At 60.3% G+C, this 57,671-nt stretch carries 49 protein-coding genes (2 of these 49 cut by a window edge); 24 read left to right on the top strand and 25 right to left on the bottom strand.

Annotated elements, in window-relative coordinates:
* The 10 genes from C7U61_RS19210 to trxA all read left to right on the top strand — a co-directional run.
* Positions 1-167: the 3' end of an HPr kinase/phosphatase C-terminal domain-containing protein gene (locus C7U61_RS19210; RefSeq protein ID WP_106999657.1), read on the top strand. The gene continues 298 nt to the left of window position 1, outside the view; the window shows 167 of its 465 coding nt (coding positions 299-465); its start codon lies beyond the left edge, outside the window; it ends in the stop codon at positions 165-167.
* Between the two features lie 138 nt (positions 168-305).
* The gene (locus C7U61_RS19205) at positions 306-707 is read left to right on the top strand and encodes a PTS sugar transporter subunit IIA (protein ID WP_106999656.1); all 402 of its coding nucleotides are present in this window, start codon (positions 306-308) and stop codon (positions 705-707) included.
* 19 nt (positions 708-726) lie between these two features.
* Positions 727-1,002, top strand: coding sequence for an HPr family phosphocarrier protein (locus tag C7U61_RS19200; RefSeq protein WP_106999655.1), 276 nt, complete (start codon positions 727-729; stop codon positions 1,000-1,002).
* Between the two features lie 180 nt (positions 1,003-1,182).
* Positions 1,183-2,583 (top strand): adenosylhomocysteinase, encoded by a 1,401-nt coding sequence (ahcY, locus tag C7U61_RS19195; RefSeq protein ID WP_106999654.1) that lies wholly within the window; start codon positions 1,183-1,185, stop codon positions 2,581-2,583.
* Positions 2,584-2,787: 204 nt separating this feature from the next.
* Positions 2,788-5,367: a PAS domain-containing sensor histidine kinase gene (locus C7U61_RS19190; RefSeq protein ID WP_106999653.1), complete on the top strand. Its 2,580-nt coding sequence runs from the start codon at positions 2,788-2,790 to the stop codon at positions 5,365-5,367.
* Positions 5,364-6,875 (top strand): tRNA (adenosine(37)-N6)-threonylcarbamoyltransferase complex ATPase subunit type 1 TsaE, encoded by a 1,512-nt coding sequence (tsaE, locus tag C7U61_RS19185; protein WP_106999652.1) that lies wholly within the window; start codon positions 5,364-5,366, stop codon positions 6,873-6,875. The genes C7U61_RS19190 and tsaE overlap by 4 nt, the downstream gene beginning before the upstream one ends.
* Before the next feature lie 74 nt (positions 6,876-6,949).
* Positions 6,950-7,681, top strand: a complete 732-nt coding sequence (locus C7U61_RS19180; RefSeq protein ID WP_106999651.1) for a nucleotidyltransferase family protein — start codon at positions 6,950-6,952, stop codon at positions 7,679-7,681.
* A 4-nt stretch (positions 7,682-7,685) separates the two neighbouring features.
* The gene (gene addB, locus C7U61_RS19175) at positions 7,686-10,877 is read left to right on the top strand and encodes a double-strand break repair protein AddB (protein ID WP_106999650.1); all 3,192 of its coding nucleotides are present in this window, start codon (positions 7,686-7,688) and stop codon (positions 10,875-10,877) included.
* Positions 10,870-14,436 (top strand): double-strand break repair helicase AddA, encoded by a 3,567-nt coding sequence (gene addA / locus C7U61_RS19170; protein ID WP_106999649.1) that lies wholly within the window; start codon positions 10,870-10,872, stop codon positions 14,434-14,436. Before addB ends, addA begins: the two co-directional genes overlap by 8 nt.
* A 74-nt stretch (positions 14,437-14,510) precedes the next feature.
* Positions 14,511-14,831 (top strand): thioredoxin, encoded by a 321-nt coding sequence (gene trxA / locus C7U61_RS19165; protein ID WP_069613933.1) that lies wholly within the window; start codon positions 14,511-14,513, stop codon positions 14,829-14,831.
* 263 nt (positions 14,832-15,094) lie between these two features.
* Here the strand turns inward: trxA and C7U61_RS19160 are convergent, their stop codons facing one another.
* The 11 genes from C7U61_RS19160 to C7U61_RS19110 all read right to left on the bottom strand — a co-directional run bounded on the left by C7U61_RS19160 (position 15,095) and on the right by C7U61_RS19110 (position 26,933).
* Complete coding sequence (locus C7U61_RS19160) at positions 15,095-16,447, bottom strand: folylpolyglutamate synthase/dihydrofolate synthase family protein (protein ID WP_245410840.1); 1,353 nt, start codon at positions 16,445-16,447, stop codon at positions 15,095-15,097.
* Positions 16,448-16,479: 32 nt separating this feature from the next.
* Complete coding sequence (gene accD, locus C7U61_RS19155) at positions 16,480-17,391, bottom strand: acetyl-CoA carboxylase, carboxyltransferase subunit beta (RefSeq protein ID WP_106999648.1); 912 nt, start codon at positions 17,389-17,391, stop codon at positions 16,480-16,482.
* A 109-nt stretch (positions 17,392-17,500) separates the two neighbouring features.
* Positions 17,501-18,340: a tryptophan synthase subunit alpha gene (trpA, locus tag C7U61_RS19150; RefSeq protein ID WP_106999647.1), complete on the bottom strand. Its 840-nt coding sequence runs from the start codon at positions 18,338-18,340 to the stop codon at positions 17,501-17,503.
* 10 nt (positions 18,341-18,350) lie between these two features.
* Positions 18,351-19,565, bottom strand: a complete 1,215-nt coding sequence (gene trpB / locus C7U61_RS19145; protein WP_106999646.1) for a tryptophan synthase subunit beta — start codon at positions 19,563-19,565, stop codon at positions 18,351-18,353.
* The gene (locus C7U61_RS19140) at positions 19,562-20,236 is read right to left on the bottom strand and encodes a phosphoribosylanthranilate isomerase (RefSeq protein ID WP_106999645.1); all 675 of its coding nucleotides are present in this window, start codon (positions 20,234-20,236) and stop codon (positions 19,562-19,564) included. The genes trpB and C7U61_RS19140 overlap by 4 nt, the downstream gene beginning before the upstream one ends.
* Before the next feature lie 90 nt (positions 20,237-20,326).
* Positions 20,327-21,088: a SprT family zinc-dependent metalloprotease gene (locus tag C7U61_RS19135; RefSeq protein WP_106999644.1), complete on the bottom strand. Its 762-nt coding sequence runs from the start codon at positions 21,086-21,088 to the stop codon at positions 20,327-20,329.
* A 90-nt stretch (positions 21,089-21,178) separates the two neighbouring features.
* A complete protein-coding gene (locus C7U61_RS19130) occupies positions 21,179-21,619 on the bottom strand; it encodes a DUF2852 domain-containing protein (protein ID WP_106999643.1) in 441 nt (146 codons plus the stop codon).
* A gap of 305 nt (positions 21,620-21,924) precedes the next feature.
* A complete protein-coding gene (gene phaZ, locus C7U61_RS19125; protein WP_106999642.1) occupies positions 21,925-23,202 on the bottom strand; it encodes a polyhydroxyalkanoate depolymerase in 1,278 nt (425 codons plus the stop codon).
* Positions 23,203-23,495: 293 nt separating this feature from the next.
* Positions 23,496-24,338, bottom strand: a complete 843-nt coding sequence (locus C7U61_RS19120) for a fumarylacetoacetate hydrolase family protein (protein ID WP_106999641.1) — start codon at positions 24,336-24,338, stop codon at positions 23,496-23,498.
* A gap of 147 nt (positions 24,339-24,485) precedes the next feature.
* Positions 24,486-25,904 carry a pyridoxal-dependent decarboxylase gene (locus tag C7U61_RS19115; RefSeq protein ID WP_106999640.1) on the bottom strand — a complete coding sequence of 473 codons (1,419 nt, stop codon included), beginning with the start codon at positions 25,902-25,904 and terminating at the stop codon, positions 24,486-24,488.
* Positions 25,905-25,979: 75 nt separating this feature from the next.
* Positions 25,980-26,933, bottom strand: a complete 954-nt coding sequence (locus C7U61_RS19110; RefSeq protein WP_106999639.1) for a glutathione S-transferase family protein — start codon at positions 26,931-26,933, stop codon at positions 25,980-25,982.
* Between the two features lie 164 nt (positions 26,934-27,097).
* On the opposite strand from C7U61_RS19110, the gene C7U61_RS19105 reads away from it, so the two are divergent.
* Together C7U61_RS19105 and C7U61_RS19100 are read left to right on the top strand one after the other, a co-directional pair.
* Entirely contained in the window at positions 27,098-27,388 is a 291-nt protein-coding gene (locus C7U61_RS19105) for a DUF2218 domain-containing protein (protein WP_106999688.1), read from the top strand.
* Positions 27,389-27,467: 79 nt separating this feature from the next.
* On the top strand, positions 27,468-28,067 hold the full coding sequence (locus C7U61_RS19100) for a nitroreductase family protein (RefSeq protein ID WP_106999638.1): 600 nt from the start codon (positions 27,468-27,470) through the stop codon (positions 28,065-28,067).
* A gap of 63 nt (positions 28,068-28,130) precedes the next feature.
* On the opposite strand, the gene gyrB is transcribed toward C7U61_RS19100, so the two are convergent.
* The 5 genes from gyrB to C7U61_RS19075 all read right to left on the bottom strand — a co-directional run bounded on the left by gyrB (position 28,131) and on the right by C7U61_RS19075 (position 33,589).
* Positions 28,131-30,566 (bottom strand): DNA topoisomerase (ATP-hydrolyzing) subunit B, encoded by a 2,436-nt coding sequence (gene gyrB, locus C7U61_RS19095; protein WP_106999637.1) that lies wholly within the window; start codon positions 30,564-30,566, stop codon positions 28,131-28,133.
* Positions 30,567-30,826: 260 nt separating this feature from the next.
* On the bottom strand, positions 30,827-31,192 hold the full coding sequence (locus tag C7U61_RS19090; protein WP_106999636.1) for a helix-turn-helix domain-containing protein: 366 nt from the start codon (positions 31,190-31,192) through the stop codon (positions 30,827-30,829).
* Complete coding sequence (locus C7U61_RS19085; RefSeq protein ID WP_106999635.1) at positions 31,189-31,773, bottom strand: Smr/MutS family protein; 585 nt, start codon at positions 31,771-31,773, stop codon at positions 31,189-31,191. The genes C7U61_RS19090 and C7U61_RS19085 overlap by 4 nt, the downstream gene beginning before the upstream one ends.
* Positions 31,773-32,891, bottom strand: a complete 1,119-nt coding sequence (locus tag C7U61_RS19080) for a murein transglycosylase A (protein WP_106999634.1) — start codon at positions 32,889-32,891, stop codon at positions 31,773-31,775. The genes C7U61_RS19085 and C7U61_RS19080 overlap by 1 nt, the downstream gene beginning before the upstream one ends.
* Positions 32,888-33,589 (bottom strand): Tim44/TimA family putative adaptor protein, encoded by a 702-nt coding sequence (locus C7U61_RS19075; protein WP_106999633.1) that lies wholly within the window; start codon positions 33,587-33,589, stop codon positions 32,888-32,890. Before C7U61_RS19075 ends, C7U61_RS19080 begins: the two co-directional genes overlap by 4 nt.
* Before the next feature lie 146 nt (positions 33,590-33,735).
* Between C7U61_RS19075 and C7U61_RS19070 the strand changes: the two genes are divergently transcribed.
* Together C7U61_RS19070 and secB are read left to right on the top strand one after the other, a co-directional pair.
* Positions 33,736-34,254 carry an FxsA family protein gene (locus tag C7U61_RS19070; protein WP_106999632.1) on the top strand — a complete coding sequence of 173 codons (519 nt, stop codon included), beginning with the start codon at positions 33,736-33,738 and terminating at the stop codon, positions 34,252-34,254.
* Between the two features lie 95 nt (positions 34,255-34,349).
* Positions 34,350-34,832, top strand: a complete 483-nt coding sequence (gene secB / locus C7U61_RS19065) for a protein-export chaperone SecB (protein ID WP_069613913.1) — start codon at positions 34,350-34,352, stop codon at positions 34,830-34,832.
* 78 nt (positions 34,833-34,910) lie between these two features.
* Here the strand turns inward: secB and dnaQ are convergent, their stop codons facing one another.
* From dnaQ to C7U61_RS19040, 5 genes are read right to left on the bottom strand one after another with little or no spacing between them, the layout of a single operon-like run.
* Entirely contained in the window at positions 34,911-35,627 is a 717-nt protein-coding gene (gene dnaQ, locus C7U61_RS19060) for a DNA polymerase III subunit epsilon (protein ID WP_106999631.1), read from the bottom strand.
* 17 nt (positions 35,628-35,644) lie between these two features.
* Positions 35,645-36,244, bottom strand: a complete 600-nt coding sequence (gene coaE / locus C7U61_RS19055) for a dephospho-CoA kinase (RefSeq protein ID WP_106999630.1) — start codon at positions 36,242-36,244, stop codon at positions 35,645-35,647.
* Between the two features lies 1 nt (position 36,245).
* Entirely contained in the window at positions 36,246-37,103 is an 858-nt protein-coding gene (locus C7U61_RS19050) for a shikimate dehydrogenase (protein WP_106999629.1), read from the bottom strand.
* Positions 37,096-37,695 carry a Maf-like protein gene (locus tag C7U61_RS19045; RefSeq protein ID WP_106999687.1) on the bottom strand — a complete coding sequence of 200 codons (600 nt, stop codon included), beginning with the start codon at positions 37,693-37,695 and terminating at the stop codon, positions 37,096-37,098. The genes C7U61_RS19050 and C7U61_RS19045 overlap by 8 nt, the downstream gene beginning before the upstream one ends.
* 33 nt (positions 37,696-37,728) lie before the next feature.
* Positions 37,729-38,550, bottom strand: a complete 822-nt coding sequence (locus C7U61_RS19040) for a pyruvate, water dikinase regulatory protein (protein ID WP_106999628.1) — start codon at positions 38,548-38,550, stop codon at positions 37,729-37,731.
* Between the two features lie 400 nt (positions 38,551-38,950).
* On the opposite strand from C7U61_RS19040, the gene hemE reads away from it, so the two are divergent.
* The 8 genes from hemE to C7U61_RS19000 all read left to right on the top strand — a co-directional run bounded on the left by hemE (position 38,951) and on the right by C7U61_RS19000 (position 47,826).
* Positions 38,951-39,985, top strand: a complete 1,035-nt coding sequence (gene hemE, locus C7U61_RS19035) for a uroporphyrinogen decarboxylase (RefSeq protein ID WP_106999685.1) — start codon at positions 38,951-38,953, stop codon at positions 39,983-39,985.
* Positions 39,985-40,530, top strand: coding sequence for a protoporphyrinogen oxidase HemJ (gene hemJ, locus C7U61_RS19030; protein ID WP_181315878.1), 546 nt, complete (start codon positions 39,985-39,987; stop codon positions 40,528-40,530). The genes hemE and hemJ overlap by 1 nt, the downstream gene beginning before the upstream one ends.
* A gap of 198 nt (positions 40,531-40,728) precedes the next feature.
* Complete coding sequence (gene rho / locus C7U61_RS19025) at positions 40,729-41,994, top strand: transcription termination factor Rho (RefSeq protein ID WP_004127423.1); 1,266 nt, start codon at positions 40,729-40,731, stop codon at positions 41,992-41,994.
* Positions 41,995-42,136: 142 nt separating this feature from the next.
* Positions 42,137-43,456 carry a tRNA uridine-5-carboxymethylaminomethyl(34) synthesis GTPase MnmE gene (gene mnmE / locus C7U61_RS19020; protein WP_181315877.1) on the top strand — a complete coding sequence of 440 codons (1,320 nt, stop codon included), beginning with the start codon at positions 42,137-42,139 and terminating at the stop codon, positions 43,454-43,456.
* 108 nt (positions 43,457-43,564) lie between these two features.
* Positions 43,565-45,445 carry a tRNA uridine-5-carboxymethylaminomethyl(34) synthesis enzyme MnmG gene (gene mnmG, locus C7U61_RS19015; protein WP_106999684.1) on the top strand — a complete coding sequence of 627 codons (1,881 nt, stop codon included), beginning with the start codon at positions 43,565-43,567 and terminating at the stop codon, positions 45,443-45,445.
* Between the two features lie 26 nt (positions 45,446-45,471).
* Positions 45,472-46,089 (top strand): 16S rRNA (guanine(527)-N(7))-methyltransferase RsmG, encoded by a 618-nt coding sequence (gene rsmG / locus C7U61_RS19010; protein ID WP_106999626.1) that lies wholly within the window; start codon positions 45,472-45,474, stop codon positions 46,087-46,089.
* A gap of 21 nt (positions 46,090-46,110) precedes the next feature.
* Positions 46,111-46,908, top strand: a complete 798-nt coding sequence (locus C7U61_RS19005) for a ParA family protein (protein ID WP_106999625.1) — start codon at positions 46,111-46,113, stop codon at positions 46,906-46,908.
* A 33-nt stretch (positions 46,909-46,941) separates the two neighbouring features.
* Positions 46,942-47,826 carry a ParB/RepB/Spo0J family partition protein gene (locus C7U61_RS19000; protein WP_106999624.1) on the top strand — a complete coding sequence of 295 codons (885 nt, stop codon included), beginning with the start codon at positions 46,942-46,944 and terminating at the stop codon, positions 47,824-47,826.
* Between the two features lie 84 nt (positions 47,827-47,910).
* Here the strand turns inward: C7U61_RS19000 and holA are convergent, their stop codons facing one another.
* The 3 genes from holA to leuS are packed head-to-tail and all read right to left on the bottom strand — an operon-like array spanning position 47,911 to position 52,103.
* On the bottom strand, positions 47,911-48,948 hold the full coding sequence (holA, locus tag C7U61_RS18995; protein ID WP_106999623.1) for a DNA polymerase III subunit delta: 1,038 nt from the start codon (positions 48,946-48,948) through the stop codon (positions 47,911-47,913).
* Between the two features lie 13 nt (positions 48,949-48,961).
* Positions 48,962-49,483: an LPS assembly lipoprotein LptE gene (gene lptE / locus C7U61_RS18990; protein WP_106999622.1), complete on the bottom strand. Its 522-nt coding sequence runs from the start codon at positions 49,481-49,483 to the stop codon at positions 48,962-48,964.
* Positions 49,473-52,103 (bottom strand): leucine--tRNA ligase, encoded by a 2,631-nt coding sequence (gene leuS / locus C7U61_RS18985; protein WP_106999621.1) that lies wholly within the window; start codon positions 52,101-52,103, stop codon positions 49,473-49,475. Before leuS ends, lptE begins: the two co-directional genes overlap by 11 nt.
* Before the next feature lie 200 nt (positions 52,104-52,303).
* Between leuS and C7U61_RS18980 the strand changes: the two genes are divergently transcribed.
* Entirely contained in the window at positions 52,304-52,963 is a 660-nt protein-coding gene (locus C7U61_RS18980) for a YggS family pyridoxal phosphate-dependent enzyme (protein ID WP_106999620.1), read from the top strand.
* An 18-nt stretch (positions 52,964-52,981) separates the two neighbouring features.
* On the opposite strand, the gene pdxY is transcribed toward C7U61_RS18980, so the two are convergent.
* The gene (gene pdxY, locus C7U61_RS18975; protein WP_106999619.1) at positions 52,982-53,857 is read right to left on the bottom strand and encodes a pyridoxal kinase PdxY; all 876 of its coding nucleotides are present in this window, start codon (positions 53,855-53,857) and stop codon (positions 52,982-52,984) included.
* A 293-nt stretch (positions 53,858-54,150) separates the two neighbouring features.
* On the opposite strand from pdxY, the gene C7U61_RS18970 reads away from it, so the two are divergent.
* Positions 54,151-57,671 carry the 5' portion of an NAD-glutamate dehydrogenase gene (locus C7U61_RS18970; RefSeq protein ID WP_106999618.1) on the top strand. 1,270 nt of this gene lie beyond the right edge of the window, so 3,521 of the gene's 4,791 nt are visible here — the first part of the coding sequence; it begins with the start codon at positions 54,151-54,153; its stop codon lies beyond the right edge, outside the window.

Raw genomic sequence — 57,671 nt, 5'->3', positions numbered from 1 at the left:
GCCCTGTCGATCCGGCGACGGCAGAAAGGATGCCACCGGAGGACGAGCAGATCGACATCACGGCGTCCATACGGTTGCCGGTGATCCGGCTGGCCGCAACCTCCGCGAATCCGCTCGCCATAATAATGGCGAAAATCGGCGCGAGTTTGGATGAATCGGCCATTTAGGTCCGCATGGGCGCGCAATCCTGTATTTTAAGCTTGCACTTCGTCTTTTCATCGCCAAGATGTCCCCCCACGGTGGACGACATTGCTGCATTGCGATATGGGCCATCTGTTTGCGTATGCGATGGGAGCAGTAATATCATGATTGGACTTGTGCTTGTCACTCATGGCAAGCTGGCTGAAGAGTTTCGGCATGCTGTCGAGCATGTCGTTGGTCCGCAGAAGTTCATAGAAACGGTATGCATTGGTCCCGAAGACGACATGGACAAGCGGCGGCAGGATATCCTGCAGGCCGTTGCCGGTGCCGACGACGGGCACGGCGTCGTCATCCTCACCGATATGTTCGGCGGCACCCCTTCCAATCTCGCAATCTCCGTCATGAATAGCGGCCACACCGAGGTCATCGCCGGCGTCAATCTGCCGATGCTGATCAAGCTCGCGGGTGTGCGCGGCGACAACAACATGGAAAGGGCTCTGGTGGAGGCGTCAGAGGCCGGGCGCAAATATATCAACGTGGCCAGTCGTGTGCTCAGTGGCAAATAACGAGGCAAACACCGCCCCCATGACCGAGCTTTCCCGGGAACTCCTGATCATCAACAAGCGGGGCCTGCATGCCCGTGCCTCGGCGAAATTCGTGCAGACCGTCGAAGCCTACGACGCCGCGATCACCGTTTCGAAGGACGGCACCACGGTCGGCGGAACTTCGATCATGGGCCTGATGATGCTGGCAGCCAGCCCCGGCTGCAGCGTGCTGGTCACGGCAAGCGGCAACCAGGCCGCCGAGGCGCTCGAAGCGCTCGACCAGTTGGTCTCCAACAAGTTCGGCGAGGAAATATAGGCTTTTCCGCCTCCGCCGCGTGGATATAAAGACATAAAGACTTCTTTATATCATTATTGATTTCCGCCCTGAAGCCTGATACACGGCATCATCCACGCGCTTGTCAGCGTGCAATTCTTGTTGCATTCGGCCGAGGCGTCTGCCCGCGGCGCGGCTGCATCGTTCAGGCTGGAGACCTTCATGAGCACTGAAAAGGACTACATCGTCGCGGATATCGGCCTTGCCGACTATGGTCGCAAGGAAATCGCAATCGCCGAAACCGAGATGCCGGGCCTGATGGCCTGCCGCGCCGAATTCGGCGAAGCGCAGCCGCTCAAGGGCGCCCGCATCACCGGTTCGCTGCACATGACGATCCAGACGGCCGTTCTCATCGAGACGCTGGTCGCCCTCGGCGCTCAGGTGCGCTGGGCCTCCTGCAACATCTTCTCGACGCAGGATCATGCCGCCGCCGCCATCGCCGCATCCGGCGTTCCGGTCTTCGCCGTCAAGGGGGAGAGCCTCGAGGACTACTGGACCTACACCGACAAGATCTTCCAGTGGGCCGATGGCGGTCTTTCCAACATGATCCTGGACGATGGCGGCGATGCCACCATGTACATCCTGCTCGGCGCCCGTGCGGAAGCCGGTGAGGACGTGCTCTCCAACCCGCATTCGGAAGAAGAGGAAATCCTCTTCGCGCAGATCAAGAAGCGCCTGCAGGCAACGCCCGGCTGGTTCACCAAGCAGCGGGACGCCATCAAGGGCGTGACCGAAGAGACCACCACGGGCGTCAACCGCCTCTACCAGCTCAGCCAGAAGGGCCTGCTACCCTTCCCGGCCATCAACGTCAACGACAGCGTCACCAAGTCGAAGTTCGACAACAAGTACGGCTGCAAGGAATCGCTGGTCGACGGTATCCGCCGCGCCACCGACGTCATGATGGCCGGCAAGGTCGCCGTCGTCTGCGGCTATGGCGATGTCGGCAAGGGTTCCGCCGCTTCGCTCTCCGGCGCCGGTGCCCGCGTCAAGGTCACGGAAGTCGACCCGATCTGTGCCCTGCAGGCTGCCATGGACGGCTATGAAGTCGTTCAGCTCGAGGACGTCGTTTCCACCGCCGATATCTTCATCACCACGACCGGCAACAAGGACGTCATCCGCATCGATCACATGCGTGCGATGAAGGACATGGCGATCGTCGGCAATATCGGCCACTTCGACAATGAAATCCAAGTTGCCGCGCTGCGAAACCTGAAGTGGACGAACATCAAGCCGCAGGTCGACATGGTCGAGTTCGCCAAGGGCAACCGCATCATCCTGCTGTCGGAAGGTCGCCTCCTGAACCTCGGCAACGCCACCGGCCATCCGTCCTTCGTCATGTCGGCGTCCTTCACCAACCAGACGCTGGCGCAGATCGAGCTTTTCACCAAGCCCGGCCAGTACAAGAACGAAGTCTACGTTCTGCCGAAGCACCTCGACGAGAAGGTCGCCCGCCTGCATCTCGCCAAGCTCGGCGTGAAGCTGACGGAGCTTTCCAGCGAGCAGGCTGCGTATATCGGCGTGACGCCGCAGGGTCCGTTCAAGTCCGACCACTACAGATACTGATTACTAAAACAGTATCCACAACATCTTGTAGCCCTGGCATTGACAAATGCCGGGGCTTATTTTTTAGCCAGCTCCCTTCCCCCGGATTCTCCTAGGCAGTATTGTTTTTACACTTGATTCGTGACGAACCGGGCATGCCCGGAGCCATGAAAATGGGATGTCTTGTCAGGATGCGGCACATTATAGGACGGAGACAGACCTCTTATGATTGAAGGGGAAGACAACCTGCATCAGCCAGCGTTCCGCCGCGCGGCGGCGCTGTTGCTGCAGGGCAGTGCATATCGGCCTTCGACAGGAGCGAAGCAGGGCAAGGGCCGGCTCGCCCGTCTCAGCCGCCTGTTGAGGCTCAGCGTTTTCGGTGGTCTGTTGAGCGGTTTGGCCGGGCCGGTTCTCGCGCAGGGCAATGACGCCGCGCAAACGAGCATGCGCCTCTTCACCTCCTCGGAAATGGCCGTCTTCTCCGTCATCATCGGCGTGATTTCCGCCGCGCTTCTGTCGACCATGTGGATGGTCCGGCAGCGCGGCAACATGGAAAGCGAAAGCCGCGAAATCCGCACGGCCCTTTCGGATGCCAACCAGCGCATTTCGCAGTATCAGGCGCTGATTGCCGACAAAAACCGCCGGATCATCATCTGGGATGGCCAGAATGCACGGCCGGAACTCCTGGGGCAGCTGCCGGTCGAGACCGGGGCGCCGCAGGACAACGAATTCCTCGCCTTCGGGCGCTGGCTGAAATCCTGGTCGGCCGGCGAGCTCGACAAGGCGATCGACAAGCTGCGCGGTAGCGGCCAGAGCTTCGACATGGTGGTCGAGACCAACCGTGAGGAAATCCTGGAAGCGCAGGGCCGCATTTCCGGCGGGCGCGCCTTCGTCCGCTTCATTGCGCTCAACAATCTGCGCGCCGAACTCGCCGAGCTGAAGATCGAACGCGACCGGCTGATGACCTCGATCTCCGCATTCCAGAATCTGCTCGACGCCATCGACCTGCCGGTCTGGCAGCGGGACGCGGAAGGCAAGCTTACCTGGGTCAATCAGGCCTACGGCGAGGCTGTGGAAGCGGTGTCGGCCGATGAAGCCGTGCGCGAGGGACGGGAATTTCTGACGACCGTGACCCGCGAACGCATCCGCGCGGCGGCCACGCCGGAGTCGCCGTTCCACGACAAGATTTCCACCGTCGTACACGGCAATCGCACCTTCTTCGACGTTGTCGACGTCAAATCGCCGAACGGCTCCGCCGGCATCGCGATCGATATTTCCGAAGCGGAAGCGGTTCGCGCCGAGCTTGCCCGCACGCTGAAGAGCCACGCCGAAACCCTCGATCATCTGGCGACACCGGTTGCGATTTTCGATGGCGACAGACGGCTGCAATTCTACAATCAAGCCTTTGTCCAACTCTGGGAACTCGATATCGCTTTCCTTGAGAAGCGCCCCGACAATAGCGAGCTGCTGGATCGGCTGCGCGGCGCCAAGAAGCTGCCGGAGCAGCTGAACTGGAAGACATGGAAGGACGACGTCCTTTCCGTCTATCGCGCGCTCGACACGCAGACGGATCTCTGGCATCTGCCCAACGGCCAGATCCTCAAGGTTTTCGCGACCGCGCATCCGCAGGGCGGCGCCACCTGGGTATTCGAGAACCTGACCGAGCAGGTCAATCTCGAAACGCGCTACAACACGCTGGTCAAGGTCCAGGGCGAAACCATCGACCATCTTTCCGAAGGCGTCGCCGTTTTCGGCCCCGATGGCCGCATCAGGCTATCGAACCCCGCCTTCCGCATTCTCTGGAACATCACCGAGGCACAGGCGAAGCCCGGAACGCATATCCAGGCTCTGGCCGAGGCTTGCGCGCCTTCGTACGACCGGCCGGACGGCTGGAAGCGGTTCGCCGAGCAGATCACCAGTTTCGACGACGAGCGGCCCTCATCGCAGGGCACATTGGAGCTCTATTCCAATCTCGTGCTCGACTATGCCGTCATCCCTCTGCCGAATGCGCAGACCATGCTGACCTTCGTCAACAAGACCGACAGCGTGCGCGCCGAGCGCGCGCTGACCGAAAAGAACGAAGCGCTGCTGAAGGCGGACGAGCTGAAGAACGATTTCGTCCAGCACGTCTCCTACGAGCTGCGTTCGCCCTTGACTAATATCATCGGCTTCACCGACCTGCTGAAAACGCCGGGCATCGGCTCGCTGAACGAGCGGCAGGCCGAATATATCGACCATATCTCCACCTCATCCTCGGTGCTGCTGACGCTGGTCAACGATATTCTCGATCTCGCAACGCTGGATGCCGGCATCATGCGCCTGAACTATTCCGAAATCGTGCTTAGCGAACTGCTCGACGAGGTATCGATGCAGATCGCCGACCGGCTTCAGGAAAGCGGCGTGATGCTTGAAATCACCGTGCCGGCGCATCTCGGCTCCATCGTCGCCGATCAGCAGCGGCTGAAGCAGATCCTGCTCAAGCTTCTGACCAATGCCGCCAATTTCGCGCCGGAGGGATCGACGATCTCGCTGAAATGCGGGCGCGAAGGCACGGATTTCGTCTTCTCGGTTGCCGACAAGGGTCCCGGCATCCCGGAGGATTTGATCAACACGGTGTTCAACCGCTTTGCCTCCGGCGGCAAGGGCGGCAAGCGCAGCGGTGCCGGCCTCGGTCTTTCCATCGTCGAAAGCTTCGTCAGCCTGCATGAAGGCCAGGTTTCGATCGAAAGCCAGCCGGGCAAGGGAACGACGGTCACCTGCCGGATTCCTTCGGCCGAACTGCCCCACTCCGTCGCAGCAGAATGACAGCCTCGGAGAGCAGCATTTCCCTTTTCCTCGCAGATGACGCCGCCACGGCTCAGCTCGGCGAAGATCTGGCGCTGGCCTTGAAGGCCGGCGACTGTCTGGCACTATCAGGCGATCTCGGCGCAGGGAAATCCTCGCTCGCCCGCGCGCTGCTGCGCGCCATGGCCGACGATGCCGAACTGGACGTGCCGAGCCCGACCTTTACCCTCGTGCAATCCTACGAGCTGCGCATCCCGGTCTCGCATTTCGATCTCTATCGCCTCGGCGACCCCAGCGAACTGACGGAACTCGGCTTCGACGAAGCCCTGCAGACCGGCATCTGCCTGGTCGAGTGGCCCGAAATGGCCGAAGGCGAGCTGCCGGGAGAGCGCATCGATCTCAAGCTCACGCATGAGGGCGAAGGACGGCGCGCCGTCCTTACAGCGCCGGCCAAGCAGATGACACGCATGGAGCGTGTGCTTGCTATCCGCGCCTTTCTCGATGCGCACGGCTATCGCGGCGCGCACAGGCGCTTCCTGACGGGCGATGCCTCGCTTCGGGCCTACGAATCCGTCCACCCGAAGGATAGCAGCGGCCGCATAATCCTGATGGACTGGCCGGGCCTGCCCGAAGGACCGCCCGTGCTGGATGGGAAACCCTATCCAAAGGTCGCGCATCTTGCCTGGGACACTTATCCCTTCGTGGCGATCGCCAACATCCTGCGCGAAAAGGGCTTTGCCGCTCCGCAGATCTTTGCCGCCGATTACGACCAGGGCATCCTTCTGATCGAAGATCTCGGCACCGACGGCGTGCTCGATGCTCAGGGAAAACCGATTGCCGAGCGCTATCGCGAAAGCGTCGCCTGCCTTGCGCATCTGCACAGCCTTTCGATTCCCCGCAATATTCCAGTCACCCCCGAGCACATCCATCACATTCCGGATTTCGACCGGACCGCCATGAAGATGGAAGCGCGGCTGCTGCTCGACTGGCATCTGCCCTGGAAGCGCGGCACGCCGGCAAGCGACGAGGAGCGGGCCGACTATCTGGCCATCTGGGACAAGCTGATCGATCAGCTTGAAGATGCGGAAAAGAACCTGCTTTTGCGCGATATGCATTCGCCTAACATCATCTGGCGGGCGGCGGAAAAGGGCATAAAGCGGATCGGCCTCATCGACTTCCAGGACGCGATGATCGGTCCGACCTCCTACGATGTAGCCTCGCTGGTGCAGGATGCGCGGGTGACGATCGAGCGCGATCTGCATGACCGGCTCTTGGCCGACTATCTCGCCCTTCGTCACGCCCAGGGCGGCTTTGACGAGGCGAAATTCCTGAAGAGCTGGGCGATCATGTCGGCGCAGCGCAATTGCAAGCTGGCCGGCCTCTGGGTGCGGCTCTTACAGCGCGACGGCAAACCGGGCTATCTCAAGCACATGCCGCGCACGCTCGCCTATCTCGCCATCGCCTTCGAGCATGAAGCACTCGCACCCTTGCGCGAATGGTGCGAGAAGGCCGGGATTGGCCTGATATAAGGGCCAGAGACCCGGCGACGGCTTTCCGGCCTTGTGCTATGGAAAGAAAATATGAATCGAAAGTTCGAGACGAAATGACCATCAAGCAAGCCATGGTATTGGCCGCGGGGCTCGGAACCCGCATGCGGCCGATCACCGACACTATCCCGAAGCCACTGGTGAAGATCGCCGGCAAGCCGATGATCGACTATACGCTGGATGCCTTGGTGCAGGCCGGTGTAGAGCGAGCCGTCGTCAACGTCCATCACCATGCCGACCAGATGGAAGCGCATCTGCGCGGCTATCGTGGCCTTGAAATCCTGATCTCCGACGAGCGGGATGCGTTGATGAACAATGGCGGCGGGTTGGCAAAGGGATTGAAGCTTCTAGGCCGGGATCCCGTCTTCGTTATGAATTCGGACCTTTTCTGGATTGGGGAAAGAGAAGATCAACCAACGAATCTCGAGCGCTTAGCCGGATTCTTCGATGCTATACGCATGGATTTCGGTATGCTTTGCGTCGCGCTGGATAAGACGACAGGCCATAACGGCAAGAATGATTTCAGCATGGCAGAAGACGGCCGCCTGTCGCGCTATAGCGTCGCCACCGGTAATGGTGTTGTCTATGCCGGGACGCTGGTCATCAATCCTTCGTTTCTCGATGACGCGCCAGACGACGCCTTCAACATCAATACCTATTACGACAGGGCCATCGCCAAGGGTCGGCTCTATGGCACGATGCTCGACGGCCACTGGCTGACTGTCGGCACGCCGGAGGCGGTCGGCGAAGCGGAGGAAACGATCCGGAATTTCCGGGCGTTTGCGTGAGCCTATGGCAGGCGGACACCGGCAGCGCATTCTGACAATTCCGGCGGGCCTGCCCTTCCTGAAGACCCTTGCGACAGCGCTCTGCGACGGTCGGCTCACCGAGCATTTCCGCCATGATCCGGCCGACCCGCTGTCGCTTGCCAAGGTCAGCATCTTTCTGCCGACGCGGCGCGCGGCGCGCGTGCTGCGTTCGGAATTCGTCGATCTGCTCGGCGGCCGCTCCGCTATCCTGCCGGTCATTCGCCCGCTCGGCGAAACCGACGACGACAGCGGTTATTTCGAAGAAACCCTGCCGGGAACGGCCGATCTGGCGCAGCCGCTCGCCAACACGGCACGGCTCCTGGAACTGGCGCGGCTGATCCTTGCCTGGCGCAACAAGCTACCGCAGATCGTGCGCGACATTCACTCCGATTCGCCGCTGGTGGCGCCGGCAAGCCCGGCTGACGCCATATGGCTCGCGCGCAATCTCGCCGAACTCATCGATTCGCTGGAGACGGAGGACCGCGAATGGAGCGAGCTTGCCAATCTCAGCGCGGAGGATCATGCGCTCTGGTGGCAGCTGACGGCGGAATTCCTGGCGATTGCCAGCGCCTTCTGGCCGGCGCGCCTTGCGGAACTCGGCAAATCATCACCCGCCCGCAACCGCAATGCCATCCTGCGCGCAGAAGCGCAGCGCATGGCCACGATGCGGCATCCCGGGCCTGTCATTATTGCCGGTTCGACCGGCTCGGTGCCGGCAACAGCGGAGCTGATTGCAGCGGTCGCCTCTTTGCCGCAAGGCGTAATCGTGCTGCCCGGCCTCGATCTTGCGATGCCGGAGGAGGATTGGCAGCTCGTGGCGCCGGAGACATCCATCGGTGAAAGAGCCGATCCGACCAGCCGCAGCCACCCGCAATATGGTCTTTCGCTGCTGCTGAAGCGGTTGCGGGTCACCCGGCGCGATGTCGAACCCATCGCGGATGCGGCTGAAACCATGCAGATGCGGGCGCAGATCCTGTCGCGCGCGCTGGCGCCGGCCAAGGCGACGAGCGGCTGGGGAAGCTGGCGCAAGACGCTTCCTCCCGATGCGATCGCGAATGCGTTTGCCGACGTCGCGCTCATCGAGGCTGCCAACGAGCGCGAGGAGGCGACCGCCATCGCCATCGCCCTGCGGCTGGCGCTGGAGAAACCAGGACGTAATGGCGGCGAAAGCCAGGCGGCCTTGATCACGCCCGACCGCAATCTGGCGCGGCGCGTGACCGCCGAGCTTGCCCGCTTCGGCATCACCGCCGACGATTCGGCCGGAACGCCGCTGAACGCCACGCCCCAGGGCACGCTGCTGCAATTGCTGCTTGAAGCAACCCTTCGCCCTGGAGATCCCGTTGCCGTCGTCGCGCTGCTGAAACATCCCCTTGCCTTGTTCGGCCTGCCGGCGGAGACACACCAGCCGGGCGTCGATGCGCTGGAGATCCTGGCACTCCGAGGCGGTGTCGACAACATCGAGATCGGCAGGCTGGAAGGCCTGCTCCACGACCGCGTGACGGAACAGGCCGATGACCGGCACGCGCCGCAATGGCGCAAAGCGTTGCCGCCCGAGGCCATCGAGCACGCGCGGACTCTGGCCCAGCGAGTGACTGCGGCATGCGAACCGCTGGTATCGGCGCTTTCCCTGCCCGCGTCAGAGGGTTTCCTCACACTTTCGGATTGGGCCGAGCGTACAGGCCGCGCCCTCGAAGCCGTGGCCGTCGACGAGCGCAGCAGTCTGGCGGGCCTCTGGTCCGGCGAGGCCGGGGATACGCTTGCCAGCCTCCTTCGGGATGTCATCGAAACCGAAGGTCAGCTTGAGGCCGACGGCGTGCAATGGATCGACATCATGGCGGCACTCTCAGTGGGCCAGGCGGTGAAGCCGCGGGCGCTCAGCCATCCCCGCCTCTTCATTTTCGGTACGCTCGAAGCACGCCTGCAGAGCGTCGATACGCTGATCCTCGGCGGGTTGAACGAAGGCTCCTGGCCCGGGCAAACCGCGAATAATCCCTTCATTTCCCGCAGCATGAAAACGGAGATCGGCCTGGAACCGCCGGAGCGCCGCATCGGCCAGCTCGCGCATGATTTCGAAATGGCGAACGGGGCGCGTGATCTCATCTATTCCCGCGCGCTGCGCCAGGGCTCGACGCCGACGGTCGCGTCACGCTGGCTGCAGCGGCTGATCGCGCTGGGCGGCAAGGAATTGGAAGAGGCCATGAAGGCGCGTGGCGATCAATATCGCCATTGGGCCGCGATGATCGACGAGGGCGAAAACCAGGCGCCGGCGCTGCGCCCGGCACCGAAGCCGCCCGTAGAACTGCAGCCGAAAAGCTATTCCTTCAGCGAGGTGGGGCGGCTGCGGCGCGATCCCTATGCGATCTATGCCCGGCGCGTGCTGCGGCTCGATCCGGTCGACCCGTTCAACCGCGATCCCGGCCCGGCCGAGCGCGGCACGCTCTATCACAAGATCATCGATCGCTTCGTCCGCGAAGGGCATATGGCCGGCACGCCCGAGGCGGCGCTGGCCATGGATCACATCATTGCTGAGCTTTTCGATGTCGAGCGGCTGCCCGTTCACATCGACAGTGTCTGGCGGCCACGCTTTCGCGAAGTGGCGCGCGCTTTCCTTGCCTGGGAAGCGCAAAGGCGGCCCGAAGTGCGTAAAACGGCAACGGAAGTGCCGGCCAGCGTCGAGATCGAACCGATCGGCATTCGGTTGACCGGCGTTGCCGACCGCATCGACATCAAGAACGACAAGGGCGCCGATCTCATTGATTACAAGACCGGCTACAACCCCTCGCCGCCGCAGGCGCGCGCACTGCTCGATCCGCAGCTGGCGCTGGAAGCCTACGCGCTGAAGGCCGGCGCCTTCCGCAATATCGGCGCGCTGATCCCCGAGAACCTGCTTTATGTCCGGCTGCGGCCCGGCGACCGCTTCAAGGTCGACCAGGTCAACAACGAACATTCCGGCCGCGCGGGCAAGACGGAAACGAAGTCGGCTATGGATCTCGCGCAGGAATCGATGGATCAGCTGGTGAAATTCGTCTCGCTGCTGCAGTCGGGCGAGAAAGGGTTTTCGTCGCGGCTCATCCCGGCGCAGCAGTTCGAGTATGGCGGCGATTACGATCATCTGGCCCGCGTCTCGGAATGGTCGACGGCGGAGATTGAGCAGGAAGGCGACGGCGATGAGTGATTTTTCCGCCGAGGGCTTCGCCAATCTGCCCGAAGGCGACGATCCGGGCATCTGGATCAGCTGGACGACGATTCAGCAATCGATCGCCTCCGACCCCGAACGCTCGGCCTGGGTTTCGGCCAATGCCGGCTCCGGTAAGACGCATGTGCTGACGCAGCGTGTCATCCGTCTGCTTCTGGCAGGCGCGCGACCCTCCTCCATCCTTTGCCTCACCTATACCAAGGCCGCAGCGTCTGAAATGTCGAACCGTGTGTTCGACCGGCTTGCCGCATGGGCGACGATGCCGGACGAGGAGCTGAAGACACGCATTGCGGATATCGAGGGCAAGGAGCCTGACGTCTTCAAGCTCGCCGAGGCGCGGCGGCTCTTTGCCAAGGCACTGGAAACGCCGGGCGGGCTGAAGATCCAGACCATCCACGCCTTTTGCGAGGCCTTGCTGCATCAATTTCCGCTCGAAGCAAACGTCGCCGGCCACTTCTCCGTTCTCGACGATCGAGCCGCCGAAGTCCTACTCGAGGATGCACGTCGCGCATTGCTGACGGCAACGACGCCACGTGGCGATGCCGAACTGGCGCGAGCTTTCGACTATGTGCTCGATCTCGGCGACGAATCCGGGCTCGAGACACTGCTCGGCGATATCGTCGCCAACCGCAACGCCATCCGCCGTTTCACAGAAGCAGCCGAGCGCAAAGGCGGCATCGAAACGGCACTGCTCGCCCGGCTCGGCCTTATGCCCGGTGAGACGGAAACGAGCATTGCCGAGCAATATTGGCCGCTGCCCGGCCTCTCAGGCGCAACGCTGGAGCTTTATCTCACGCTTGCGGACGAGAAGGGCGGCGCCAAGGCTCAGGAAGTCGCTTATGCGCTGCGCCTTGCCAAGCGCGAGGCAGATCCGCTTGCCCGCGTCGAAATCCTCGAAAAGGCCATGCTGACCGCCAGGGGCGAACCGAAATCGGACAGCCAGTTCTTAGTCAAGGCCATGCTCACCGATGCGCCGGCCCTCGCCGAAGCGGTCGCGGAGGCACGCGCCCACGTCGTTGCCAGCCGCGACCGGCTGAGGCTGATGCGGATGTATCGCGCCACCCATGCCGCTCTCGTTCTCGCCGATCGCCTGAACCGCGACTATGAGGAGCTGAAGAAGCGGCGCAGCCAGCTCGATTTCGAGGATCTCATTACCCGCACGGCCGATCTTCTGACCAAGAAGGATGTCGGACCGTGGATCCACTACAAGCTGGATCAGGGCATCGATCACATTCTCGTCGATGAGGCGCAGGATACGAGCCCGATTCAGTGGAGCGTCATTCAGTCGCTGGCGGAGGACTTCTTCTCCGGCGACAGCGCCCGGCCGACGCTACGCACGATCTTTGCCGTCGGTGACGAGAAGCAATCGATCTATTCGTTCCAGGGCGCCCGTCCCGAACGGTTTTCCGAGGAGAGCGACCGCACGCGGCGGCGCGTGGCGGCGAGCGGCCAGCAATTCTCGTCGATCCGCCTGCCCCTCTCCTTCCGCTCGACTGCCGATGTGCTCGGCGCCGTCGACCATGTCTTTACCAGTGCGGAGAATGCCCGAGGCCTCAGTGCCGTCAACGAGCCTGTCGTGCATCGCTCCAGCCGCATCGGCCATCCCGGCGCCGTCGATCTCTGGGACATGATCGCGCCGGAGCCGGCCGCCAAGGAAGAGGACTGGACGGCGCCCTTCGATTCGACGCCTGAAAGCGCGCCCGCCGCCATTCTGGCGCGACGGATGGCGCATACGATCGGCAATCTTATCGGCCGGGAAACGATCATCGAGAAGGGAAAGGCCCGCTTCATCGAGGCCGGCGACATTCTCGTACTGGTGCGCAAACGCGACAGCTTCGTCAACGCGCTGACCCGCGCCCTGAAGCGGCGCGGCAATATTCCCGTTGCCGGCGCCGATCGTCTGGTGCTGACGAGCCATATCGCCATTCAGGATCTTCTCGCACTCGGCCGCTTCCTGCTGCTGCCGGAAGACGATCTTTCGCTCTGCGCGCTCATGAAGAGCCCGCTGTTCGACCTCAGCGAAGAGGATGTCTTTGCGATTGCCGCCTACCGCGACGATGAGGAAAGCGTCTGGAGCCACCTGCAGAGATTTGCCGCAGACGGCCATGAACGCTTCAGTCAGACGGTCGGACGGCTGAGAACCTTCCTTGCCTTGTCGAAGAGCCTTCCTGTCCATGATTTTTATGCGCGCGTGCTCGGAAGCTTCGGCGGCAGGCGGCAATTCCTGGCGCGCCTCGGCACAGAAGTCAGCGATATCCTCGACGAATTCCTGACCTTCACGCTCGATCACGAGACGAGCGGCCTGCCCGGCCTGCAATCCTTCATCTCGACGCTGGAGCTGGAAGCGCCGACTGTCAAGCGCGAACAGGACAAGGGCCGCAACGAGGTGCGGATCATGACCGTGCACGCCTCGAAGGGACTGGAAGCGCCGATCGTCTTTCTCGTCGATGGCGGCGGCAAGGCCTTCACCCATACGCACCTGCCAAAGCTGCGGCTGATCGAAACCGGCAGAGACGAAATTCCGCTGCCGGTCTGGGTGCCGGTCTCGGCGCTTGCCAATTCGCTGACGCAGGCCGATACAGCACGGCTGCAGGCGCTGGCGGAGGAGGAGTATCGCCGGCTGCTGTATGTGGGCATGACGCGCGCCGCCGACCGGCTGATCATCTGTGGCTATCGTGGCGTCCGCGAAAATGCCGATACCTGGCACGCGATGATTTCCGCGGCGCTGCGCGGGCATGAACTATATTGCACGCAGAAGACCTTCACCGGCCCGGATGGCGACTGGCAAGGCTTGAGCTGGCGGATTGCCCAGGTCCAGCTCGAATTCGAGACTGCGAGAGAGCATGAGAAACGCTCGGAACGGGCTGGCCTGCCTGCCGGCCTCAAACGCCCGCTGCCGCCGCAAAGAAGCCTGCCACGGCCGCTGAGCCCCTCCGGCGTCGGCACCGTCATCGACGAGGAAGCCGACGATCTGCTTGTCACCTCGGCGCTTTTCGGCGAGAAGGCCAAATCCGACCGCGCCCTGCAGAAGGGCCGCTTCATTCACCGCATGCTGCAGACCTTGCCTGACATCGCGGCCGAAGAGCGGGCCGATGCCGCCCGGCGCTATGCCGATCGGGCCGCGCGCTTCTGGCCGCAGGCCGAGCAAGAGGCACTGGTGAAGTCGGTCATGGCGCTGCTCTCGCATCCGGATCTGCAAGGCACGTTCAGCACCCATGCGCAGGCGGAAGTCTCGATCATGGGCACACTGAAGCTCGGCAGCCAGTCCTATGCCGTCTCCGGCCGCATCGACCGGCTGGCTGACCTGGACGATCGCGTCGTCATTCTCGACTACAAGACGAATCGCGTGCCGCCCGGCCAGGAAAGCAACATCCCCTTCGCTCACAAAGCGCAGCTTGCCATCTATCGCGAGATCCTCTCGCCGCTCTATCCGGGAAAGCGCATCGACTGCATGCTCGTCTATACCGAAAATGCTTCGATCTACACGCTGTCTGAGAGGGCGCTTGCATTGGCGCTTGCGAAGCTCGAGACAAAGTGAAATACCAGATATTGAAATCTGGGCACCGCACCATCACATATCTAGCAACCCGCAATCCTGGTAAGGAGCAGCCTATGGCTACCGTTAAAGTCGATACCTCCAACTTCGCCACCGAAGTGCTGCAGTCTGCAGAGCCTGTGGTCGTTGATTTCTGGGCCGAATGGTGCGGTCCGTGCAAGATGATCGCCCCGGCTCTGGAAGAGCTTGCCGTGCAGTTCGAAGGCAAGGTCAAGGTTGCCAAGCTCAACATCGACGAAAATCCGGAACTGGCCGCCCAGTTCGGCGTTCGCTCGATCCCGACGCTCGCCATGTTCAAGGCCGGCGAAGTCGCTGATATCAAGGTCGGCGCCGCTCCCAAGACGGCCCTGCAGAGCTGGATCTCCAGCGCAGCTTGATCGGTATCGATCGTCTGGAACAAGACCCCGCTTCGGCGGGGTTTTTTGTTGATACGAAGAGAGCGCGCCATTCCTCGCGCTTCGAGGCTTCGCAGCTCAGCAACCATGTTGTGTTTGCGCTTGCCCATGGGCCGCCCCGATCCTCCGACAGGCTCAGGATGAGCGGAGCGAGTTGCGAGCCAGGTAAGGGAGTCAATCACAGTGAGGAGGCCATCATGGCCGTCTCGAACGACTGGGGCGGTTGGTTAGCCAGCCGACCAGCATCACCGCGGCGGCGTGCCGTTATCCGCAAGGACATCGCCGACCAGATAGAGGGAGCCGCCGATCAGGATGCGCGGGGCGGGAACATTCGGCGCGGCCAGAGCCTTGATTGCATCCAGCGCCTCAACGACGCTGGACATGGGCTCGGCGACAAGACCGGCATCATAAGCGGCATTGGCGAGAATGACGGGATCGACCATGGCTTCGCTGCCCCGGATCGGCACGCAATAGACTTTCTCCGCAAGACCGGCAAAAGCCTTGAAATAGCCGATCGGATCCTTGGTGTTGATCATGCCCGTGATCAGGAACAGGGGCCGTGGCTGACGCTCCTCGAAATTCGCCATGGCCTCGGCGATGACCTCGCCCGCACCGGGGTTGTGACCGCCATCGACCCAGATCTCCGAGCGCTCGGGGGCGTGCGGCACCAAATTCCCTTCGATCAGCCGCTGCAGGCGCCCCGGCCACTCGACCGAGGTCATCGCCTTCTCCATCATCGTTTCGGTGACGACGAAACCGGCGGCCTTGACCGCCCGGATTGCGGCGGCGGCATTGCCATATTGGTGGCGGCCCGGCAGGCGCGGCAGCGGCAGGTCGGCGAGACCGAACTCGTCCTGATAGACCAGCTTGCCGTATTCCTCATGGGCGGAAAAATCCTGGCCAAAGACGGCCGTCGGGCAGCGAAGCCGCTCGGCCGTCGATATCAGCACGTCGAGAGCGGCGTCATAATCCTGATGACCGATGACAACAGGCCGACCGGCTTTCATGATGCCGGCCTTTTCGGCGGCGATCAGCTCGACGCGGTCGCCGAGATAGGGTTGGTGATCGAGCGAAATCGGCATGACAACCGAGACGGCCGGGTCGGAAATGACATTGGTGGCATCGAAGCGGCCGCCGAGACCCACCTCGATGACGGCGGCGTCGGCAGGATGCTCGGCAAAGAGGAGGAAGGTAGCGGCCGTCAGAATTTCGAAGACGGTAATCTTTTGTCCGTCATTGGCCTTGGCGATGCGCCTCAGTGCATCGGCAAATACGGCATCGTCGACGAACCTGCCGCGGCCGCCCTCAACGCCGATGCGATAGCGCTCATGCCAATTGACGAGATGCGGCGAGCTGTGGACATGCACGCTATAGCCGCCAGCTTCCAGGAGGGCACGGCAGAAGGCCGTCACCGACCCCTTGCCGTTGGTGCCGGCGACATGGATCACCGGCGGCAATTTCTGGTGGGGGTTGCCGAGAGCGTCGAGCAGCCTGGTTATTCTCTCCAGAGAAAGATCGAAGCCCTTGGGGTGCAACTCCATGAGCTTCTCGATCTCGCGTGCTGCCTCGCTCATTGCGGACTGATTCATAGACGTCATCCCGCACCTCCGCCTGCCGGCAATCGATGATGTCAGGCGCTCGCTGCTATCGCCAGTGCGGCGCCGTTCTTGCTCTTCACCGACACGTCGTTTGCCGGCGCCTTGGTCAGGATCTTCAGAAGCGTCGCCAGGGTGTCCGGAATGTCGTGACGCTTGACGACCATGTCCACCATACCGTGTTCCAGCAGATATTCCGCCGTCTGGAAGCCATCGGGAAGCTTTTCGCGCAGGGTCTGTTCGATCACGCGCTTGCCGGCGAAGCCGATTTCGGCGCCGGGTTCGGCAAGATGAATGTCGCCCAGCATGGCGTAGGAGGCCGTGACGCCGCCGGTCGTCGGATTGGTCAGAACCACCACATAGGGCTGGCCTGCTTCCTTCAGCATGTCCACGGCAACCGTCGTGCGCGGCAGCTGCATCAGCGACAGGATACCTTCCTGCATGCGGGCACCGCCGGAAGCCGGGAACATGACCAGCGGGCACTTTTCAGCAATGGCGCGCTCGAAAGCCTTTACGATGGCTTCGCCGGCAGCCATGCCGAGCGAACCGCCGATGAAGTTGAATTCATGCACGACGGCCACGAGCTTCAGACCGCGAACCTTGCCGATGCCGGCAAGGATCGTATCCTCCTGCTCGGTCTTCAGACGGCTATCCTTCAGGCGATCGATGTATTTCTTCGAATCGCGGAATTTCAACGGATCCTGCGCGACCTTCGGCTGCGGCAGGGCTTCGTATTCGCCATTGTCGAAAAGATCGGCGAGGCGGGCCTTTGCCGGCATCTTCATATGGAAGCCCGATGCGGGGATGACCCATTTGTTGTCTTCCAGATCCTTATGGAAGACCATTTCGCCCGTTTCCGGGCATTTGATCCAGAGATTCTCCGGAACCTCGCGACGGCCCAGCATGGAATTGATCCGCGGGCGGACGTAGTTCGTGATCCAGTTCAATTCGAAACTCCTAATCGACCGAATGTATCGATAACCCAGTCGTCACCAAATGCCCATAGGGCTTTTTCCTCAATCCGCAGGGGATTGAGGAGAGGCCTATATGGGAAAACTATTCGGCGGCAACAAGGCGGGCGGAACGGGTGCCTGTCGACAGGCCGCGCACCAGGGTCGCCACGGCCTGGATGGTATCTGATGTCGCCCTGCCATCCTTGGTGAGGCTGGTGGCGATCTGGTTGACGATCGCGGTGCCGACAACGACGCCGTCGGCGGCAGCGCCGATCAGCTTGGCGTGCTCTGCAGTCTTGACGCCGAAGCCGACGCAGACCGGAAGCTCCGTGTGCTGCTTGATGCGCTTGACGGCGCCCGAAACCAGCGACGGGTCCGGAAGGGCCGAACCGGTGATGCCGTTCATGGAGACGTAGTAGACGAAACCCGTGGTGTTCTTCAGAACCGTCGGCAGGCGCTTGTCGTCGGTGGTCGGCGTTGCCAGGCGAATGAAGTTGATGCCCTTGCGGATCGCCGGAATGCAAAGCTCGTCATCCATTTCCGGCGGCAGATCGACGACGATCAGGCCGTCGATGCCGGCGGCCAGCGCATCGTCCAGGAAGTTTTCGACGCCGTAGATGTAGATCGGATTGTAATAGCCCATCATCACGATCGGCGTATCGGCATCGACCTTGCGGAAATCGGCGGCGAGCTGCAGCGTCTTCTTCAGCGTCTGGCCGGCCTTCAGGGCGCGTTGGCCGGCAAGCTGGATCGCCGGGCCGTCGGCCATGGGATCGGAAAAGGGCATGCCGAGCTCGATGACATCCGCGCCGGCTTCCGGCAGCGCCTTCATGATGCCGAGCGAGGTTTCGTAGTCGGGGTCGCCGCCCATGAAATAGGTGACGAGTGCCGGGCGGCCTTCAGCCTTCAAAGCGGCGAAGCGTTTGTCCATACGTGCGGTCATGGCGTCTAACTCACATTCCCAGAATCTTGCCGACGGTGAAGATGTCCTTGTCGCCGCGGCCGGAGAGGTTCATCAGGATGATCTCGTCCTTGCCCATCTTCGGGGCGCGCTTGATCACTTCGGCAAGCGCATGGCTCGGCTCGAGCGCCGGAATGATGCCTTCGAGACGCGTCAGCATCTGGAAGGCTTCCAGCGCCTCATGGTCCATGATCGGCACATATTCGGCGCGGCCGATATCGTTCAGCCAGGAATGCTCCGGGCCGATGCCGGGATAATCAAGACCGGCCGAGATGGAATGGCCTTCCTTGATCTGGCCATCGCCGTCCTGAAGCAGATAGGTGCGGTTGCCATGCAGCACGCCGGGCGAACCGGCGGTGATCGAGGCGCAATGCTCGTCACCCTGCAAGCCCTTGCCGCCGGCTTCGACGCCGACGATCTTGACGCCCTCGTCATCGAGGAAGGGATGGAAGATGCCGATGGCATTCGAGCCACCGCCGACCGCCGCAACCACGAGATCGGGCAGGCGGCCTTCGGCCTCCAGGATCTGCGCCCGGGCTTCGGTGCCGATTACGGCCTGGAAATCGCGGACCATTTCCGGATAGGGATGCGGACCGGCAGCCGTGCCGATAAGGTAGTAGGTGTCTTCGACATTGGTGACCCAGTCGCGCAGCGCTTCGTTCATGGCATCCTTCAGCGTGCCGCTGCCGGCCGTTACCGGAATGACTTCGGCGCCCAAGAGCTTCATGCGGAAGACATTCGGCGCCTGGCGCTCGACATCGGTTGCGCCCATGTAGACGACGCAAGGCAGGCCGAAGCGGGCGGCAACGGTCGCCGATGCCACGCCATGCTGGCCGGCGCCGGTTTCGGCGATGATGCGGGTCTTGCCCATGCGCTTGGCGAGCAGGATCTGACCGATGCAGTTGTTGATCTTGTGCGAGCCCGTGTGGTTCAGCTCTTCGCGCTTGAAATAGATCTTCGCGCCGCCAAGTTCAGCCGTCAGGCGCTCGGCAAAATAAAGGGGGCTCGGGCGGCCGATATAATGGGTGCCGAGAGCCTTCAGCTCCGCCTGGAAGGCCGGATCATCCTTCGCCTTGTTCCATTCCTCCTGCAGATCCAGGATCAGCGGCATCAGCGTTTCGGCTACGAAACGGCCGCCATAAATGCCGAAACGGCCGTCCTCATCGGGGCCGGAGCGGAAGGAATTGGGTTTGGGCGTCTGGTTCACTTTCTACTCCCTGCTGCCGGTTCCGGCAGGCATGCTTCTGCAAAAGCGTCGAAAAACTGGTCGATCTTGCCGAGATCCTTCACGCCCGGCGCGCTTTCCAGCGCGGAGGAAAGATCGATGCCGCTGGCCCTGGTGGAAGCCAGCGCCTCGGCGACATTGTCCTTGTTGACGCCGCCGGACAGCATGTAATCCACCCGATCGTCGAGCCAGCTCATCAGGCTCCAATCGAAGGATACGCCGTTTCCGCCCGGCAGCACAGAGCCGGCCGGCGGCTTGGCATCGAAGAGGAAACGGTCGGCAATGCCGATATAGGATTCCACCCGCTTCAGGTCATCGGCCTCGCGCACCGACATGGCCTTCATGACCGGCACGTTATGGACTGCCTTGATGGTCAGCACACGCTCCGGGCTCTCATTGCCATGGAGCTGCAGCATGTCGGGCTTCACCAGCGCCATAATCTCGTCGAGATCGTCATTCGTCGGATCGACCGTGACGGCAACGACCTTCGCCTTGCCGCGTGCGCGCTCCGCCAACTGGCCGGCGAGATCCGGCTCGATATAGCGCGGGCTTTTCTCAAAGAAGATGAAGCCGATATGGGTGGCGCCGCGCTCAAGCGCGCGATCCACCGCTTCCGGCGTCTTCAGGCCACAAATTTTGACATCGGGGTTCATGGCAGCGGAGTGACATGAAAATTGGAAAGAGTCGAGCCTAAAGGCGAGGTTGGCGGGATTTTTGAGTGCAGCGCACCGTGTTTGAACGCATCAATCAAAATCGATCGCGTGCAGCTGGCTGCCGTGGCGCTTCAGCCAAGCCTTGGCCTCGTCCATGTCGGGGCAGAGCTTGCGGCAGAGCGCCCAGAAGCGTGGGCCATGGTTCATTTCCCGCAAATGCGCGACCTCATGGGCGGCGAGGTAATCGATGACGAGCGGCGGCGCCATGACGATGCGCCAGGAGAAACTCAGGTTCCCCTGCGAAGAGCAGGAACCCCAGCGGCTGCGGGTATCCTTCATGGTGATCGAGGTGACGGTGGCGCGGATGGCCTTGGCATGCACCGCCACATATCGTTCGAGATCGGCGCGCGCCTCCTTCTTGAGGAAAGTGGCGATGCGGCGGCCGGCATGTTCCGGCAGGCCGCTGACGCGCAGAACAGGCATGCCTTCGACGGTGACGGCTTCGGTGAGACCGCGCAGGGTGCCGGTATGTTCGATGCGATGGCGTACCCCGCGCAAGAGGATTTCGCTGCCGCTGCGCAGGCTGCCGTCGACGGAGAATTTCGCGAGCTTGGTCAAAAGCCAGCCCTGATGCCGGTCGAGGAAGGCGTTGACCTCGCGTGCCGCCAACCCACGTGGAATGGTCATCTTCAGCGACCTGCCGCCGGGCTCGATCCTAAGCGTGATGCGGGTCGCGCGCTCATGCTGGCGGATCGTCAGCGGCATCAGCCGGCCGGCGAGATCGAGCGTACGCGTTTCCGGCGCGGCCAGCTTGGCCGGCAGTTTGCGGGATCTGGAGAGCAGCGGAAACATGAGGGCAGTTTTATATGATTCGCGGGGATTTCTGGCAAAGAAAAACCGGCATCGATGGATGCCGGTTTTGACCTCGTGACGGAACTTCCGTCACGGTGTCTGGAATTCGGTCGGCGAGCCGCCATTACCATCGCGCTTGACGTTGTTGCGCTCGCGCATGAAACGGTCGAACTCTTCCTGATCCTTGGCGCGGCGCAGTTCGCGGGCGTAGGCGTCGAACTCGGCGCGCATTTCATCCAGCTTGCGCCGTTCCTCTTCCAGGCGCTCAAGCTCGGCCTTGCGCCAGTCGTCGAAGGCGACGTTGCCGGTGGAGGAATAGGAGTGGCGATGACGATTGCGATAACGTCCGCAGCCAGCAAACATGCCGTCGGTCCTTTCATTCACATCCCGTTTGAATTCCCGCAAACGTTCTCCGAAGAGAATATAAGCGAGCATGGCAAAGCCCAGCGGCCAAAAGACCACGAAGCCAAGCACCATCAGGGCAATAGTAGCCGGAGTCCAATCCGGGCGAAGCAATGCAGATTGGTTCATTGTCAGGTATCCTCGCACGGCGCATTGCCCCCCGCTCGACAGTGATCGATGGAAAGGTTTCTGCGCGGTTTTTAAAGCTCTACCTGCATCTCAGCGCGTTCCAAGGACGCGCGGCGCGGTAAACGGCCCGATCTTCTGCGGTACCGCTGGAATCGAGATGGTAACCGCTTCGTGAGGCTTCAATGGTGCCTCCCGGCTGAATCCGACAACTATCTGAATTTTCCGAAATAATTCAACAAAAGCTAATAGTTTGCGCGCCAGGCTTTCCATTGATCTCCACCCAGCTCTATCTGATTTTACTTACTTCAGGCGGATTTTCCGCCCTTGATGACCCGCTTGACCACCGGCCGGCCGGTGCGGGCGTGCTCGCGGGTGAAGGCCAGGATGCGTGGCGCGATCTCGCGGCGGAAGCGCGAGCCATTGAAGACGCCGTAGTGGCCGACATCCGGCTGCAGATAATGCATGCGCATATGGTCGGGGATGTTGGTGCAGATGGTTTGCGCCGCATGCGTCTGGCCGACGCCGGAAATATCGTCGTTTTCGCCTTCAACGGTCAAAAGCGCGATATTGCGGATGGCAGAGGGATCGACGCGCTCGCCGCGATGCATGAGTTCGCCCTTGGGCAGTGCATGCTTGATGAAGACCTGGTCGACCGTCTGCAGATAGAATTCCGCCGTCAGGTCCATGACCGCCAGATATTCGTCATAGAAATCGCGATGCTTCTCGGCCGGCTCGCCGTCGTTCTTGACGAGGTGCACGAAGAAATCCTTATGGGCGATCATATGCCGGTCGAGGTTCATGGACATGAAGCCGGACAGCTGCAGGAAGCCCGGATAGACCGGACGCATGAAACCCGGCTGCGGCCAGGGCACGTTCATGACGACATTGTCGGCGAACCATTCCAGCGGCTTTTCCTTGGCGAGCTGGTTGACGGCGGTCGGATTGATGCGGGTATCGATCGGGCCGCCCATCAGCGTCATGGATGAGGGCGCCAGGCGATCGCCAGCCGCTTCCATGACGGCGGCGGCGGCCAGAACCGGTACGGACGGCTGGCAGACTGCCACGACATGCGTGTCCGGCCCGAGATGATGCAGCATTTCGATGACGTAATCGATATAGTCCTCAAGATCGAAGGTGCCTTCGGTCATCGGCACCATGCGGGCATCGATCCAGTCGGTGATGTAGACGTCGGCGCCCGGCAGCAGGGCTTCGACCGTGCCGCGCAGCAGCGTGGCATAGTGGCCAGACATCGGCGCGACGATCAGGATACGGGGATCGGCGCTGTGGCCGGCGGGCAGGCTGCGCTCGAAATGGATGAGATCGCAGAAAGGCTTTTTCCAGACGATCTTTTCATGCACGGAAACCGTCTTGCCCTCGATCTGCGTCTGGTGAAGGCCGAATTCCGGCTTGCCATAGCGCCGGGTGGTGCGCTCGAAAACCTCGAGGCTTGCCGTCAAGGTGCGGCCGAATACGGTATGAGAGAGGGGATTAAGAGGATTGGCATAGGCTAGGCGCATCATGTCTGCCGCGGCGCGAAAAGGGGCGAGAGCGGCATGATTGAGTTCGTAAAACTGATAAAACATGGGGCTTTACCTTTCGTGATGCGGTAAGCGAACGCGCAAATCACCTAAATCATTGAAGCGCACGCGTCTTGCGTGTCGCTGCCTTCACGGCGGCGCTCCTCCAGTCGCGCTGTGCAGCAGGATAGTGAGGGCTCCTCGAGCACGATCCTCATCCTTCCTTAATCCAACCTAGCAGTTTCTGCTGCAGAGCAACATAACTACAATTGGTTCTTATCGATAAAAAACGCCGGAGAATCGCTTCCCCGGCATCAACAATGATCTCAGAAAGTTAAAGTTCCTGAGATTCGCACGCCTTACGCGTCGGCCAGGAAGGTCTGGCGCTGCGTGCCCAGGCCTTCTATGCCCAGCTCGACGACGTCGCCCGGCTTCAGGTACTGCGGCGGCTTCAGGCCCATGCCGACGCCCGGAGGCGTGCCGGTGGAGATGACATCGCCCGGGTGCAGCGACATGAACTGGCTGAGATAGGAGACGAGATAGGCAACGCCATAGACCATGGTCCTGGTCGAGCCGTTCTGCATCATCTTGCCGTTGACCTTGAGCCACATGCCGAGATTCTGCGGATCGGCGATCTCCTCCTTGGTGACGAGCCAGGGGCCGATCGGGCCGAAGGTGTCGCAGGACTTGCCCTTGGTCCATTGTCCCGAGCGCTCGGTCTGGAAGGCGCGCTCGGAAACGTCGTGGGAGACGCAGTAACCGGCGACATAGTCGAGAGCGTCGGCTTCGCTGACATATTTCGCCGTCTTGCCGATGACGACGCCGAGCTCGACTTCCCAATCGGTCTTTTCAGAGCCACGCGGGATCAGCACATTGTCGTTCGGGCCGACGATGGCCGAGCTTGCCTTCATGAAGATGATCGGCTCCGGGGGCACGGTGGCGCCGGTTTCGGCAGCGTGATCGGAGAAGTTCAAGCCGATGCAGATGAACTTGCCGGTGCCGGCAACGCAGGCGCCGAGGCGGCCTTCCGCCAGCTCGGGCAGGCTCTTGGGATCGAGAGCCGCGATCTTTGCCAGACCCGCGGGTGAAATGGTCTCGCCGCCGATATCAGCGACACGGGCCGAGAGATCGCGGATCTTGCCGTCGCTATCGAGAAGCGCCGGCTTTTCCTTGCCGGCTTCGCCAACACGCAACAGTTTCATGGATTTTCCTTCCCTGCATTTTCAAAGAGGAGATTGCCTTTGCGACAAAATTGCTGGGTCCACATATGAACGAGTTATTCACCAGTGTCACTATTCGATTTTGCTGAGCCTTTAGGGCTCGGCCCTCCGTGCCGTAAAAACAGCTTTCTAACCCTGTGACAACGATCGTGCGATTTCCATGATGACATCGAAAGCGGTGTGGATATCATCGGCCGTCGCCTCGAACTGGCCGGCCTGAAAGCGGATGACCAACCGACCGCCGACGCGAGTCTGCGTTAAATAGATGCGGCCATCGTTGTTAATGGCATTGAGCAGCCGCTGGGTATGGCTTTCCTGATCGACGCCCTCAGGCGCCTTGTGGTCGAAGGAAAACAGCGACAGGAATGGCTCGGTGACGATTTCGAAATCCGGCTCTGCGGCGAGGCGCTTCGCCAGATTCTGCGACCAGGAAACATGATTGCGGATCATCGTGCGCAACCCTTCCAGGCCGTGATAGCGCAAGAGGAACCAGAGCTTCAGCGCGCGGAAGCGGCGTCCGAGCGGCACCGACCATTCCGAATAATTGATGATGCCGTCATGGCCATGGGTGCGCAGATATTCCGGCTGGATCGCCAGCGTGCGCACCAGCGTCTCCGGCTCGCGAACGAACTGGACGGAGCAATCGAACTGCGCGCCGAGCCATTTATGCGGATTGAAGACGATGGAATCGGCTCGCTCGACACCTTGCCAAAGCACGCGGAATTCCGGGCAGATCATCGCCGAGCCCGCCCAGGCGGCATCGACATGCACGTAGAGCCCATGTTCATGGGCCATTTCGACAATGGCCGCGATATCGTCGCAGGCGCCGACGCTGGTACCGCCGACGCAGGCAATGACACCGGCGGGCAAAAGCCCGGCCGCGCGGTCGCGCTCTATGGCCGCGGCAAGCGCCTTCGAGTCCATGGCCTTGTTGGGACCGCCAGAGGGAATGCGCACCAGATTTTTCTCGCCGACGCCCGCTATCCAGATGGCGCGGTCGATCGAGGTGTGGACCTGATCGGTCGAATAGATGCGCACTGCCTTATTGGCAGCAAGCCCGCTTTTGTTGCCCTGCCAGTCCAGAGCTCTTTCGCGCATCACCAGCACTGCCGCAAGGGTCGCGGTGGAGGCGGAATCCTGAATGACGCCGGTGAAGGTCTCCGGAAGGCCGAGGGCCTGGCGCAGCCAGTCGACCACCTTCGTCTCCAACTCGGTCGCGGAAGGCGATGTCTGCCAAAGCATACATTGGGCGGCGATGGCGCTGACCAGATATTCGGCAACCACCGAGACGGGGGCAGCATTGGCGGGAAAGTAGGCGAAGAAGCGCGGATGCTGCCAATGCGTCATACCTGGTACCAGGATATCCTCAAAATCAGTGAAGATATCCTCCATGGCTTCTCCCGATTCCGGCGGGGAATCGGCAATATGCGCGGCGATCTCGCCCGGAGCCACCTTTGCCCGTACCGGCCTATCGCGAAGCGACGCGCGATAATCCGCGCCCCAATGCGCCGCCTTCTCCGACCACTGCCGGAACTCCTCCCAATTCATGGCGTCCTCCCTCATCCATCGCCCGCTCTATCAAGCGAGGCGGACCTTAGACCGGTTTTTGAAGGCGGTCGAGTATCAGAACAGCTCGTCAAGCGCCGGTCCGAGAGGCACGATACCTGTGGGATTGATCGTTTTAATCGAGTAGTAGCCGCGCTTGATGTGATCGAAATTCACGGTCTCAGCGACGCCAGGCCAATCGAGCGTGCGGCGGCAGAAGGATTGGAGGTTGGCATAGTCGGACACCCGGCGGAGATTGCATTTGAAGAGGCCGTGATAGGCGACATCGAAACGGACGAGGGTGACGAACAGCCTGATGTCGCTCTCCGTGGGAGAGGCGGCAAAGAGAAAGTCCCTGCCCTCCAGCTCGGTTTCAATGCGATCGAGGCAATCGAAGACCTCGTTGAAGGCCTCCTCGTAGGCGATCTGGGTCGTGGCAAAGCCGGCACGATAGACGCCATTGTTGAGCGCCGGATAGATCCGGGCATTGAAGGCTTCGATCTCTTGCCGCTTGCCGGCCGGATAGAGATCGACGTCGTTGCTGGCAAAACCGCCAAAGCCGTCATTCAGCATCCGCAGGATATCCGAGGACTCGTTGTTGACGATGGTACCCTTCCGCTTGTCCCAAAGGACCGGGACCGTGGCGCGACCGGTAAAGGCGGGATCGGCCTGCGTATAGATCTCATGCATATAGGTGGCGCCGTTTATCGGATCGTTCGTCGCACCGGGATAGTCGCCAAACCGCCAGCCCTGCCTGGACAATACAGGTTCGACGATGGAAACGGAAATCGCGTCTTCCAGGCCCTTCAGCTTGCGGCCGATCAGGGTGCGCGACGCCCAGGGGCAGATCAGTGCGACATAAAGATGATAGCGCCCGGCCTCAGCCGCAAAACCGCCCTCGCCCGTCGGCCCCGGCCGGCCATCCGGCGTTACCCAGTTGCGGAAGCTTGAAACCTGGCGAACGAAGCCGCCCTTCTCATCCTTGGCCTGAACCGGCTGCCAATCTTCTGCCCATTTCCCGTTTACCAGCAAGGTCCTGTCTCCATTCGTAGGCATTCCTAGAGGCGTGAAGCATAGCGGAACAGAATTTCACCGGAATAACGCAAACTTGAAACAGACTGTCTACCTGGCGAATGCGGATGGCTCTATGTATGGAAATGATGCGTTTTGCGATCAAGATTGTCGGAGATAATTCCATGGCGACATCCGTTTCCAATGTCAAAACCGAGCATGCCAGCCGCTATCTCCAGCAGCTCTGCAAGCACTGGAGCCATCGCTTCAGCGTGGAATTCGACGCCACCGCCGGCAAGGTGCCGTTCAGCGCGGAAAACTTCCTCGATCTTGCAGCTGAGCCGGGCACCCTCGTCATGGCGCTGACGGTCGAGAAGCCCGAAGATCTCGAACGCATGCAGAACGTCGTCGCCGATCACCTCAAGCGCTTCGCCTTCCGCGAAGAGCTCGATGTGACCTGGACTGCCCGAGTTTAAGTTCGCATCCTCTATTTACAAAAAGCCAATGGCCGGTCTCGCCCGCCTGCGGCCGATCCCCTCCAAGGAAAGAAGCCCCATGACATCAAGCAACAGCCGCGAATCCCAATATCCGGTCGACAAGCTCTTTCTCGACCGCTGGTCGCCGCGCGCCTATTCCAACGAGACCATCCCGGAAGCCGACCTGCTGACCATTCTGGAAGCGGCGCATTGGGCTCCTTCCGCCTCGAACCTGCAGCCCTGGCGCTTCCTCTATGCTCTGCGTGGTTCGGAACATTGGGACCGCTTTTTGAGCGTCCTGATCGACTTCAATCAGGGCTGGGTGAAATCCGCCGGTGCGCTGCTTTTCGTCATTTCCCGCACTCACAGCGGTGAACTCGGCTCGGCCGAACAGAAACCCAGCTATAGCCATTCCTTCGACGCGGGTACTGCCTGGGGCTTTCTGGCCATTCAGGCCCATTTAGCCGGCTACGAAGCTCACGGCATGACGGGCTTCCACGTCGAAAAGGCGTATGAGGTTCTCGGCATTCCCGATGGCTTCCGCGTCGAAGCGGCTGTTGCGATCGGCAAGATCGGCGACAAGAACCAGCTTCCCGAAAAGCTGCGCGAGCGCGAAGTGCCGAGCCAGCGCAAGCCGCTTTCGGACCTGGCCTTCAACGGCACCTTCATCGCAAAGTAGTCGATAAAAAGAAAAGGGTCCGCCGAAACCTCCGGCGGGCCCTTTTTGCATGTGAAGCAGCGATCAGATATCGAGGTTGGCAACGTTCAGCGCGTTGTCCTGAATGAACTCGCGCCGCGGCTCGACCTCATCGCCCATGAGCCGGGCAAACAGGCCATCGGCATCGGTCGCGTCCGTGACCTTCACCTGCAGCAGCGAGCGGACGTTCGGATCGAGCGTCGTTTCCCAGAGCTGCTCGGCATTCATCTCGCCAAGGCCTTTATAGCGCTGCAGCGTCAGGCCCTTGCGGCCGCCGGCGAAGATCGTGTCCAGCAGCTTGCGCGGTCCGGAAATCTCCGTCTCACCATCGCGGCGAACGAGTTTCGGCGGCGTGACGTAGACTTCCTTCAGCCGTGAGCCGAGCTGGTCGATGAGGCGGGCATCCTGCGAACCGATCAGCGCCATGTCGAGGAAGACGACTTCCTTGACGCCGCGCACCGTGCGTTCGAAGCGCAGGCCGCCTTCACCCGTCACTGCGCCGGTCCAGCCGCGCTCGGTTTCCTCGGCGATGATATCAAGCCGCTTGGCGACGTCGTTTGCCAGCGTCTGCGCGCGGGCGGGATCGCTGACCATTTCGGCATTGAGAGCGCCGGCGATAGCGGCCTGCTCGACCACGGAACGGTTGTAGCGGGAGTGCAGGTTATCGATCAGCGTACGCAGGCGCAGTGCGTCATAGATCGCCTCCCGCAGATCATGACCGGCGCGCACTTCGCCGTTGCCGAGATGCAGGCTCGTGTCGTCGGTGCCCTGGCCGATCAGATATTCTTCCAGCGCCTTCTCGTCCTTGACATATTGCACCGACTTGCCGCGCGTCACCTTATAGAGCGGCGGCTGGGCGATATAGAGATGACCGCGCTCGATGAGGTCGGGCATCTGCCGGAAGAAGAAGGTCAGCAGCAGCGTACGGATATGCGCGCCGTCGACGTCTGCGTCCGTCATGATGATGATCTTGTGATAGCGCAGCTTTTCGGCGTTGAATTCGTCCTTGCCGATGCCGGTGCCGAGCGCGGTGATCAGCGTGCCGATTTCCTGGCTCGACAGCATCTTGTCGAAGCGGGCGCGCTCGACGTTCAGGATCTTGCCGCGCAGCGGCAGGATGGCCTGGTTTTCGCGCGAACGGCCCTGCTTGGCCGAACCGCCCGCCGAATCGCCCTCGACAAGGAAGACTTCCGATTTGGCCGGATCACGTTCGGAGCAATCGGCGAGCTTGCCGGGGAGCGAAGCGATGTCCAATGCGCCTTTTCGGCGGGTCAGTTCGCGCGCCTTGCGGGCAGCTTCGCGGGCGGCGGCGGCTTCGACGACCTTGCCGACCAGAACCTTAGCTTCGGACGGATGCTCTTCGAGCCAGGTGCTGAGCGCTTCGTTGACAAGGCTTTCGACGACGGGGCGGACTTCGGAGGAAACCAGCTTGTCCTTGGTCTGCGACGAGAATTTCGGATCGGGAACCTTGACCGACAGCACGGCGGTCAAGCCTTCGCGGCAATCGTCGCCCGTCAGCGTCACCTTCTCCTTCTTGGTGATACCCGACGAATCCGCATAGGATGTGATCTGGCGCGTCAGAGCCGCACGGAAGCCGGCCATATGCGTGCCACCGTCGCGCTGCGGGATGTTGTTGGTGAAGCAGAGCACGTTTTCGTGATAGCTGTCGTTCCACCACATCGCCACTTCGACCGTGATACCGTCCTTCTCGCTGCGGATCGACACCGGCTTCTGAACAAGCGGCTTCTTGGCGCGGTCGAGATAGGCGACAAAGGCTTCGAGGCCGCCGTCGTAAAGCAACTCCTCCTGCTTGACGTCGGAATGACGCTTGTCGGTCAAGACAATGCGGACACCGGAGTTCAGGAAGGCGAGTTCGCGCAGGCGGTGCTCGAGCGTTCCGTAATCGAATTCAGTCATGGTGAAGGTTTCAGCGCTCGGCATGAAGCTGACTTCGGTGCCGGTGAGATTGCCGGCATCACCCGTTTCTCTCAGCGGCGCATCGGCGACACCATGGGTGAAGCTCATTTCATGGATCTTGCCCTGGCGGCGGATCTTGAGCTTCAACCAGACGGAAAGTGCGTTCACGACCGAGACGCCGACGCCGTGCAGACCGCCGGAAACCTTATAGGAGTTCTGGTCGAACTTACCGCCCGCATGAAGCTGGGTCATGATAACTTCAGCCGCCGAAACACCTTCGCCGCTGTGAATATCCGTTGGGATGCCGCGGCCGTTGTCGGTGACGGTAACGGAGCCATCGGGATTGAGCGTGACCGTCACGATATCGGCATGGCCGGCCAAGGCTTCGTCGATCGCGTTGTCGACGACCTCGTAGACCATGTGATGCAGGCCCGACCCGTCATCCGTATCGCCGATATACATGCCGGGACGCTTGCGCACTGCATCAAGACCCTTGAGAACCTTGATGCTATCTGCGCCATATTCGGCATTGCCGCCGTTATCGGTTACGGAAGTGTCGCTCATATATTGAAGTCTTTCCAGTGTTTTAGATAACCCTGCCGATCGCTGGAACATGATGCCGAAAATTGAGATCGGTTTTCGGAGGACATCATGCTCTACTTCTTTGAGTTGAGACCGGATCCAGATTTCATGTCGCTTCGACCTGAAATCATCCGACCTAACGAATCAGCGGTTTTCCCTGCCCTGAATATAGGATGTTTCATCCCCAAGTTCCAAACGGAAGGCCCCGAAATCAGGTATAAAACAGGGGATTAAGGCGGTTTTCAGCCGGTTTTTCCGGCATTTTCCAGAACCTGCGATAGTTCACGGATGGTTGCTGCGTCAAGACCACGGATCTTGCCGGCCAAGTGGTTGACGAAAGCCGTATATTCCGGCGGGAGTCCCGAGGTATCCACGACGACGCGCGGGTCGGAAAATCGCGCCAGCAGGAACAATTCCTCGGCCTCGTCCCAGATGATGTTGAAGTATCCGGCGATCCGCTGCAACAGGTCGAAGGTCGGCAGGCCGCGCTTGCCGTGTTCCAAGGCGGATAAATAAGCCGGGGTGACATTCAGCGCCTCGGCCATCTGCTTCTGCGAAACGCCCTTTCGCAACCTCAATTTCCGCACCGCCTCGCCAAAAGGGGTCAAAGCTTCTCCCCTTTCAGGCGCGATAAGCGGATATAGAGCGCGCCCTCGCCGCCATGATGCTGCGCTGCCGTCTCGTAGGAAGAAATCAAAAAGCGGAATTCCGGCTTGGAAAACCAGAGCGGCACGGCGCGCTTCAGCGCCCCTTCGCTTCCCATGGAGCTGCCCTTGCCTGTTATGACGAGCACATGGCGCAGCCCGCGGCTATGGGCACGCATCAGAAAATCCAGAAGCATGCCATGGGCCTCGCTCTGGATGAGACCGTGAAGGTCGATCCGGGCTTCGAGTGCCAGATGGCCCTTAGCTATCTTGCGCTTGACGGGGCGCTCGAGCGGATGATGGCGACCGGCTGACAGCCTTGCGGGCGCGGGGACTTCCGGCGCTTCTGCCGCTGCGGGCGCCGGTCTTGCCTTTGCAGAACGGCTGCGTTCCTCGCTCTCGGCTTCGGCCTGCAGCGCTGCTTCGAAAGCCTCGATATCAGCCATTCGTCCCGGCATGGGGCGCGTGCTCTTGGCGACCTTACCCCAGAGGATGCGGTCTTCCGCACTGAGCTTTCGTTCCTTGTTCTGCCGTTTCGGGGCCATCAGCCGAACCTCTGCGCCGCCGCCTTTGGAATGAGTATATAAAAATCGGCGTCATTGCGCACGGTGCCGGCGAGCTCCCCGGCATCATAGCCGGAGCCGGTAAAGATATCGCCACGCGCCGGCCCGACGATCGCCGAGCCGGTATCGAGCGCCAGCATGAGCCGCGCGAAGGGCTTGCCGGCATCGAGATGCGTCAGAGTTTCCGAACGGATGAAGAAGGGGAAGCCGAAGGTGTGGATGAGCCGGTCGACCGCTAGGGAACGGCCCGGTACCAGCGGCACTTTCGCCGCAGCGATCGGCCCCAGAGCCGGGTCGCTGACATCGGCCTCGCGGAAGAAGATGTAGGACCGATTGTGCCAGAGGACTTCATCGACCTGCTCCGGATGCGCGTAGAGCCAATCGCGGATCGTCTGCATGGAGATCGTTGCCCGATCCAGCAGGCCGCGGTCGATGAGCAGGCGTCCGACGGCGGAGAAGGGATGACCGGCCTTGGCGGCATAGGTGATTCGGCCGAGACGCCCATCGGGATAGCGCAGGCGCGCGGCACCCTGCACATGCACGAAGAAGACATCGACCTTGGATTTCGCCCAGGCGATCTCAAGCCCCTTGCCATCGAGATAGCCGCGGTCGATTTCGCCGCGGTCGGGATAGGCGGAAATTATCCCGTCCTGAAGCCTGCCGAACATGTAGGACGGATCGAGCTCGGCGGGGCGATTGCCGTCATCGAGATCGGTCAGATCGTCCGGGCGGCGATAAAAGGGATAGCAGTAGATCTCGTTCGGCTCGGCCGAGACTTCGATTTCCGGCTCGAAGAAGGCGGTCACGAAACCCCTGGCATCCCCATCGCGGCGAATGAAAAAGGGCTGACAGCGTTCCTCGAAAAAAGCCCGGGCTTCGGCCGCATTGAGCGGTTCTTTTCCTTCTGCGGCGTCGAGCAGCGTCAGGAGATCCTCGGCCGTCAGTCCAGCGGCGCCGGTGCGATAGGGCTTTACCGAACGGATATGATTTCGACAGTCTCTCATTGCGTGAAAAAGGCTGGAAGGGTCGTCCTCCTCCCAGCCCTTCAGATCGGCGAAGGTTGCCGGCTCTAACCTGAATTCCTGCGATGAGCTTGTCATTGTTCCGATTCGGTCGCCACGAGTTTCCAATTCGGATCGCGCGAACGCGTGTCGCGGGCGAAGGTCCAGAGATCGCTGATTTCGGCAACGGTCTCGGCATCGCCATCGATCAAGGTGCCGGCCTTGTCATAGGTGGCAGAGATCATCTGGCTGACGATGCGCATGGTGACGAAGGCTTCCGTTCCCTTCAGATCGGCGGTGACGATGTCTGCCTTGTCGATACCGACGAAGGTGGATTTGACCGTTTCGCCTTTCGCTTCGCGATCGGCAATGGCGGCATCGAAACCGTCATAGACTTCGCGCGACAGCAGGCCCTTCAGGGACTTGCGGTCGCCTTCGGCAAAGGCCATGACGATCATCTCGTAGGCCATGCGGGCACCGTTGACGAATTCCTTGGGATTGAAGGAAGGGTCGGCCTTGCTCAATTCGCGCAGTGAATCATTGAGGGGCGTGCCGGCCGGGGTGAAGGCATCGATGGCGGCAAAACGATCTTCCTCTTCGGGACCGTCGCGCCGCGGCAGGGTCACCACCTTGCCGGCATCCGGCGCCGTCTGGCTGCTTGCCGGATCGGCGGAACCGTAGAGATCGCGCGGCGGCTTCTCATTCCCCGTGCGGCGGCCGAGAACGCTGCGCAACTGAAAGAAGATCAGCACCGCTGCCACCAGGAAAAAGATCGTCACAAAGTCGTTTGCACCCATCTCGTATCGGAACCACCGTTAAAATTAAAAGATCAATCCCCATATAGTCCGCATCGATCTATCATTCAAATAGCGGACCAGTTTCTTTATTATATGCGCGAAACCAACGCTTACGCGAAGAAACCCGCTCTCAGGACCACCCTAACATGCGCCTGTCACTTCTCCCTATCTTCGTCTTCCTGATGCCTCTGGCTGAAATTGCCGGATTCATCGTCGTTGGAAAGATGATCGGCGTCTGGGCGACACTGGGGCTCGTCATCCTCAGCGTGCTACTGGGCGCCGCGCTCTTGAGAATCCAAGGGATCGGCATTCTCCAGCGTATTTCGGCCGAAAGCCGCAATGGCGGCGATCCCGGCCGCGAGATGGTGCATGGCGCCATGATCGTGGTTGCAGCCTTCTTTCTGATGCTGCCCGGCTTCATCTCCGATATCATCGGCTTGCTGCTCTTCATCCCGGCCGTGCGCGATCTCGCCTGGCAGATGCTGCGCAAGCGCATCGTCGTCGTCGGCAATTCCCGCGCTTTCCGCCGTGGGCAAGGCTCGGGCGCCGGCCCGCAGGGCCGACCGAACAAACCCGGAAATGTCGTCGATCTCGACGAAGGCGATTTCCATCGCGAACCGAACCGGAAGTCGCCCTGGTCGGATCAAAAGCGGCTGGAAGACTAGAGAACGGCCTCCGGAGCGCCGGAGCCATAAGGGTTGTAAGCCCCTTTTCTAAATGCTAGATGGCGACACCCATCGAGACGTGAGAGGACACCCCCATGGCCAACGAGACCAACGGCAACGGTGCAGCCAGCCCGAGCCTCAGCATCCTTGCTCAGTACACCAAGGATCTTTCCTTCGAAAATCCGGGTGCTCCGCGCTCGCTTCAGGCCCGGGAAAATGCTCCCGACATCAATATCAATGTGAATGTCAACGCCAACCCGCTGTCGGATTCCGATTTCGACGTGGTGCTGACGCTGAGCGCCGAGGCTAAGGATGGCGAGCGCGTTCTCTTCCACACCGAGCTGGTCTATGGCGGCGTCTTCCGCGTCACCGGCTTCCCGCAGGAACACATGCTGCCGCTGCTCTTCATCGAATGCCCGCGCCTGCTGTTCCCCTTCGCACGCCAGATCATCGCCGACGTCACGCGCAATGGCGGTTTCCCCCCGCTGATGATCGACCCCATCGATTTCGCGCAGATGTTCACGCAGCGCATGGCCGAAGAACAGGCCCGCGCCCAGGTTTCGGCCGTTCCGAACTGAGCCTGAATTTTCTCTATCTAAAAACGCAAATGCCCGGATCGCATATCCGGGCATTTTCTTTTGACGATCAAAAGCGCTCTATTCGGAAGCGCTGTATTTCGACCAGATCCCCTTCGCACCGAGCTTGGTGACCAGCGCCGCGTGAGCCGCAAGTTCTTCCTCGGTCAGCCGGCTCGGCAGCGGAGCGGGCCGCGCGAAGATGTCGACCACGATTTCTTCGAAGACATCGTTCTGGCGCAAGCGCCCCGACGCACCGGTGACGCTGCCAAGTCCCAGCGCCGTCTGGCGGCCACCGATCATCTCGATATAGACTTCGGCCAGCAGTTCGGAGTCGAGCAGCGCGCCGTGTTTCGTGCGGTGCGAGTTATCGATGCCGTACCGACGGCAAAGAGCATCGAGCGAATTCGGACCCATCGGATGCTTGCGCCGGGCCATGGCCAGCGTATCGATCACCATCTCAGGCAGGATCGGCGGCCGGCCGAGCCTTGCAAATTCAGCGTTGACGAAACCCATGTCGAAGGTGGCGTTGTGCGCAATCCATTTGGCATCGCCGAAAAATTCGAGGATCTGGTCCACGACGGTTTCGAATGGCTGCTTGTCCGCTAAGAACTCATCGGTAATGCCATGCACGGCCAGAGCATCGGGATGCACTTTGCGGTCACCCGGATTGATATAGATGTGCAGCGTCTTTCCGGTCGGGAAGTGGTTGAAGAGCTCGATGCCGCCGATTTCGATGATACGGTCGGCCCTGTTATCGAGGCCTGTGGTTTCCGTATCGAAAATGATTTCGCGCATATCGAAACTCTGCCTTCCTATTTCTTGCTCTGACGCTTGCGCCGCAGATCGGCAATGATCTCTCTGACCTGTTCGCCGGCCGCCTCGATGCTTCCACCCGTATCGATGACGTAATCGGCGCGCGCCCGCTTTTGCGCATCCGGCGTCTGGCGGGAGAGAATCATATTGAATTTTTCCTCCGTCATGCTGGGCCGGGCAAGCACCCTTTGCCGCTGAATCTGTGGATCGCAGCTGACGACAACGATTTTATCCACCCTCTTGTCGGCGCCGGTTTCGAAGAGCAGCGGGATATCCAGCACCACCATATCGGCGCCGGCCTTGCGTTGACGCTCGAGGAACTGACGCTCGCGATCGCGCACCAGCGGATGAACGATGGCCTCAAGACGCCTGAAGCCTGAGGGATCGCCGGCAAGCTTTCGGCTGAGCTCCTGCCGATCGACCTTGCCGTCGCTGGTCGTGCCCGGAAAGGCCGCCTCGACCAGCGGCACGGCTTCGCCGCTATAGAGATCATGCACCACCGCATCGGAATCGTTCACCGGTATCCCGGCTTCGGCAAAGAGTTTTGCCGAGGTCGATTTTCCCATGCCGATCGATCCGGTGAGCCCGATCCTGATCATGCTAGTGCTTTTCCATATCGGCGATGATCAATGCCCTCAAGGTTTCATCCACCGCCGGACGCTTTCCGAACCATTTTTCGAAGCCCGGCACGGCCTGATGCAGAAGCATTCCGAGGCCATCGACAATGGCAAAGCCTTGTTCCTCGGCCTGGGCGAGAAGCGGCGTCTTCAACGGTACATAGACAATGTCGGTGACGACGGCGCCTTCTGCAAGAGAGGAAAAATCGATGCGGGGCGCTGCTTCGCCGTCCATGCCGAGCGATGTCGTATTAATAAAGAGACCGGCACCCTGCGTGACCTCGCCGAGTGCGACCATCGCATGGGCGTGGACGCGTTCGCCGAATCGATCCGCCAGTTCCCGTGCCCGCTCGACTGTGCGGTTGACCACATGGATTTCCTTGAAGCCGCGGTCGCGCACCGCCTGGATCACGGCACGGCTGGCACCCCCTGCCCCAAGGATGACGGCACGATCGCTGCGATCCCAGCCGGGGTGACGCTCATCCAGGTTTGCTGTGAACCCTCGGCCATCGGTGTTCGTTGCATGCAGCTTGCCGGCTTCGAGCCACAGGGTATTGGACGCGCCAAGCTCTTTTGAAAGTTCGTCGGGCCGATCGGCGAGTTTGAAGGCCGCTTCCTTGTGGGGAATGGTGACATTGCCGCCGACGAAGCCGCTGGTGCCATCTTTCAGGGACGCGATGAAGGCGGCGAAATCCTCCACTGACACTTCGTGGGCGCGGTAGGTCCCGGCCAGACCGAGCTGTTTCAGCCAGTAACCATGGATCAGCGGCGAGCGCGAATGCTTGACCGGATAACCCGTTACGAAAGCGTTTACGCTTTGTGTTTCACGTGAATCATCCATCGATCGTCCCCAACTCTCGCAGTTTTTCCAGGAGCGGCAGCATGGGCAATCCGACGATGGTGAAATAGTCGCCGCCGATTCTCGAGAAGAGCTGGATGCCTTCGCCCTCCAGCTGATAGGCACCGACGCTCGACAAAGCCTTCTCGCCGACCCGGCTCAGATGCCGGCGAATGAAATCGGCCGGCAATTCGCGCATGGTCAGATCGGCGTGAGACACATGCTCCCAGATGATGTCGCCATTGCGTGCGAGCGCGATGGCGCTGTTCAGCCGATGCGTCTTTCCGGACAGGGTTCGCAGGTGGTTTTCCGCATCCGTCATCGATTTCGGCTTGTGAAAGACCTCGGAGCCCAGCGACATGGTCTGATCGGAACCAATGACGAGCGAAGCGGGAAAGCGATCGCTCACCTCCTTTGCCTTCGCCTTTGCCAGGACAAGAGCGATAGCATCCGCGCCGGCGCCATCCCGCTCCAGCGGAGCTTCGATCGCGCGTTCGTCGATATCGGCGGCGATGGCTTGGAAATGCAGCCCGGCATTTTCCATCAGCATGCGCCGGAACGGGCTGGAGGACGCAAGAATAAGGGGCGAGGTCATGATGGCTGCCTCCGAGATAATCATGTGCAGCGCTTAGCGCAGCTTGGGGCGCAGGGCAACAATGGCGGCGGCGGTCTCTTCGATCGACCGGCGCGTGACATCGATGATCGGCCAGTTATGCCTCGAGCAGAGCGAGCGGGCATATTTCAGCTCTTCGGAGATCGCGGCCCGATCGGTATAGTCGCCGCGGTCGAAGCCGGGGGTCGCACCCAGGATGCGATTTTCGCGGACCTGTGAGATGCGGTCCGTGGTCGCCACCAGTCCGACGATCAAAGGCCTGGTCGCCCTGATCAGACTTTCAGGCAAGGGCACCCCGTGGACGATCGGAATGTTGGCCGTCTTGATGCCGCGGTTCGCCAGATAGATGCTCGTCGGCGTTTTCGAGGTGCGGCTGATGCCGATGATGACGACATCCGCGTCGTCGTAATCGTCCGGCATCTGGCCGTCGTCGTGGTCCATGGTGTAGTTCAGCGCTTCGATGCGGGCGAAATAATCCGCATTCATCACATGCTGCGCGCCGACGCGGCGGCGGGACGCCGTGCCGAGATAGGTCTGGAACACGTTCATGACCGGCTCCAGCACATTGACTGACGGTACGCCCATCTCGCGGCAGCGCTCAGCGATGAAATCGGCGAGCTCGCGATCGACGATCGTATAGAGGACGATGCCGGGACTGTGGTCGATCGCCTCCAACACAGGCAGAAGCTGCTTGCGATTCCGAATCAGCGGATAGACGTGCTCGATCGGCTGACTGGCATGGAATTGCACCGAAGCGGCGCGGCCGGCGGAGATGAGGGTCTCGCCCGTTGAGTCAGAAATCAGGTGCAGATGAAAGAAGCTCGTCCGGTTTTCCACGCTACTTTCCGTCGCCTGTTGATATCTCGGGAGAAAAGAGAGGTACGGGAAGGGGGGCATCCTGGGCAAGTGGAAAACGGCCGAGTTTTCCACATTTGGAATTTTCGAAAGGAGGCTTTCGCGGAGACTGTGGGTAATGTGGACAAGATCGGCAACACCTTGCTCATCCCCGACTTGTCCCCAGAAGAAGAAGAGCCGGATTTCTCCTCAACCTCCTAAAAAGATTGAAAAATTGCCGAGCTTTTCCACATATTGGCTTACAATCTCGAAATCTCTCCGAATTTACGCGCGCGGCGCGACAAATTGGACAGGCAAGGGATGAACTTTAATCCTTGCTACTCACCGACTCTAAGAAATAGAAACCTTTAATATATGTTTGGTTTTATATAGGACGATGTCTGTGACCGATGAACGCCGGAAGATCATGCGGGTCTTGAGCGGAGAAACGCTCGCCCCTCCCCCTCTCTGGCTGATGAGACAAGCAGGTCGTTACCTCCCCGAGTACCGGGAAACGCGTGCGAAGGCCGGAAGTTTCCTCGATCTCTGTTATACGCCCGAATATGCCGTCGAAGTGACGCTGCAGCCGATCCGGCGCTATGGCTTCGATGCCGCCATTCTCTTTTCCGACATTCTCGTCATCCCCGATGCGCTGAAGCGGAATGTCCGTTTCACCGAGGGACATGGGCCGGAAATGGACCCGATCAATGAGGCGGGCATCCTGGCCTTGAAACCGGAGGGGGTCGTAGCCTATCTGGAGCCGGTTATGGAGGCGGTGCGGCGGCTGCGGCGGGACTTACCGCAGGAAACAACGCTTCTCGGCTTCTGCGGCGCTCCCTGGACGGTTGCGACCTATATGATCGCTGGTCACGGCACGCCCGACCAGGCGCCTGCCCGGCTGTTTGCCTATCGCCATCCGGAAGCCTTCGAACATCTGCTGATGCTGCTTGCGGAGATCTCTGCCGACTATCTTGTAGCGCAGATCGATGCCGGTGCCGATGCCGTGCAGATTTTCGATTCCTGGGCGGGCGTGCTCGGAGAGAAGGAATTCGAGGCTTTTGCGGTCAAGCCGGTTGCGAGAATGATCGCATCCGTCAAGGCGCAGCGGCCACGGGCAAAAATCATCGCCTTTGCCAAGGGTGCGGGCTATCTGCTGAAAACCTATCGGCAGAAAACCGGTGCCGATGCGATCGGGCTCGACTGGTCCGTGCCTCTGGCCTTCGCGCGGGAGCTTCAGAAGGATGGCCCGGTGCAGGGCAATCTCGATCCGATGCGCGTGGTTGCCGGCAGCAAGGCGCTGGATGACGGGATAGACGATATCCTGCAGCAGCTCGGAAATGGCCCGCTGATCTTCAATCTTGGGCACGGTATTACGCCGCAGGCAGATCCCGCCAATGTTGCGAGGCTTGTCGAGCGCGTGCGGGGATGGAGGAGCTGATGACGATGGAAAAGCAGACGGACGCGGCTCCGGGCCAGAGGGCCGGACGACGCGCCTATGTCATGATCCTCATTTTTGCGGTTCTGGCAATCGGGCTTTTCGCCTGGCATCCGGCCGATCTCTATCTCTGGATCAAGGCGCTGCACATCATCGCCGTCATCTCCTGGATGGCCGGCATGTTCTATCTGCCTCGGCTTTTCGTCTATCACACGGATGCCGCGCCGGGCTCGCAGCAATCCGAAACGTTCAAGGTGATGGAGCAGCGGCTGCTGCGTTACATCATCAATCCGGCGATGATTCTGACCTGGATCTTCGGGCTTTACCTCGCCTGGTCGGTTTATGATTTTCAGGGCGGCTGGCTGCATGCCAAGATCTGCCTGGTCTTGATCCTCTCAGGCGTTCACGGCCATTTCAGCGCGGCAGTGCGCGCCTTTGCCCGCGACGAAAACAAGCGTTCCGCTCGCTACTGGCGAATGATGAACGAGGCGCCGACGCTTTTGATGATTGTCATCGTCATTCTCGTGGTCGTGAAGCCGTTTGCCTGAAGCGGGGGCTGTATCAGGGCAGCGTTAAATTTCCTTCATTTTGCGTGCCCCCCTTGCGGTTCGGAAAGCGAGTCGCTATTTTCCCGCCATCTTCTCTTCGTGGCATGTATTCCATTCTGTCGCCCGCGAGCGCCCCTATCGCGGTTCTGAATACGAGCAACATTGCCTTCCCCTCCTAAAAAATGAGTAATTCCCTTCATGGCTGAAATGAAGCTTCAGGAACTGAAAAATAAATCCCCGACCGATCTGCTGGCCTTTGCCGAATCGCTCGAGGTGGAAAACGCCAGCACGATGCGCAAGCAGGAATTGATGTTTGCGATCTTGAAGGTGCTGGCGAGCCAGGACGTAGAAATCATCGGCGAGGGCGTCGTCGAGGTTCTGCAGGATGGCTTCGGTTTCTTGCGTTCCGCAAATGCAAACTATCTTCCCGGCCCGGACGATATCTATATCTCCCCCTCCCAGATTCGCCGCTTCTCCTTGAAGACGGGCGACACGGTCGAGGGACCGATCCGGGGACCCAAGGAAGGCGAACGTTATTTCGCGCTCCTGAAAGTCAACACCATCAATTTCGACGATCCGGAAAAGATCCGTCACAAGGTACACTTCGACAATCTGACGCCGCTCTATCCCAACGAGCGTTTCCGCATGGAACTCGACGTTCCCACCTCGAAGGATCTTTCACCCCGTGTGATCGATCTTGTGGCGCCCCTCGGCAAGGGTCAGCGCGGCCTGATCGTCGCGCCGCCGCGCACCGGTAAGACCGTGCTCCTTCAAAATATCGCCCATTCCATCACCGCCAATCATCCGGACTGCTATCTTATCGTTCTCTTGATCGACGAGCGTCCGGAAGAAGTGACCGACATGCAGCGCTCCGTACGCGGTGAGGTCATTTCCTCGACCTTTGACGAGCCGGCCGTGCGCCACGTTCAGGTCGCCGAAATGGTGATCGAGAAGGCCAAGCGCCTCGTCGAGCATGGTCGTGACGTCGTCATCCTGCTTGACTCCATCACCCGCCTCGGACGCGCCTACAACACCGTCGTTCCCTCTTCCGGCAAGGTTCTGACCGGTGGTGTCGACGCCAACGCCCTGCAGCGCCCGAAGCGCTTCTTTGGTGCCGCCCGTAACATCGAGGAAGGCGGTTCGCTGACGATCATCGCAACGGCCCTGATCGATACCGGCAGCCGCATGGACGAAGTGATCTTCGAAGAATTCAAGGGTACCGGTAACTCGGAAATCGTGCTCGACCGCAAGGTTGCCGACAAGCGCATCTTCCCCGCCATGGACATCCTCAAGTCCGGCACGCGTAAGGAAGACCTGCTCGTGCCGCGCCAGGACCTGCAGAAGATCTTCGTTCTTCGCCGTATCCTTGCGCCGATGGGCACGACCGACGCGATCGAATTCCTAATCGACAAGCTCAAGCAGACGAAGAACAACCCGGATTTCTTCGATTCGATGAACACCTAATTGCTGCGAGTTTCCCCGCCTCATCGGCGGCGACGAAGAGTGCTATGATCGGGCTGCGCGTTTGCGGCCCGATTTCGTTTTCAAGCATCGACTGTAAAAGCCAGAAGTTCTTCTCCAATCGATTCGGATCCGGTTCAATCTGATGTTGGCGGCAAGTGAGACAATCTACGCACTTTCCAGCGGTAACCTACCCTCTGGAGTTGCTGTGATCCGTATCAGCGGAAATCGAGCGTTTCACGCGGCTGAATCGCTTGCCGGCCCTCTGCCGATGCCACGGCAAGCGGCTCTCAAGACGATTCGGACTCGTAACGGTCTCATCATTGATCGCGGCCTTGTTCTGGTTTTCCCCGGGCCGGCGTCCTTTACGGGTGAGGATTGCGCGGAAATTCATGTCCACGGCGGCAGGGCGGTGGTGAATGCGCTCCTCGGCGAGCTTTCGAGTTTCGAAAATTGCCGTCTGGCGGAGCATGGTGAGTTTTCGCGACGGGCGCTGGAAAATGGAAAGATGGATCTGGTCGAGGTGGAAGGCCTTGCCGATCTTATCAGCGCCGAAACCGAGATGCAGCGGCGGCTGGCCATCGAACATGCTGCCGGCGGGCTTTCCGATCTTTATAATGACTGGGCTGATCGATTAACGCGTGCTCGTGCTCTGATCGAAGCCGAGCTCGACTTTGCCGATGAGGATGATGTGCCTGGTTCGGTATCGGACATGGTCTGGGCAGACATGCGGCAAGTGCACCGCGAACTTTCCGATCATCTCGCAGGCGCCGAACTTGGCGAGATCATCCGCGACGGGCTGAAGGTGGTGATTGCCGGTGCTCCCAATGCCGGCAAATCCAGCCTGATGAATGCTTTAGCGAAACGGGAAGTGGCGATCGTCACAGATATTGCCGGAACCACCCGCGACGTTCTGCATATCGATTTGAATATTGAAGGATACGCCGTCAAGCTCTACGACACCGCCGGCCTGCGCGAGACCGATGAGATTGTCGAGCGTGAAGGCATTCGCCGTGCGTTGCGGACGGTAGCCGACGCGGATCTCGTCCTGTCTCTTGCCGAAATAGGAGAGGAGGCACAGCGGATATTTCCGAGCTTCGCGGGTAAGGTACTGACTGTCGGGACGAAAGCTGATATTCACCCTGGTCCTCACGACCAGTATGATCTGCTGATTTCGTCCACGACCGGCTTGGGATTGGCTGAGTTGCATCAGCTTCTCCGTGATGATTTGCAGGCGCGTTCGGGGATGCTATCCCTAGCGCTGCCGAGCCGGCTGCGGCATCGCACGTTACTTGCAGACAGCCTTGCTGCAGTGGCCACAGCGCTTGCGTCCGAGGATCGAGGCTTGGATATTCGCGCGGAATACCTGCGGCAGGCGGCCACGAGCCTGGGACGTATAACCGGGCGGGTCGATGTCGAAGATCTCCTGGACGTAATCTTCTCGGAATTCTGCATCGGCAAATGATTCACGTGAAACAGAGCTCCGCGTGCGCTCGCTAGACGTTTCACGTGAAACCTTCTTGACTCCTAAAATTGGTGTGCCAAACAAACGGCACGACCGAGGTACTTGATGATGTTCGATACTGCGTATGATGTAATCGTTGTGGGCGGTGGCCATGCGGGCAGCGAAGCTGCCGCTGCATCGGCGCGCCTAGGTGCGCGTACCGCGTTGGTGACACATAAGCGCGAGACGATTGGTGTCATGTCCTGCAATCCTGCGATTGGCGGGCTTGGCAAAGGCCATCTGGTCCGGGAAATTGATGCTCTTGACGGCTTGATGGGCCGCGTGGCCGACGCGGCAGGCATTCAATTCCGAATGCTGAATCGAAAAAAGGGTCCGGCGGTTCGCGGTCCCCGAACGCAGGCAGATCGCAAGCTGTATCGCCTGGCTATGCAGGCCGAGATCGCCGCCATCGATAATCTCGACATCATAGAGGGCGATGCTTTCGATCTTGCTTTTGAGCACGGCCGTGTATCCGCCGTAATCTTGAAGGACGGGCGTCATATCCCCTGTGGCGCCGTGGTTTTGACGACGGGCACTTTTCTTCGCGGCCTTATTCATATCGGCAACAAGCAGATACCGGCGGGTCGCGTCGGAGAAGAGCCTTCTGTGGGGCTCTCGAGCACACTGCTTCGGAATGGTCTCGCATTGGGCCGCTTGAAGACGGGCACACCAGCGCGCCTTGATGGCACGACTATCGATTGGGATGCCGTCGGACGTCAAGGTGCGGATGAAGATCCGGCGCCGTTCTCCTTCATGACCGATGGGATCGTGAATCCGCAGATCGAATGCGGCGTTACCCGCACGACGCGGGAGACGCACAGAATTATTGCTGAAAACCTCAAGCGTTCGGCGATGTATTCGGGCCAGATTGAAGGCGTCGGCCCGCGCTATTGTCCTTCGATCGAGGACAAGATCGTCAAGTTCGGTGAGCGCGACGGCCATCAGATTTTTCTCGAGCCGGAGGGCTTGGACGATACCACGGTTTATCCGAACGGAATCTCAACGTCCCTGCCTGAGGATGTCCAGGACGAGTTCATCAGGACCATTCCGGGACTGGAACGAGTCCGCATTCTTCAACATGCCTATGCCATCGAATATGACCATGTCGATCCTCGCGAGTTGAAGCTTTCTCTTGAGGTGGAGAAGATTCCAGGCCTTTTTCTGGCTGGCCAAATCAACGGCACCACCGGATATGAAGAGGCAGGTGCTCAGGGACTTGTCGCAGGATTGAATGCTGCGCGTTTGGCTACAGGAGGCAAGGCGATAGAGTTCAGCCGAACCGAATCCTATATCGGTGTGATGATCGACGATTTGACATCTCGCGGTGTCGCTGAACCCTATCGGATGTTCACATCGCGCGCGGAATATCGCCTATCGCTTCGCGCCGACAATGCAGATGTCCGCCTTACTCCCGTCGGCCTTGCCATAGGCTGCGTAGCTTTCGATCGGGCCTCCCGCTTCGAGCAGTATCTAAAAGCTCTCGACCAGGCTCGAGATCGGTTGAAGAGTTTGACGGTGACGCCGAACGAAGCTGAGAAGGTCGGGATGCATCTGAACAGGGATGGGCAGCGGCGTTCGGCCTATGAGCTTCTTTCTCATCCTGGTCAATCCATTGGAAATCTTGGGCGCATTTGGCCGGAACTGCAGTCGATGCAGCGAAAGATTGTCGAGGCCATCGAAATCGAGGCGGCCTATGCTGTCTATATGGATCGCCAGACCGCCGATATCGTTCAGGCCCGAAAGGAGGAAGATCGCGCCATACCGGCGGAGTTCGACTTCTCCATCATTTCCGGATTGTCCAACGAGCTGAAGCAAAAACTCACCTCTGCCCGTCCCAAGAACATCGCGCAAGCGGCGCGTCTTGATGGAATGACGCCGGCTGCAATTTCTCTGCTGTTGGCTTACCTGAGAAAACTAAGCACATTCGAACAGCAGAAACTCGTTTCCTGACAATACAAGGCTAGAGAGTCCCGAGTATGGAATTGAACGGCGTACGTGTTTCACGTGAAACACAGGAGCGGTTGCAGCATTTTGCGCAGCTCTTTCAAAAATGGGCGAAGGCCATCAATCTCGTTGCACCCTCTACGATTGACGGTCTATGGCGCCGGCATATCGCCGATAGCGCGCAAATTTTTCAGCTGCATCCCGCAACCGATCACTGGGTCGATCTGGGAAGCGGTGGCGGATTTCCGGGCATAATAACGGCGATCCTGCTGGCAGAAAAAGGTGCTGGTCATGTGGATCTGGTGGAGAGCAACCAGAAAAAGGCTGCTTTTCTGCGCGTCTGCCTGCGTGAGTGTGATGCCCGCGGCGCGGTTCATGCCATTCGTATTGAGGATGCGCCGACGGTCATTCACAACTGTGATGTTATCTCGGCGCGCGCTCTTGCAGAGCTCGAGATGTTGCTGGACTACGCAGAGCCATGGCTCCACCGCAATGAAAATCTCTGCCTTCTGCTGCATAAAGGCCGGGATTACGAGCGGGAGCTTCAGAAAGCCCGTGGTCGTTGGCAATTCGATCTGGTAAAACATCAAAGCGTCGTTGAGCGAGATTCGGTTATCTTGGAACTCAGTCACCTGCGACGTTTGAATTAACCACAATTGGATATGCGGCAAATGATCGGCGAGCGAAACCGGATTATTACCATCGCAAATCAAAAGGGCGGCGTTGGCAAGACGACGACCGCCATTAACCTTGCCACGGCGCTCGCCGCTATCGGCGAACGCGTCCTGATTGTCGATCTCGATCCACAGGGCAATGCCAGCACCGGTTTGGGTATTGAACGGCGCGATCGTAAATTGTCGTCCTATGACCTCCTGCTAGGTAGCCATGGCATCATGGAAACGGTGCAGGAAACGGCCGTGCCGAATCTCTTTATCGTGCCGTCGACGATGGACCTGCTCGGGATCGAGATGGAGATCGCCCAGCAGCCTGATCGTGTCTTCAAGCTGCGGCGCGCGTTGAATACGTCTGATGCCCTCTCCTTTTCCTATATTCTCGTGGATTGCCCGCCCTCCTTTAATCTTCTGACTATGAACGCGATGGCTGCGGCGCATTCCGTTTTGGTCCCGTTACAATGTGAATTTTTCGCCCTGGAAGGCCTCAGCCAGCTGCTTGAGACGGTGGATCAGGTCCGGCGCACGGTAAACCCTTCTCTTGATATTCAGGGAATTGTCTTAACCATGTTCGATTCGCGCAATAATCTTGCACAGCAAGTCGTTAGCGACGTACGGACCCATTTGGGCGAAAAGGTCTACCGCACGTTGATTCCGCGCAACGTGCGCGTGTCCGAGGCGCCTTCCTATGGCAAGCCGGCCATTCTTTACGATCTGAAGTGCGCAGGCAGCCAAGCCTATCTCCAACTGGCTTCGGAAGTCATTCAAAGAGAGCGGCAGCGCAAGGCTGCCGCCTGATATCGAGTATTTGTTTCAGGGTGAGTATCGGCGATGAATGATGATCTTTCGAAGCGGCGCCTCGGGCGCGGACTGGCGGCTCTCATTGGGGAGATGGATCAGCCGACGCCTGTGGATGCCAACAGACCGGCGGTGAATCCCGATCGCCTCGTCCCTATCGAATTCATCAGCCGCAACCCGCGCAACCCGCGCCGCTATTTCGATGAGACTGAGCTGCATGATCTTGCCAGCTCCATTCGCCAGCACGGCATCGTTCAGCCGGTCGTCGTTCGCACCGTTTCCACCGATCGTTATGAAATCATCGCCGGTGAACGGCGCTGGCGGGCGGCGCAGCTTGCCGGCCTGATCGAAATCCCGGTGATCGTTCGCGATGTCGATGACAAGACCGCACTTGAGATCGCGATCGTCGAGAATGTTCAGCGCGCGGATCTCAATCCTCTTGAAGAAGCTCTGGGTTACGAGCAGCTGATTGCCGAGCACGGCTACACACAAAACGATCTCGGCGAAATCATCGGCAAGAGCCGCAGCCATGTTGCCAACTCACTGCGTCTGTTGAAGCTTCCCGACCCTGTCCGCGATATGCTTGCCGCCGGCTCGCTTTCCGCCGGCCACGCCCGTGCCCTGGTTTCCACCTCCGATCCGGCGGCGTTGGCGCGGACCATCGTTTCAAAAGGGATGTCGGTGCGCGATGCCGAGCGTCTCGCGCAGAACGACATCAAGGCTCAGAACGACCCCCGCCCCGCGGGCGCGCGCAGGGATGAGAAGGATTCCGATACGCTGGCGCTGGAACGCACGCTATCAGACACGCTGGGGCTGGACGTCTCGATCAACCACCGGGGCAATGGCGGTCAGGTGAAGATCAGCTATAAAACGCTGGAGCAGCTTGAAGAAATATGCCGACTGCTAGAGCGTCGCTGACATAGAGAAACCCCAGTAATAACAGGCGGTTATTCAGAGCCCGTGCTTTTTGCGAACTCTGAGTGCTATGATTCCTGTGAAACATCAGCCCTTGCGGGCTGACTGGAGAGTGGTCGCAAGCAGGGTTTGCGTTGCGATCGTGTCTTCGAGGCTGGCGCGCTGGCGTGTCTGCAGAATGGCCGTTTGCAGCCTGTTCATCTCGCGGGCGATGGCGGGAGCGTTCCAGCTTTTCAGTGCCTGTTCGATCACGGGCTTGCGCCTGAAATGGAGATGGCGTCCAAGCGTCTGCATGACCTGAGCGGGTGCCAGGCGCTTTTCATCCATCTCGGCCCGCATCGTATCAAGCATCTGAAACTGCCTCAGACAGCCTTGCAGCACGAGAAACATCGGCGTCTTGGATGAGGCGATCTTCTGCATAGCATGCAGGAAGGCTGGAGAATCCCCTTTTAGGATGGCATCGACGGCGTCGTCGGTGGAAATAGCGCTGGCATCGCCAATGATTTCGATCACGTGCTCTTCTTCGATCGTCGCCTGCCCGCGGCAGTAAAGCGCAAGCTTTCGCACCTCGTTGCGCGAGGCAATGCGATCGCCGCCGAGAAGTTCGAGCAGTGCCTGGCGGGCAGCATGCGAGATGCGCAGGCCTTCATTTGCCAGCTCGGTGTCGATCAGATTGTTGAGCGCCCTTGCATCATCGGCATAACAGGGAATGGTTGCCACGGTTCGCGCCGGCTCTGCCACCTTGCGCAATCCCGATCCCTTCTTGAGATCGCCGGCTTCGACGATGACGAAACTGGCATTGGGCGGATCGTCCGCGATGATCTGCAGCGCATCGACCAGCGCCTTCTCATTGGCGGCGCCGCGAATCCAGACGAGCTTTTCGCCGCCGAACAGGCCGATGGCGTTGACTTCGTCGAGAAGACGGCCCGCATCATTCTGCAGGTCGGTTATATCGAGCTTGATGAGGGAAAATGCGTCGTTCAGATCGACGCCCGTCTTGCCGGCAATCTGCGCGGCCCGTTCGGAAACGAGACCGCGATCCGGACCATAGATCACGAAAATCCGGTAGTTGCGCGCGGCATTTTGCAGGAATCCGTCAAATTCATGAGACTTGATTTCTGCCATGCCGCGCTCTCTATCAGCGGCTGAGCGCTGCAGCGATGTCGGCAGCCACCATTTCGGCGACTTCGCGGGCGGCACGGTCTTCCGAATCACGAATTGCGCGCTGTTTGGCGAATTCCTGCGTCGGGAAATCGACCAGCGAAGTTACCGCGCGGCTACCGGATTTGATGACCTTGCCGGTACCGATCTCCCTCAGCGTGAAGGAAACGGTCACGGTCGTGCGGCCTGCGGCCGACGTACTTGAAGACGGAAGATAGAGCACGCCGCCGGTGCCGGAGCTGACGCTCAGATCGACATTGTATTTTGGCGTCTTGGTCTCGCCTGCGCCGCGTCCAGCGATGAAGATCAGCTGGTTGCGCACCTGGAGACCGACGCGCGAGCCGACGTCGGAGAACGAGACTTCCGACAGTTTCTGTATGACGCCGGTGCTGACGGCATAGAGCGGCCGAACCTGACATGCAGACAGGAGGCCGGCAACCGCCACCAAAGACGCGACGCCGGCCATGCGGGCGAATTTGAAAACTCTATCAGACGACAATGTTTACGATCCTCTGTGGAACGACGATGATCTTCTTTGGCGCCTGACCATTCAATGCGCTCGTGACGGCATCCAGGGCGAGCACGGCCTGTTGCACGGCATTCTGATCTGCATCGCGCGCGATTGTCAATTCAGCGCGCTTCTTGCCGTTGATCTGAACGGGATAGACGATCTCGTTCTCGATCACGAGCGTCTCGTCATAAACGGGCCATGGGCTCGTCGCGACCATGTTGACCTTGCCGAGCGCAGCGGAGCATTCCTCAGCCAGATGCGGCGTGATCGGCGCAACCAGCGCAATCAGAATTTCCACGGCTTCGCGAACGGCAGAACGATATGCGCTATCCGCCTGGCCGGATGCGACCTTGCCGAGCGGTGCCGCCAGCGCGTTGACGAATTCATAGATGCGGGCGACCGCCTTGTTGAAGGCGAGTTTGTCGTAATCACCCTGAACGGCCTTGAGCGTACGATGGGCGATCTGCGAAATCGCCAGCGCCTCGCCTTCCTTGGCGGCAACCGATTCAACCGTCTTCAGCGCATCGGCAGCTTCGGAGATCAGCCGCCACATGCGCTGCGTGAAGCGATGCGCGCCTTCGACGCCAGATTCCGACCAGATAACATCGCGATCAGGCGGTGAATCGGAGAGTACGAAGAAGCGGGCCGTGTCGGCGCCATAGGAAGCGATGATATCATCGGGATCGACGACGTTCTTCTTCGATTTCGACATCTTCTCGATCGAGCCGATGGTAATGTCCTCGCCCGATGACAGCAGTGTCGCGCGGCGCTGGCCGTCGACCTCTTCGATCTTTATATCGGCCGGCGACACCCATTCGCGCGTCAGGCCGCTTCCGCGGCTATAGGTTTCGTGCACGACCATACCTTGCGTGAACAGGCCCTTGAAGGGCTCCTTCACATCGAGATGGCCGGTTTCACGCATGGCGCGGGTAAAGAAGCGCGAATAGAGCAAATGCAGGATCGCATGCTCGATGCCGCCGATATACTGATCGACGGGCAGCCAGCGATTGGCGGCCTTCGGGTCCGTCGGCTGGTTTTCCCAGGGAGCGGTGAAGCGGGCGAAATACCAGCTCGAATCGACGAAGGTGTCCATCGTATCGGTTTCGCGGCGCGCAGCCTTGCCGCATTGCGGGCAGGCGACATGGCGCCAGCTGGCGTGCCGGTCGAGCGGATTGCCCGGCTGGTCGAAACTCACGTCGTCGGGCAGCTTGACCGGCAGGTCCTTCTTCGGCACCGGCAGCACGCCGCAGTCCTCGCAATGGATGACCGGGATCGGACAGCCCCAATAGCGCTGACGGGAGATGCCCCAATCGCGCAGGCGGAAATTCACCTTGCGCTCGGCCTGCGGTGCATTGCCGAGGCTCGTTTCGGAGAGCTTGGTCGCAACCGTCTGAAAGGCTTCATCGGTGCTCATGCCGTCGAGGAAGCGGGAATTGATCATCACGCCATCACCGTCATAGGCGGTGTCGCCGATACTGAAGCTCGCAGCATCGCCATCGGCAGGCATAACAACGGGGACGACCGGCAGGCCATATTTACGGGCGAAATCCAGGTCGCGCTGATCGCCGGATGGGCAGCCGAAGATGGCGCCCGTGCCATAGTCCATCAGTACGAAATTGGCGATGTAGACAGGCAGCTCCCAGGATGGGTCGAAGGGATGGCGGACGCGGATTCCGGTGTCCATGCCCTTCTTCTCTGCGGTTTCGAGTGCCGCCAGCGAGGTGCCGGCGCGGCGGCACTCCTCGCAGAAGGCTTCGATGGCCGGATCCTTGGCAGCCGCCTCCTTGGCGAGCGGATGGTCGGCCGAGATCGCCAGGAAAGAGGCGCCAAACAGCGTATCCGGACGGGTCGTGTAAACCGTGATTTCGCGATCGCTGTTGGGAGCGGTTTCGGCCACGATTTCCCAGCGGATGGTCAGGCCCTCGGAACGGCCGATCCAGTTCTTCTGCATCAGCCGCACTTTTTCCGGCCAATGGTCAAGCGTATCCAGGGCATCCAACAGTTCCTGGCTGAACTCGGTGATCTTGAAGAACCATTGCGTCAGCTCGCGCTGCTCGACGAGCGCGCCCGAGCGCCAGCCGCGTCCGTCGATGACCTGCTCGTTGGCGAGTACGGTGTTGTCGACCGGGTCCCAATTGACCTTGGACTTCTTGCGGTAGACCAAGCCCTTCTCCATCATGTCGATGAAGAGCATCTGCTGGCGGTGATAATAGTCGACGTCACAGGTCGCGAACTCGCGGCTCCAGTCGAGCGACAGACCCATTGCCTTCAGCTGGGTGCGCATCGAGGCGATGTTCTGGTAGGTCCATTCCTTCGGATGCACCTTGTTGTCGCGTGCGGCGTTTTCCGCCGGCATGCCGAAGGCGTCCCAGCCCATCGGATGCAGCACGTTATAACCGCGGGCGCGCTTGTAGCGGGCGACGACGTCGCCCATGGCGTAGTTACGCACATGGCCCATATGGATGCGGCCCGACGGATAGGGAAACATCTCCAGAACGTAGTATTTCTCACGCGGATCGGCATTGTCTGTCACGAAGACCTTCTCTTCGTTCCATTTTTTCTGCCAGCGGGGCTCGGCATCGCGCGGATTATAACGTTCGCTAGTCATCTGTTCTTGTATTCCGGAAAATCATGGGGAGTCAGGCGTGACCTTCACCACGAAACCACCCGAGCGTCAAGTTTAGCGGTTGCAGCAAGTGCCTTATCTTGCGATGCAAAGCCGGATTCGGACGTATTGGCCCTTGGCAAAGCCTGCCTGCCTGATTACTGCAAGGTTTGAGAAGCAAGCGAACATATCGAGGCGAAAAGATGGAACTTCAAGAGCGCCTGAACGAAGTCCGATCCCATATCGCGGCGGCTGAACATCAGGCTGGCCGGCCGAGAGGTTCCGTGCAGCTCGTTGCCGTTTCCAAGACCTTTGACGCCGATCAGATCCGCCCGGCGATTTCGGCCGGCCAGCGGGTGTTCGGCGAAAACCGCGTGCAGGAAAGCCAGGGCAAGTGGCCGGAGTTGAAGGCCGAAACGCCTGGAATCGAGCTGCATCTGATCGGGCCGCTGCAATCGAACAAGGCCGCAGATGCCGTGGCGCTGTTTGACGTGATCGAAACCATTGACCGGGAAAAGATCGCGCGGGCCATTGCCGATGAAATGAAGCGGCAGGGCAAGAATTTGCGGCTCTACGTTCAGGTCAATACCGGCCTCGAGCCGCAGAAGGCTGGTATTGCGCCCGACGATACGGTCGCTTTCGTCGATCTCTGCCGGAAGGAGCTCGGGCTTTCGATCGAGGGCCTGATGTGCATTCCGCCGGCCGACGAAAATCCCGGGCCGCATTTTGCCCTGCTGGCAAAGCTTGCCAAGCAGGCCGGTGTCGAGAAGCTCTCCATGGGCATGTCGAGCGACTATGAAACCGCGATTGCTTTCGGCGCCACCAGCGTACGCGTCGGCTCGGCGATTTTCGGCGCGCGATAGGCTGAAAAGCTCTGGCCGTTATTTTTTCCTGCGCTGTGCAGGATGGACGAGGTGGCGCAGCTGCACCATCGCCATCGGTGTCGACAGGCTTGCGGAATCGACGGCCAGCGTCAGTTCGTTGCTGCCGCGCTTGACCGCGCGAGCCAGCACCTCGAAGACGCTGGCTGTCGTCAGCTGCAATGCGCGTTCCTCATCCATTCCCGAAAGCAGACGCGACAGGAAGACCGCGGATAAAAGATCACCGAGCCCGTTCGGCGCGCCTTCCACGCTGCGATGCTCGGCAAGCAGCGCATTTCGGCCGCTGAGATAGAGATTGCCGATACCGCCGGCCATCATCGGCACGGCAGACGTCACCAGCATGCGCGACGGTCCAAGCGCGAGGGCTGCCTCCATGATGGCGTTATTGTCCTCGAGCGGTGCTCCCGCCAGCCAGGCAAGCTCATAGCGGTTCGGCGTTGCGAGCGACGCCAGCGGGATCAGCTGGTCGCGGATCGCTTCCGCCGTCGCCTCCGGCACGTAGAGCCCGCCTGCATCGCCGATGACGGGATCGCAGGCATAGAGAATATCCGGATTTTTCTCCCGCAGCGCCGTCACCAGCCGGGCGACGGCATGCGCCTGGGCAGCGTTGCCGAAATAGCCCGATAGCACCGCCTTAACCTCGGAAAGCCAGGGGGCGGCGATAAGATCGTCCATCGCATGGTCGAAATCGGCTTCGTTGAAGGTCAGCCGCGTCGAGCGGCCATGGCCGGGGTGCCATGGCAGAACGATGGTCGGCAGCGCCCAGACCGGATGGCCAAGCGTTTCCAGCGCAAAAACCGCAGCGCGATTGCCGACGGAGCCTCGAACGACGTGGCTGGAGATGACAATAACGGCGCCGGCCGACACTTGCGACATGATGCTTGCTTTCAAGTTCAGGGCTTCAACTGCAATGTGCCGTTGATGATCCCTTTGGCGCCACTCTGTCAACCGCGCTTCACAGAGTCATGAAAACCTCTGTTGACGAGGTGATTCACGCCGGTTTCCTACATTTGCCATCCTCATTGCACACCGATCGTCCATTTCGGCAAGTTTTTTAAAAAAACCGGCCGAAATCAGTCCGAAAGCAACCAAAATCGCATTCTTTTTGGCAGTTTTTTCGCTAAACCTTCTGCTACTGTCGTCAAAATTCGAAAATCGGGAGGAATTTCATGGCGCCTAAGACCAATCCGAAACGGGAAAAACAGATCGAAGCGGCACGCAAGATTGCGGTGGCGACAGGCGAGACGCATCTCGATCCCGAAATCCTGTTCGGCCGGGCGAGCAATGACGACATGAAGGCTTACAGCCCGGAAATGCTGGCAGTTGCCGCAGCGCACGCGGCGAAGGAACTGGCAGCTTGGAGCGGCACGTCCCCCCGCGTCAGTATTGAGCAGGTCGCCGGTATCGAGCCCGATGGAGTTGCTGTCTCGATCCTTTCGATCACCGACCACAACATGCCCTTCCTCTATGAATCGATCATGGGTGAGGTGACCAGCAGCTACCGCGATCTCTATATGGCGGTGCACCCGATCCTGGTCCTCGAGGGCGGCAAGCCTCCGAGCCTCTATTCAGCCGATCACCCGAGCGATCCGGCCCATCGCGTCAGCCACATTCAGCTGCATATCTCCCCCCTGACGGCGGCGCAGGCAGCGGATCTGACCAGGCGCGTGCAGACCGTGCTCGATCAGACGCATCTCACCGTGTCCGACTGGAAGCCGATGCTGGCGCGCCTCGAGATGGTAATATCGGAACTTTCAACCTATGAAGCGGCGGGCCGCCGCAAGAACGACCGCGATGAGGCACTCGCCTTCCTTGCCTGGCTAAGAGACGGCAATTTCACCTTCCTCGGCATGCGCGAATATGTCTATTCCGGCAAGGGCGCCAGCGCCAAGGTCGAGCGGGATCGAGGCACCGGCCTCGGCATTCTCTCCAATCCGGATGTTCGCGTTCTCCGGCAGGGCAAGGACGCCGTCACGACTACGCCGGAAATCCTCGCCTTCCTCGACGGCCCGGATTTCCTGATCGTCACCAAAGCCAATGTAAAGTCGATCGTCCACCGCCGCGCCTATATGGATTACGTCGGCGTCAAGCGTTTCGACGCTGATGGCAACGTCACGGGCGAGCTGCGCATCGTCGGCCTCTTCACATCGACGGCTTATACGAGCTCTGCCACCGAAGTACCGCTGCTGCGCTCGAAGGTGCAGAAGGTCAAGGATCACTTCGGCTTCGATCCGACAAGCCACTCGGGTCGCACGCTCGAAAACACGCTGGAATCCTATCCCCGCGACGATCTCTTCCAGATCGACACCTCGCTGCTGGCAAATTTCGCCGAGCAGATCAACGACCTGACCGATCGGCCACGCGTGCGCGCATTGCCTCGTATCGATCACTTCGACCGGTTCGTCTCCGTCATCGTCTATGTGCCGCGCGAGGAATATGATTCCGTCGTCCGCGAGAAGATCGGCAATTACTTGAAGTCGGTCTATGACGGCCGCGTCTCCGCCTATTATCCCGCCTTCCCGGAAGGAGGCGTGGCGCGCGTGCATTTCATTATCGGCCGCAGCGCCGGAAAGACGCCGCATGTTCCGCAAGCCAAGCTCGAAGAGGCGATCCGAGCCATAACGGCCCGCTGGGACGAGCGCTTTGCCATGCTGGCCGGCCCGAAGGCGCCGAACATTTCCGTCAGCCAGGCTTTCCAGGAAGCCTTCTCGCCGGAAGACGCCTTTGCCGATCTGCCGGATATCACGGCAACCGCGGGTGCCGAGCCGATCCGCATCGGCTTCTATATCCGCAAGGACGAAACGGGTGACATTCTCTCGTTGAAGATCTTCCATGGAGACGGCAATCTGGCGCTGTCGCGCCGCGTGCCGCTGCTCGAAAATCTCGGTTTCAACGTCATCAGCGAGCGCACCTTCGATATCTATGTCACAGCCAAAGACGACTCGACCGGCCATGTCGTGCTTCACGACATGGAGCTCGAAACCCGCAGCGGCCTGACGATCGATCTCGCTCGCCACGGCGCCGCCCTGGAAGAAGCCTTCCTTGCAGCCTTCGGCGGCACGATCGACAACGACGCTTTCAACCGTCTGATCGTTTCGGCCGATCTCTCAGCCCGCGAAACCAACGTGCTGCGCGCCTATTCCCGCTATCTTCGCCAGGCCGGCATTGCCTATTCGCAGGATTACATCGCCTCCACCCTGGATAAATATCCTGAGATCGCCGCCTCACTTTTCCGCCTGTTTCACGACACGCTTGATCCGAAGCTCAGCGACAAGAATCGTACGAAGAAGCTTGTCGATCTGCATGCAGCCATCGAAGCCAAGCTTGCCGACGTACCGAGCCTCGATGACGACCGCATCCTGCGTCGCTACGTCAACGCCGTCGATGCGACATTGCGCACCAACTACTTCCAGAAGAATGCGGACGGTACACCGAAGGCCATGCTCGCTTTCAAGCTCGATCCGATGCTGCTCGACGGCCTGCCCGAGCCGCGACCCTTCCGCGAAATCTTCGTCTATGGCGTCGAGGTGGAAGGCGTCCACCTGCGCTTCGGCAAGGTGGCGCGCGGCGGTCTGCGCTGGTCGGACCGCGCCGAGGATTATCGCACCGAAGTGCTGGGCCTCGTGAAGGCGCAGCAGGTCAAGAACGCCGTTATCGTCCCCGTCGGCGCCAAGGGCGGCTTCTATCCGAAAAAGCTCCCGGTCGGCGGCAGCCGCGACGACATCTTCACTGCCGGCCGCGAGGCCTACAAGACCTATATCCGCACGCTGCTGTCGATCACCGACAACATCTCCGGCGCCGATATCATACCGCCCGTCGACACCGTACGGCTCGATGGTGACGACCCCTACTTCGTCGTGGCCGCCGACAAGGGCACAGCGACCTTCTCCGACACCGCTAATGCGCTGGCGCAGGAAGCCGGCTTCTGGCTCGACGATGCCTTTGCGTCAGGCGGCTCGGCCGGCTACGACCACAAGAAGATGGGCATCACCGCCCGCGGCGCATGGGAAACCGTGAAGCGCCACTTCCGCGAGATGGATATCGACATCCAGACGACGCCCTTCAGTGTCGTCGGCGTCGGCGACATGTCCGGCGACGTCTTTGGCAACGGCATGCTCCTGTCTCCGAAGATTCGCCTGCTCGCCGCTTTCGACCATCGCGACATCTTCATCGATCCCGATCCGGACATGCCAAAGACGCTCGCCGAGCGGCAGCGCCTATTCAACCTGCCGCGCTCGAGCTGGCAGGATTTCGACAAGTCCGTCCTCTCAAAGGGCGCGATGATCATTTCCCGATCGGCAAAATCGGTGACGCTGACACCGGAAGCGGTCGCCGCCATCGGCATCGAAAAATCGGTGGCAACGCCCTTCGAGATCATGACGGCGATCCTCAAGGCTCCTGTCGATCTCCTGTGGTTCGGCGGTATCGGCACCTACGTCAAGGCGCCGTCCGAAACCGATTCGGAGGTCGGCGACCGTGCCAACGATCCGATCCGCATCACGGCTGAGGACGTCCGCGCCAGGGTGATCGGCGAGGGTGCCAATCTCGGCGTCACCCAGAAAGGCCGCATCGCCTATGGCCTTAAGGGCGGGCGCTGCAATTCCGACGCCATCGATAATTCGGCCGGCGTCAACACCTCCGACGTCGAGGTCAACATCAAGATCGCGCTTGCCAACGCCATGCATGACGG

Source organism: Rhizobium sp. JAB6, assembly GCF_003024605.1.
Classification (GTDB): Bacteria; Pseudomonadota; Alphaproteobacteria; order Rhizobiales; family Rhizobiaceae; genus Rhizobium.
Note: the sequence above shows the minus strand (reverse complement) of the source record. Positions and strands in the feature narration are given on the sequence as shown.

Coding starts and splice junctions, on each gene's coding strand:
- C7U61_RS19205 (WP_106999656.1), top strand. CDS start 306: ATGATTGGACTTGTGCTTGTCACTCATGGCAAGCTGGCTGAAGAGTTT.
- C7U61_RS19200 (WP_106999655.1), top strand. CDS start 727: ATGACCGAGCTTTCCCGGGAACTCCTGATCATCAACAAGCGGGGCCTG.
- ahcY (WP_106999654.1), top strand. CDS start 1,183: ATGAGCACTGAAAAGGACTACATCGTCGCGGATATCGGCCTTGCCGAC.
- C7U61_RS19190 (WP_106999653.1), top strand. CDS start 2,788: ATGATTGAAGGGGAAGACAACCTGCATCAGCCAGCGTTCCGCCGCGCG.
- tsaE (WP_106999652.1), top strand. CDS start 5,364: ATGACAGCCTCGGAGAGCAGCATTTCCCTTTTCCTCGCAGATGACGCC.
- C7U61_RS19180 (WP_106999651.1), top strand. CDS start 6,950: ATGACCATCAAGCAAGCCATGGTATTGGCCGCGGGGCTCGGAACCCGC.
- addB (WP_106999650.1), top strand. CDS start 7,686: ATGGCAGGCGGACACCGGCAGCGCATTCTGACAATTCCGGCGGGCCTG.
- addA (WP_106999649.1), top strand. CDS start 10,870: ATGAGTGATTTTTCCGCCGAGGGCTTCGCCAATCTGCCCGAAGGCGAC.
- trxA (WP_069613933.1), top strand. CDS start 14,511: ATGGCTACCGTTAAAGTCGATACCTCCAACTTCGCCACCGAAGTGCTG.
- C7U61_RS19160 (WP_245410840.1), bottom strand. CDS start 16,447: ATGACGTCTATGAATCAGTCCGCAATGAGCGAGGCAGCACGCGAGATC.
- trpA (WP_106999647.1), bottom strand. CDS start 18,340: ATGACCGCACGTATGGACAAACGCTTCGCCGCTTTGAAGGCTGAAGGC.
- C7U61_RS19140 (WP_106999645.1), bottom strand. CDS start 20,236: ATGAACCCCGATGTCAAAATTTGTGGCCTGAAGACGCCGGAAGCGGTG.
- C7U61_RS19135 (WP_106999644.1), bottom strand. CDS start 21,088: ATGTTTCCGCTGCTCTCCAGATCCCGCAAACTGCCGGCCAAGCTGGCC.
- C7U61_RS19130 (WP_106999643.1), bottom strand. CDS start 21,619: ATGAACCAATCTGCATTGCTTCGCCCGGATTGGACTCCGGCTACTATT.
- phaZ (WP_106999642.1), bottom strand. CDS start 23,202: ATGTTTTATCAGTTTTACGAACTCAATCATGCCGCTCTCGCCCCTTTT.
- C7U61_RS19120 (WP_106999641.1), bottom strand. CDS start 24,338: ATGAAACTGTTGCGTGTTGGCGAAGCCGGCAAGGAAAAGCCGGCGCTT.
- C7U61_RS19115 (WP_106999640.1), bottom strand. CDS start 25,904: ATGAATTGGGAGGAGTTCCGGCAGTGGTCGGAGAAGGCGGCGCATTGG.
- C7U61_RS19105 (WP_106999688.1), top strand. CDS start 27,098: ATGGCGACATCCGTTTCCAATGTCAAAACCGAGCATGCCAGCCGCTAT.
- C7U61_RS19100 (WP_106999638.1), top strand. CDS start 27,468: ATGACATCAAGCAACAGCCGCGAATCCCAATATCCGGTCGACAAGCTC.
- gyrB (WP_106999637.1), bottom strand. CDS start 30,566: ATGAGCGACACTTCCGTAACCGATAACGGCGGCAATGCCGAATATGGC.
- C7U61_RS19085 (WP_106999635.1), bottom strand. CDS start 31,773: ATGGCCCCGAAACGGCAGAACAAGGAACGAAAGCTCAGTGCGGAAGAC.
- C7U61_RS19080 (WP_106999634.1), bottom strand. CDS start 32,891: ATGACAAGCTCATCGCAGGAATTCAGGTTAGAGCCGGCAACCTTCGCC.
- C7U61_RS19075 (WP_106999633.1), bottom strand. CDS start 33,589: ATGGGTGCAAACGACTTTGTGACGATCTTTTTCCTGGTGGCAGCGGTG.
- C7U61_RS19070 (WP_106999632.1), top strand. CDS start 33,736: ATGCGCCTGTCACTTCTCCCTATCTTCGTCTTCCTGATGCCTCTGGCT.
- secB (WP_069613913.1), top strand. CDS start 34,350: ATGGCCAACGAGACCAACGGCAACGGTGCAGCCAGCCCGAGCCTCAGC.
- dnaQ (WP_106999631.1), bottom strand. CDS start 35,627: ATGCGCGAAATCATTTTCGATACGGAAACCACAGGCCTCGATAACAGG.
- coaE (WP_106999630.1), bottom strand. CDS start 36,244: ATGATCAGGATCGGGCTCACCGGATCGATCGGCATGGGAAAATCGACC.
- C7U61_RS19050 (WP_106999629.1), bottom strand. CDS start 37,103: ATGGATGATTCACGTGAAACACAAAGCGTAAACGCTTTCGTAACGGGT.
- C7U61_RS19045 (WP_106999687.1), bottom strand. CDS start 37,695: ATGACCTCGCCCCTTATTCTTGCGTCCTCCAGCCCGTTCCGGCGCATG.
- hemJ (WP_181315878.1), top strand. CDS start 39,985: ATGACGATGGAAAAGCAGACGGACGCGGCTCCGGGCCAGAGGGCCGGA.
- rho (WP_004127423.1), top strand. CDS start 40,729: ATGGCTGAAATGAAGCTTCAGGAACTGAAAAATAAATCCCCGACCGAT.
- mnmE (WP_181315877.1), top strand. CDS start 42,137: ATGTTGGCGGCAAGTGAGACAATCTACGCACTTTCCAGCGGTAACCTA.
- mnmG (WP_106999684.1), top strand. CDS start 43,565: ATGTTCGATACTGCGTATGATGTAATCGTTGTGGGCGGTGGCCATGCG.
- rsmG (WP_106999626.1), top strand. CDS start 45,472: ATGGAATTGAACGGCGTACGTGTTTCACGTGAAACACAGGAGCGGTTG.
- C7U61_RS19005 (WP_106999625.1), top strand. CDS start 46,111: ATGATCGGCGAGCGAAACCGGATTATTACCATCGCAAATCAAAAGGGC.
- C7U61_RS19000 (WP_106999624.1), top strand. CDS start 46,942: ATGAATGATGATCTTTCGAAGCGGCGCCTCGGGCGCGGACTGGCGGCT.
- holA (WP_106999623.1), bottom strand. CDS start 48,948: ATGGCAGAAATCAAGTCTCATGAATTTGACGGATTCCTGCAAAATGCC.
- leuS (WP_106999621.1), bottom strand. CDS start 52,103: ATGACTAGCGAACGTTATAATCCGCGCGATGCCGAGCCCCGCTGGCAG.
- C7U61_RS18980 (WP_106999620.1), top strand. CDS start 52,304: ATGGAACTTCAAGAGCGCCTGAACGAAGTCCGATCCCATATCGCGGCG.
- pdxY (WP_106999619.1), bottom strand. CDS start 53,857: ATGTCGCAAGTGTCGGCCGGCGCCGTTATTGTCATCTCCAGCCACGTC.